The organism is Micromonospora sp. NPDC050686, assembly GCF_040654475.1.
GTDB lineage: Bacteria > Actinomycetota > Actinomycetes > Mycobacteriales > Micromonosporaceae > Micromonospora.
This window is the reverse complement of sequence record NZ_JBFAID010000052.1, coordinates 1-48,817: the sequence shown is the minus strand read 5'-3', so window position 1 is coordinate 48,817 and position 48,817 is coordinate 1. Positions and strand designations below refer to the sequence as shown.

The 48,817-nt window shown below is 68.7% G+C and carries 35 protein-coding genes and 1 pseudogene; 21 read left to right on the top strand and 15 right to left on the bottom strand.

Features of this window, described 5'->3' with window-relative positions; genetic code table 11:
- Positions 1-1,951, top strand: a 1,951-nt coding sequence (locus AB0H57_RS26410) for a hypothetical protein (RefSeq protein WP_357510913.1), incomplete at its 5' end; no start/stop codon positions are given.
- 482 nt (positions 1,952-2,433) lie between these two features.
- Here the strand turns inward: AB0H57_RS26410 and AB0H57_RS26405 are convergent.
- Positions 2,434-3,390, bottom strand: coding sequence for a gamma-glutamylcyclotransferase family protein (locus AB0H57_RS26405; RefSeq protein ID WP_357510911.1), 957 nt, complete (start codon positions 3,388-3,390; stop codon positions 2,434-2,436).
- Between the two features lie 268 nt (positions 3,391-3,658).
- Positions 3,659-5,176 carry a PIN-like domain-containing protein gene (locus AB0H57_RS26400; protein WP_357510909.1) on the bottom strand — a complete coding sequence of 506 codons (1,518 nt, stop codon included), beginning with the start codon at positions 5,174-5,176 and terminating at the stop codon, positions 3,659-3,661.
- Positions 5,177-5,897: 721 nt separating this feature from the next.
- Between AB0H57_RS26400 and AB0H57_RS26395 the strand changes: the two genes are divergently transcribed.
- A complete protein-coding gene (locus AB0H57_RS26395) occupies positions 5,898-7,133 on the top strand; it encodes an IS110 family transposase (RefSeq protein WP_357510907.1) in 1,236 nt (411 codons plus the stop codon).
- Between the two features lie 688 nt (positions 7,134-7,821).
- On the opposite strand, the gene AB0H57_RS26390 is transcribed toward AB0H57_RS26395, so the two are convergent.
- The 6 genes from AB0H57_RS26390 to AB0H57_RS26365 all read right to left on the bottom strand — a co-directional run bounded on the left by AB0H57_RS26390 (position 7,822) and on the right by AB0H57_RS26365 (position 12,566).
- A complete protein-coding gene (locus tag AB0H57_RS26390; protein WP_357510905.1) occupies positions 7,822-9,009 on the bottom strand; it encodes a hypothetical protein in 1,188 nt (395 codons plus the stop codon).
- 170 nt (positions 9,010-9,179) lie between these two features.
- Positions 9,180-9,383, bottom strand: a complete 204-nt coding sequence (locus AB0H57_RS26385; protein WP_357510903.1) for a hypothetical protein — start codon at positions 9,381-9,383, stop codon at positions 9,180-9,182.
- A gap of 12 nt (positions 9,384-9,395) precedes the next feature.
- Complete coding sequence (locus AB0H57_RS26380; RefSeq protein WP_357510901.1) at positions 9,396-9,854, bottom strand: DinB family protein; 459 nt, start codon at positions 9,852-9,854, stop codon at positions 9,396-9,398.
- Positions 9,855-10,126: 272 nt separating this feature from the next.
- Positions 10,127-10,483 carry a VOC family protein gene (locus tag AB0H57_RS26375; RefSeq protein WP_357510899.1) on the bottom strand — a complete coding sequence of 119 codons (357 nt, stop codon included), beginning with the start codon at positions 10,481-10,483 and terminating at the stop codon, positions 10,127-10,129.
- Between the two features lie 225 nt (positions 10,484-10,708).
- A complete protein-coding gene (locus AB0H57_RS26370) occupies positions 10,709-11,206 on the bottom strand; it encodes a DUF1877 family protein (protein WP_357510897.1) in 498 nt (165 codons plus the stop codon).
- A gap of 148 nt (positions 11,207-11,354) precedes the next feature.
- Complete coding sequence (locus tag AB0H57_RS26365) at positions 11,355-12,566, bottom strand: hypothetical protein (protein ID WP_357510895.1); 1,212 nt, start codon at positions 12,564-12,566, stop codon at positions 11,355-11,357.
- 394 nt (positions 12,567-12,960) lie between these two features.
- On the opposite strand from AB0H57_RS26365, the gene AB0H57_RS26360 reads away from it, so the two are divergent.
- The 3 genes from AB0H57_RS26360 (at position 12,961) to AB0H57_RS26350 (ending at position 15,604) form a co-directional block, all read left to right on the top strand.
- On the top strand, positions 12,961-13,449 hold the full coding sequence (locus tag AB0H57_RS26360) for a hypothetical protein (protein ID WP_357510893.1): 489 nt from the start codon (positions 12,961-12,963) through the stop codon (positions 13,447-13,449).
- Positions 13,450-13,664: 215 nt separating this feature from the next.
- On the top strand, positions 13,665-14,369 hold the full coding sequence (locus AB0H57_RS26355; RefSeq protein WP_357510891.1) for a hypothetical protein: 705 nt from the start codon (positions 13,665-13,667) through the stop codon (positions 14,367-14,369).
- A 122-nt stretch (positions 14,370-14,491) separates the two neighbouring features.
- A complete protein-coding gene (locus tag AB0H57_RS26350; RefSeq protein ID WP_357510889.1) occupies positions 14,492-15,604 on the top strand; it encodes a hypothetical protein in 1,113 nt (370 codons plus the stop codon).
- A gap of 695 nt (positions 15,605-16,299) precedes the next feature.
- Here AB0H57_RS26350 and AB0H57_RS26345 read toward each other — a convergent pair.
- The gene (locus AB0H57_RS26345; RefSeq protein WP_357510887.1) at positions 16,300-18,888 is read right to left on the bottom strand and encodes a right-handed parallel beta-helix repeat-containing protein; all 2,589 of its coding nucleotides are present in this window, start codon (positions 18,886-18,888) and stop codon (positions 16,300-16,302) included.
- 447 nt (positions 18,889-19,335) lie between these two features.
- Between AB0H57_RS26345 and AB0H57_RS26340 the strand changes: the two genes are divergently transcribed.
- The 3 genes from AB0H57_RS26340 to AB0H57_RS26330 all read left to right on the top strand — a co-directional run bounded on the left by AB0H57_RS26340 (position 19,336) and on the right by AB0H57_RS26330 (position 22,015).
- Positions 19,336-19,881, top strand: a complete 546-nt coding sequence (locus tag AB0H57_RS26340; RefSeq protein WP_357510885.1) for an aldo/keto reductase — start codon at positions 19,336-19,338, stop codon at positions 19,879-19,881.
- Positions 19,878-20,210 (top strand): L-rhamnose mutarotase, encoded by a 333-nt coding sequence (locus AB0H57_RS26335; RefSeq protein ID WP_357510883.1) that lies wholly within the window; start codon positions 19,878-19,880, stop codon positions 20,208-20,210. The genes AB0H57_RS26340 and AB0H57_RS26335 overlap by 4 nt, the downstream gene beginning before the upstream one ends.
- A 794-nt stretch (positions 20,211-21,004) precedes the next feature.
- The gene (locus AB0H57_RS26330) at positions 21,005-22,015 is read left to right on the top strand and encodes a hypothetical protein (RefSeq protein WP_357510881.1); all 1,011 of its coding nucleotides are present in this window, start codon (positions 21,005-21,007) and stop codon (positions 22,013-22,015) included.
- A 183-nt stretch (positions 22,016-22,198) separates the two neighbouring features.
- On the opposite strand, the gene AB0H57_RS26325 is transcribed toward AB0H57_RS26330, so the two are convergent.
- From AB0H57_RS26325 to AB0H57_RS26310, 4 genes and pseudogenes are all read right to left on the bottom strand, one after another.
- The gene (locus AB0H57_RS26325) at positions 22,199-22,579 is read right to left on the bottom strand and encodes a hypothetical protein (protein ID WP_357510879.1); all 381 of its coding nucleotides are present in this window, start codon (positions 22,577-22,579) and stop codon (positions 22,199-22,201) included.
- Entirely contained in the window at positions 22,576-23,160 is a 585-nt protein-coding gene (locus tag AB0H57_RS26320; protein WP_357510877.1) for a hypothetical protein, read from the bottom strand. The genes AB0H57_RS26325 and AB0H57_RS26320 overlap by 4 nt, the downstream gene beginning before the upstream one ends.
- A gap of 490 nt (positions 23,161-23,650) precedes the next feature.
- Positions 23,651-24,831 (bottom strand): annotated as a pseudogene (locus AB0H57_RS26315) (IS256 family transposase); the annotation flags it as partial.
- Between the two features lie 292 nt (positions 24,832-25,123).
- Positions 25,124-25,531, bottom strand: a complete 408-nt coding sequence (locus AB0H57_RS26310; protein WP_357510875.1) for a nuclear transport factor 2 family protein — start codon at positions 25,529-25,531, stop codon at positions 25,124-25,126.
- 369 nt (positions 25,532-25,900) lie between these two features.
- Between AB0H57_RS26310 and AB0H57_RS26305 the strand changes: the two genes are divergently transcribed.
- The 4 genes from AB0H57_RS26305 (at position 25,901) to AB0H57_RS26290 (ending at position 28,569) form a co-directional block, all read left to right on the top strand.
- Complete coding sequence (locus AB0H57_RS26305; protein ID WP_357510873.1) at positions 25,901-26,101, top strand: MbtH family protein; 201 nt, start codon at positions 25,901-25,903, stop codon at positions 26,099-26,101.
- A gap of 67 nt (positions 26,102-26,168) precedes the next feature.
- On the top strand, positions 26,169-26,354 hold the full coding sequence (locus tag AB0H57_RS26300) for a hypothetical protein (RefSeq protein WP_357510871.1): 186 nt from the start codon (positions 26,169-26,171) through the stop codon (positions 26,352-26,354).
- A 526-nt stretch (positions 26,355-26,880) separates the two neighbouring features.
- Positions 26,881-27,246 carry a VOC family protein gene (locus AB0H57_RS26295; protein WP_357510869.1) on the top strand — a complete coding sequence of 122 codons (366 nt, stop codon included), beginning with the start codon at positions 26,881-26,883 and terminating at the stop codon, positions 27,244-27,246.
- Positions 27,247-27,795: 549 nt separating this feature from the next.
- Positions 27,796-28,569: a transposase family protein gene (locus AB0H57_RS26290; RefSeq protein ID WP_357510867.1), complete on the top strand. Its 774-nt coding sequence runs from the start codon at positions 27,796-27,798 to the stop codon at positions 28,567-28,569.
- A 183-nt stretch (positions 28,570-28,752) separates the two neighbouring features.
- Here the strand turns inward: AB0H57_RS26290 and AB0H57_RS26285 are convergent, their stop codons facing one another.
- Together AB0H57_RS26285 and AB0H57_RS26280 are read right to left on the bottom strand one after the other, a co-directional pair.
- On the bottom strand, positions 28,753-28,950 hold the full coding sequence (locus AB0H57_RS26285; RefSeq protein ID WP_357510865.1) for a carbamoyltransferase N-terminal domain-containing protein: 198 nt from the start codon (positions 28,948-28,950) through the stop codon (positions 28,753-28,755).
- 11 nt (positions 28,951-28,961) lie between these two features.
- Positions 28,962-31,103: an iron-containing redox enzyme family protein gene (locus AB0H57_RS26280; RefSeq protein WP_357510863.1), complete on the bottom strand. Its 2,142-nt coding sequence runs from the start codon at positions 31,101-31,103 to the stop codon at positions 28,962-28,964.
- A gap of 402 nt (positions 31,104-31,505) precedes the next feature.
- On the opposite strand from AB0H57_RS26280, the gene AB0H57_RS26275 reads away from it, so the two are divergent.
- From AB0H57_RS26275 to AB0H57_RS26235, 9 genes are all read left to right on the top strand, one after another.
- Entirely contained in the window at positions 31,506-32,480 is a 975-nt protein-coding gene (locus tag AB0H57_RS26275) for a fatty acid desaturase (protein ID WP_357510861.1), read from the top strand.
- A gap of 36 nt (positions 32,481-32,516) precedes the next feature.
- The gene (locus AB0H57_RS26270) at positions 32,517-34,322 is read left to right on the top strand and encodes a SidA/IucD/PvdA family monooxygenase (protein WP_357510859.1); all 1,806 of its coding nucleotides are present in this window, start codon (positions 32,517-32,519) and stop codon (positions 34,320-34,322) included.
- A complete protein-coding gene (locus AB0H57_RS26265) occupies positions 34,319-34,546 on the top strand; it encodes an MbtH family NRPS accessory protein (protein ID WP_125807724.1) in 228 nt (75 codons plus the stop codon). Before AB0H57_RS26270 ends, AB0H57_RS26265 begins: the two co-directional genes overlap by 4 nt.
- A 174-nt stretch (positions 34,547-34,720) precedes the next feature.
- Entirely contained in the window at positions 34,721-36,523 is a 1,803-nt protein-coding gene (locus AB0H57_RS26260) for an ABC transporter ATP-binding protein (protein ID WP_357510857.1), read from the top strand.
- On the top strand, positions 36,520-38,313 hold the full coding sequence (locus tag AB0H57_RS26255) for an ABC transporter ATP-binding protein (protein ID WP_357510856.1): 1,794 nt from the start codon (positions 36,520-36,522) through the stop codon (positions 38,311-38,313). The genes AB0H57_RS26260 and AB0H57_RS26255 overlap by 4 nt, the downstream gene beginning before the upstream one ends.
- Before the next feature lie 46 nt (positions 38,314-38,359).
- Complete coding sequence (locus AB0H57_RS26250) at positions 38,360-43,342, top strand: amino acid adenylation domain-containing protein (protein ID WP_357510854.1); 4,983 nt, start codon at positions 38,360-38,362, stop codon at positions 43,340-43,342.
- Complete coding sequence (locus tag AB0H57_RS26245) at positions 43,339-47,127, top strand: condensation domain-containing protein (RefSeq protein WP_357510852.1); 3,789 nt, start codon at positions 43,339-43,341, stop codon at positions 47,125-47,127. The genes AB0H57_RS26250 and AB0H57_RS26245 overlap by 4 nt, the downstream gene beginning before the upstream one ends.
- 23 nt (positions 47,128-47,150) lie before the next feature.
- Positions 47,151-47,357 carry a hypothetical protein gene (locus AB0H57_RS26240; RefSeq protein ID WP_357510850.1) on the top strand — a complete coding sequence of 69 codons (207 nt, stop codon included), beginning with the start codon at positions 47,151-47,153 and terminating at the stop codon, positions 47,355-47,357.
- Between the two features lie 326 nt (positions 47,358-47,683).
- Positions 47,684-48,517, top strand: coding sequence for an IS5 family transposase (locus AB0H57_RS26235; protein ID WP_357510848.1), 834 nt, complete (start codon positions 47,684-47,686; stop codon positions 48,515-48,517).
- The last annotated feature ends 300 nt before the right edge of the window (positions 48,518-48,817 follow it).

Sequence of the window (48,817 nt, the reverse complement as noted above, 5' to 3'; positions counted from 1 at the left end):
TCAACAGCAGTATTCAACGCTTCTCGATCCTGAACTCGCCCTGTCCGGCGGACTTGCTATGAGCCGCTGGCCTCAACTCACCCTGACAGACAGGGGGCGGGCCCGGCACGGAAAGCTGATCGAGTGGCGCACCCCTGACGGAAAGACTGCCGGCATGACCGGCAGCGCGAATATCACAGCGTCCGCACTGCTGACCAGCACCAGACAGGGTGGCAACTGCGAGTTGGCAGTCATCGCACCGCACGCCTCCGGGCTCTTCCCATCAGAAGGCGATCCTCAGCCACCGAACGCCATTCAGAACCTGAAATCGGCGCCGCCGGCTGGTAGCACCGCAAGCGCCTCAGGACCCGTCCTTCTCGGCTGTGCCCTGGTGGACGGGACACTGATAGTGGAACTGGCCGTGGCGCCCGGCGAGAGGGTCACCATCGAAACCTCGCCGACCGGCGCACCGGGGTCATGGGCCATCGCAGGAGCCGTTCCTGCCAACCAGCAGTCCGCACGCCTCCTGGTACCGGAGCTGACCGGAGGTGCAGTGCGCGCGGTGATGGAGGTGGCCGGCGTACGGCTGGAATCTGCGGCCGTCTTCATCACCGATAGCTCCCGCTGCCGGCCCCGCCAAGACAACAACGACGCACCGCGCCTGGCCTGGTCAGGGGAGGTGGGAGAGCTTTTCAGCGACCCGCTGCTGGCCCAGCGCTTCACCAACGAGCTAGGACGGCTCGTTGAGCAGGTGGGCCTCCAGGGCCGCACTCCGTCCTCAACATCCACCACTTCTGCGAGTTCTCACGTCGAGCCGGGTGACCGGTGGGCCGACTACCTCGAGCAGTGCGAACACGCACTCGGCCCGAGCCTGTCCGCGCTCATCTTCCCGAAGAAGCACACTGGTGACCATGGCGCCGCGACTCACTGGTCGATCGATGACGTCGACGAAGGGGAGGTGACGGAAGAGGAAGATGACGACGTACTCGACGGCGTGGCGCGCGAACAGGAGGAAAATCCCGCGACGCAGGTCCCACAAATCCGTCCGGACCAGCGCGCCAAGTACCGACGGTTCGCCGAGCGCTGGGTCACCGCGGTAACAGAACCGGCCATAGAGAACGACTGGTCGACCCTGCCGCCGGTTCACCTCCGCATGGTCGTCACCCGGCTCTACCTGACGCTGCTTGCGGCTGGTGTCTGGCATGAAGACGACGATTGGCGCGTCGACCTCAGGTGGCTGATCTGGTCGCTGGTCCCTGACGACGGCATGCTCGATAGTCTTCCTGCCGAGGCCTTCGACCATCTCTACGCGCTGCTCGCCGTCGCTATGACCACGCTGCGGCAGGGAACTCACCTACACGGCGGACGGGAGGGAGATCTGCCCTCCACCGACGCCTGGGCAGACGCATCCGAGTGGGTAGCGGAAGCCGATGTCTCGCTCGCTGACGACCTTCTCCTGCCCGCCACTCAGCCCTTCGCGCGCGTAGCGACCGCGGAGGAGCTTCGTGAAACGGTCAGGCTGGCGGGGGAGGCGCGCCAGGACCCATACGCTGCGGTGCGGGCGTCGCTTGTCGATGCCGGTCTTGCAGTCGCTCTACAGGACGGCGTATGGCGGGTAGAAGGCGGGTTCGCGAACCCCTATCAGGCGGCGGCGCGGGCTGCCACCGAGCTGGTGCGGATCGACGGTTCTGCAGCCGTGGTCGCCCGAAACTCTCGATGTGCCGTCCTCATCGCCGTGGCCGACAAGACCATGGTTCTGGTCGACTCACGAATGGCCGTCTGGCGGGTCTACTCGTTGTCTGGCACTCGTACGCCGCTCTCAATGACGATCAACTGCCCTGGTCCACCGCCCAACGCCCGCACTTTCCCACTAAGGTCGCAGCCACCCGAGGTTTCGGACGTCGAAGCTCGGCTGAGTCTCGATTTGCCCAGCCTCGTGACTGAGATGAGGAGCCTCATCGCCTGTATGTGAGGGCCGGCTGACTGACGAGCGATGAGCCCTGACGTAGCGGCCGCTGGTCTCGGGAACGCCATCGCCATGGATGGCGCCGCCGGAGGTGATCAACGGTGCAGAGAAGGTACGTCGTCCTGTCAACGTACCGACAATCGCGTGTGCCTCGTGCACGCCTGCGCCGAGAAGGCTCGGTTGCAAGGCCGGCGGCACGCCTGGTAGCGGATTGCGGCGCTGGACAGTCGGCAGAAGAGTTCGAACTTGGTCACATGATCCAGCGTCGCCGCGAACACCTCCCACAGATGTCCGAACAACCAGCTCAGTCGGCGTACGGCGTTACGATCGGCCACGGGCTGCTGTAGAAGTCACGGTGCCGGTCCGCCGGGAGCCCGGTCTCCGTGACTACTATCCCGGCTCTACCCCATGGACGCCCAGGCCCTACTGACCGGTAGCGACCCGTTGGTCGATGGCGCGCAGCCCAGCACGGATAGCGTCGAGATCGTTCACCAATTCTCTCCCACCCACTCGTAGACGTTAGCCACGCCGACGATGCCCTCGCACTCGTACAGGCCGAGGCGCCGCTCATAGTTTCGGCCCTCGAAGTCATCCAGGCGAGGCCAGATCATCGGCAGCCCGGCGGAGGTGAACAACGCCGCCGGAACCCTCTGCCCGGACACGTCGGCCTCGAAGGCGGGAAAGCTGGACTGGTTGCGCAGCCACCCGGTCAGCGTGACCTCGGTCCAGTCGCCAGCGACACTGACTTCGTCTTGGTTGGGCTGAGCTGGCCGCAGTGTCCCGTAGGCGGCGAGCCTGTGGGAAGGTCGGACAAGCACAGCGTCGACGATTGCCTCGAGGATAGGAAGGACGAGCCGCCCCACCGCCTGGTTCCGCTCGCGCCGCTGCACGTCAGGTCCAGACGGCGTCTTCTCTCCGTGTTGGATGTTGTTCCGGACCACCAGCACCGCGCGGATCAACTTGTGCAGCGTCTCCGGCGTGCGAGATTTCCGCTCCTCCCAACGCAGCCAGCTCTCTCGAAACTGCCGGTGCTGCCTCGACGCGACCCGGACAACCGGCTCGGTCAGCTCCGCGATCCGCTGACTCATGCCCGGCGATCCATGATCGAGGACCAGGGGCTCGAAGCGGGCAAACGCCGCCACCGCTGGGTGGCAAAGTAGACCGTGTTGGTCCGCGGCAGTCATCTTAAGGAGCAGGTTCCGGTGCTTGGTCGATTCGGTGCGTCGGCCAGGCACGTTTGGGCGATCCGGAGGCGGAGAAGGCGGGGGCATCGTGCCGTCGAGACAGCTCGCTAGCTGATTGAGCGCCCGGAAGTAATCGGCGCATGCGGCCAGCTCCCAGCCGGGCCGGCGTCGAGGCGCGGCTCGAGCATCGTTGATCAAATTCAGTACGACGAGCAAACCGTCGCGCAGCGACGGGCTCTGCCACCAATGGTCTCCGCCCACGGCGCCGAGTATCCCGACGCCGACGCTTCCGTCAACACGCAGCCCCCGGGTTCACCCAACCTCTGGCCACGTGCGCCCGGATGGCGCTCAAGATATTCACGGCCAGTCGTGTTCCCAAGCGCCCAGGTTCTGCTCGGTGACCTCTTCGGCGGACCCGAGGTGGTGGTCGAGTGTGCTCAACCGGCGGACGCGGCCAGCCGGGGTTGAGGTGGTCACCCACGGCGATGATCGACTACGGATCTGCGGCATGGCTATGTCGGAGCACCGCCTACCTCCGAACGAGTGTGAGCGTCTCCGATGTCAGGTCTACCTGCCTCGGCCTGAAGCCGCCCGCTGCGATGGCCCGGCCGAGGGAGTTTCGTACGGAGTACCAGTACGGCAGGTGGTGGCGAGCCCAAGGTGCCAGCGCTTTTTCAATCACTCCTTCGAGGTCCGCGAAGGTGACGGGAATGGCATCGACGGTTTGCTCTTGGAGCCACCTCGTCAACGGCGTGTACTTGCCGCCGGCATGCCTGCTGCCGTCCGGCTCCGCGTCGGGCTCGCCGTCGCCTGCGGTGCCTCGCAGGATCGCCACCACCTCTGCTGGAATGCGGAAGCCAGCGGCACGTACGCCTTCGGGGTAGAGGGTTTTCAGCGCGGGTGCGACGGGGTCGGGGAGGAGGCCAGCCAGTTGAAGGTCTGCGGTGATGCGTGCGGTGGGACGCGTAAACCCTCGCAGCATTCGATCGTCGTCGTAGCCGCAGATGCCATAGAGTGCTTCCCGACCGATGGTCCCGCCGAGCGCCGCGGCCTCTCGGATCACTTCAGCTTGGACCTGGCCCTCTGCGTCGAGCCGCCGCAGCAACTCGGCAACCGCTTCAGCAGTCCAGACGCCGAGCGGGTCGAGGTCGTCTCGCTGTCGGCCGGCGTCCTCGAGCGAGGCCGGATTGACCTCAACGTCGAGAGCCGAGGATCGCAGCAGCAGGTCGCGTGGCCGCAGAAGGAACAACTGCCGTCCACCGCTGAAGTCGAAGAACTCCTTCGCCATCTCGTGCCGTGGACCGATCACCACCGAGCGGTGGCGCCACCACCAGTCTTCCTTCTCGTCACCTGTGACGATGATAAGATCAAGGTTGCGCCTCTTCGCCTCCTCGCAGGCCTGCCAGTAGACAAGGAAGTCTCCCGCAGGACCCTCCGGCTGCTCGTCCTCCTTGTCTGCGTCGAGGTAGCCGGGAGGAGTTTGCTCCTCAACCCTTTGTTTGCCTTCCTCGATGAGCTTGTCCCACTCGTCATCTGGCGGTCGAGCCAGGACTCTGCCGTCAAGCAGCACACCGAGGCGGGTCAGTATTGGGTCCTTCGACGCCGGTGTGTCTGCCTGAACTCGGTCCGGCTCAGCGTTGCCGACTGCCTCCAGAAGCTGGCCAAAGATCCGGCCAATATCCCGCTGCAACTGTTCCAGGTCGGCGTCCGCCAAGGCTACCTGCTTAGCCCACCGCGAGAGGGCGTCGAACGTCGACCGTTGATTTTTCTGCAGTGCGCCGCGTACTTCCTGCGCCGCGCCGTCCGGATTTCCGATCGCGGCGAGTCGGTTGCGATGAAACTCCCGAATCGCCTGGTGCGGGATAACCAGCCGGTCGCCGACCTTTTCAAAGATCGTCAGCAGGTCTTCCGTCGTCTGTGTGTTGTAGCGATAAAGGTTGAGAAGTACATTGGCGTCCACCGCGATCAACGCCCCGGTCAATGCTTGGTCCACGTCGGCGTCTGCCAAGACGCGGTAACCCTCGAAGCCGTCGAACAAGCCAGCCATCGAGCCTCCCAGCCCAACTCGGGCCGCCGCTGACCTGGCATACGGGCTGGGCGGCACGTGAGAATCATCGCGCCCGCACCGACGCGTACTCGCCGAGCCCAGATTTCCAGAGCTGGTTCCACGAGGGGACGACTTGTCGCCTTCTAGACCACGAGGTGTACATGCGCGGCCGACGGTGATACACGTGCCCTGGCCGAGGCACAGTCATGCCGCCGACCGTGCGCGCTGTCTCAAAACATCGATCACACTGAGCGAGCGTCAGTTTCGGTGCTGTTCCTGCGAGACGCGGCGAAGCGAAGCGCCAAGGCGCCGGGGACGCCGCCGGGAATCGGGGAGCACGTGGGGAGCAGTCGGGTGCGCTGAACGGCGTCGAACGGCATCCAACGGCACGCAATGGCGCTCAACTGCACCCGCCGCCACCTGCGGCTTCTCGTTTCTGCAGGTCAGCAATGCGGCGCCGTCTTCGAGGCGCACCGTGGTGCGCGAAGATTCGGTGCCGGTTGCTGGTTGCGGTCCGACTGTGTTCGGGCGGATTGTGATGGGGTCCGTCGTGGTCGACCCCGATTTCTCTGTGGTGCTGACGAGCCTGTAGGTCAGCATGGTGGCGGAGGGCTTCCACGGGAACCGTGGATTGGTGCCAGCGAGCCCGAGCGTCAGACTTTCGAATCTCCCTGCCCTCCCCACGACGGACGCCATGGTCCGCGTGTGGAGGAGGCTGGTGATGGAAGTCGTTCACTCCCGCTGCGTCGGGATGGACATCTCGAAGAAGGACGCCAAGGTGTGCGTGCGGATCGCGGGGGCCGGTCGCCGCAAGACGACCGAGACGGTCACGACCTGGGGGTCGATGACCAGCCAGATCCTCGCGTTGCGTGACTATATGGTTGATCAGCAGGTGACGTGCGTGGTGATGGAGGCGACCAGCGACTACTGGAAGCCGTTCTACTACCTGCTCGAGGACGCCGGCTTCGAAGTCATGCTGGTCAACGCCCGGCACGTGAAGACGCTGCCAGGACGCAAGACCGATGTCGCGGACGCGACCTGGCTTGCCCAACTCGGCGCGCACGGCCTGGTGAGGGGCTCGTTCGTGCCGCCCGAGCCGATCCGCCAGTTGCGGGATCTGACCCGGGCACGCACGGCGATCACGAGGGAACGTGGCAGGCAGGTCCAGCGGCTGGAGAAGTTGCTGGAGGACGCCGGGATCAAGCTGTCCGCGGTCGCGTCCGACATCCTCGGGGTGTCCGGGCGGGCGATGTTGGAGGCGTTGATCGCTGGTGACAGAGATCCGGCAGCGCTCGCGGATCTGGCCAGGCGTCGGCTCCGGTCAAAGATCCCGGAGCTGACCGAAGCGTTGAACGGCCGATTCACCGAGCACCATGCGTTCCTCGCTCGCGTGCACCTGGACCTGATCGACCGGCATACGGCGGCGATCAACAGGCTCACCGAGCGGATCGAGGTGATGATGGAGCCCTTTCAGGGCTTCCGTGACCTGATCTGCTCCATCCCCGGCATCGGCGTCCTCACCGCCGACGTGATCATCGCTGAGACCGGCGCCGACATGACTCGCTTCCCGACCGCGAAGCACCTGGCCTCGTGGGCCGGCACCACACCCGGCAACAACGAATCGGCGGGCAAGGTGAAGTCCAGCCGAACCCGCCCCGGCAACCCCTACCTACAGGGAGCGCTGGGGGCGGCGGCGATGGCGTGCTCCCAGAACCCGCGCACCTACCTCGGCGCCCGATACCGGCGCATCGCCTCACGCCGTGGACCGCAGAAGGCCAACGTAGCCATCCAACACTCCATGCTTACCGCGATCTGGCACATGGGCACCACCGGCGCCTTCTACGACGACCCCGGCGCTGACTACTTCACCCGCCTTCACCCCGACCGATCCAAGAAACGAGCCATCCATCAACTCGAAGCCATGGGATACCGCGTCACCCTGGAAAACGCGTCGTGAAGCGAACCAACCTCTGACGCGAAGGGGGAATCTTCGCGTCAGAGCCGGCGGAGCGTCCTGCTTCACACGGAGTGCTCAGCGGTTTCGCGCAGCAGCCGATGGCGTTCTATGTTGCCTGGCAGGGGAGTATGCGCAGGTCACGGCGGTAAGGAGCCGCTGGATGGCCTGGCCTTGCAAGTGGGAGCAGATTGGGTGCAGGTTGGCGAAGTGGTCACCGCTCCCGAAGTGCTCACCGATACCCGACAGGGGCGAGGCTTTGACCTGCGGGGATGCGGTCGAGCGGTGCGACGTGACCTCCCAGAGAAAACCGAAGTGGTCAGCGTTGGCTGCTCCCCGCCTGCCTACTGCCGTCTTGTCGTCCCGGGCCCGCCGAAGCCAGTCGCCGGGACGATCCAGCATCGACGTGCGGCTCTAGATCCGCCATGGCGGACTTGGTACGGATTCCGGCAGTTGAGACTCGAATCCCACCGGCAGCCATCTGACCAGGGCTTCCTGGGCGGTGACCACTTCCGCGGATCCGAAGGTGTCGACTCGTGGGTTCACTCGGCCGATCCCCGCCTCCTCCCGTCCGCTTCTAGCCGATGAGCGGACGTCGTGGTTGGCGCTGGTGTTCCGCCGACCGTGCCGGCGGACGGGTAATCTCGCTGACCTTTGATACGGTCCGCGTCTGCTGGCGCAGGCACGCCGGTCAGGTGTCAGCCATCGGTGCCAGGGCGAACAAGGGCGGCACCGGATCGGCTGCCTGAATCTCGGCAACGACCTGTGTCAGTTGCTGGTAGTCGCCGCCGGCGGCCCGGTCGACGTCCGCAGCGGCATGGTTGCCGAGGTGACACTCGGCGATGGCCCGCAGAAGGAACGCGACGCTGCACAGGTCCGGCGGGTCGACGTTCGGCCGAATGTCGAGCAGCAGCGACCGGGCCTGCTCCGGTCGGTGGTTGAGCAGGTGCGCCAGGCCTATAGCGACCCGAGCGGACAACATGTCCGGCTGCCCGTGGAGGGAGAGCTGGGCCAGTTCCGAGAGCTCCGACGCCTCTCGGTGGTCGACCGGCGATCCGTTCACCACCGCGGCGTACAGGTACCACAACCCGAACTGGACGGTAAGCACCTGCCCGATTGCGGCGGCGACCATGGGATCGGTGCTGTCGGCGCGAGCCAGCGCCGCGAGCCGCTCGGCGTCGGCGATGAAGTCCGCCGTCGACTGCGCGTGTCTCGTGCTCCAGCGCCGTTGGAAGGCAGCGAGCGCGAGTCGCGCGTCGTCGCTGTCGCGAACCGGATCTCCGAGAGGATCGTCGTCCACCTCTCCTCGGACAATCGTCCGCACCGTCCTGCTCACCTCCTCCTGGTAGTAGGCCGCCCGCAGCGCGGCGCGGGTGGCTGTCGGCGCCAAAAGCCACTGAAGCAGGATCCGGCCGTCATGGCGGGGCGATGCCCCGGGAATGAGATTGACCACCCCGAGCAGGGCCGCGACGAGCGCTGCGCCGAGCAGTGCGACGCGCGTCAACGCCGTACCCGTCAACGCCATCGCGGCACCGAGCACCGCCGCGGTGCACAGGTTCGCCATCGGGCCACCGAGGTAGAACAGCACCATCCGCAGCGGCAACGCGGTCGCCGACGGCGCCGGGTGGCGGACTAACACTTCGCTCCGCCACCCGGTGAAGGGTGCGATACGGACCGCGATGACCGGCAGACGCAGCAGCTTCGCCGCGACGAGGTGCCCGCACTCGTGCAGGACGACGTGCACCCACAACGACACGCAGGTGAAGCCAACGGCGGCGATCGCACCCGTCACAGACTCCGTGACGAGTAGCGCGAACGCTACCGCCTCCAACACAAAGAGGATGGACGCGGCGACCAGCCGTCGGCGGGGGGAGATCACCGGGAGATAGTACGGCCGGACACGTAGAGGCCCAGGTACTTACCTTACCGACGTCGCACACCGCGACGCCGATTTACCTTCCCGATGCCCGCCCGGCTTCGCCATCCTCTTCTGGCCGCTGATGGCGCGCGGCCAACATGCCGAGGACCGGGCAGTCGGTCCGACGTCGATCAGCTCGCCTTCCGTGGCGCGCCTGTCTGCAGCGCGTCGAGGTCCCGTTCGGCGAACTGCCGGTGGTGCCACTCCTCGTTCAGGACGATCAGCAGGCACTCGCGTACCGGGAAGCTTTCCGGCGGCGGCCAGCCGGTCCCCTCGATGGGCTCGGTGTGGCTGGCCAGGGACTCGTCGGTCAGGCCGTCGACCACCGTGTGCACGGTGGCCATCCGTTAGCGGCGCAGCGCCAGGACCTCCTCGAGCGAGGGACGGGCCTCGCGGTCCCGCGGGATCCCTGGGGTGTCCGGCATCTCATCCCACGGCAGGTCGAGCGGGTCCCACGGCGAGGGGTCGCCGAGGATTGCCCGCCGTACCCACGCGTCGGTGGCGAACACCAGGTGGCGCAGGGTCTCGATGAACGACCACTCGCCGTCCACCGAGTCGTGCAGTAGCCCGGGGTCCAGGCCGCGAGCACGCTCGACGGTGCCGGTCGAGAGTCGCTCGACGATGCCCCACGCTTCCCGGAAGCCGTCAGGGTCGGTGGGGCGCATCCTGGCCCGGACGGGGTCGCGCCGGTCGAGCTCCGCATTGACCAGAGGCGCGACGTCGACCCCGTTGACCACAAGGTTCTGGATCTCACCGTCGATCCGGACGTCGACCAGCTCGACGCCGCGCATCACCAGCCCGCTCAAGTCGACGCCGCGGAACCGTGCGCGGGAGAGGTCGACGGCACGGAACTCGGCATCGGCCAGGTCGACACGTTGCGAAACGCGAGCCGCTCAGGTTGTCCCCCGTGAAGTCGGCCATGGCCGGACTCTAGCCGCGCCCTGCGACAGGCCGTCGTCGCGAGCGCGGCCCAGACGAGTTTCACTCTCTACGCCGTCCCGTTGACATCCGGACATGCCGCGATTCGCTCGGTCATAGCCGATGACCGTGCATCCGGTCTTGGTGGCCGCTGCTGAATTCAATGCTGTTCGATGCAAAACTCATTGCCCTCGGGGTCACGCAGGGTTACCCAGCCGCGATCCTCGGGACCGCGGTGGTCCTCGTGGATCGTGGCGCCGAGGCTGACGGCCCGGTCGACCTCCTCGTCGCGGGACCGCCCGTCGGGCTTCCAGTCGAAGTGGACCCGGTTCTTGGCCGAGCGCGGCTCGGGGACCCGGACGAACAGCAGGCCCGGCACCGGGTCCAGCGCTTCGACGAGCACCTCGTCGTCGCCGGGCTGATCGATCCCGGAAATCGGCCAGCCGGTCAACCGGCACCAGAACGTGGCCAGCTCGTACGGGTCCGCGCAATCGATCGTTACGTGACGCAGTCTCATTCGCAGCACCGTAGGTCGTAATCAAGCCGGCATCAAACGCAATCGGCGCCACCAGCCGCGCCGCGCGTCCCGGTTCGGCACAGGCGGGCCGCCGGTGCGCACATTTGCCGCGGATCGAGCGTCATGTTGCGTGACGGACGTGCCGAGCGCTCGACGTGCGGTCGTGCCGATGGTCGCGAGTTGCGTTGGTCGCCGTTAGAAGCCTGCGGTGGTCCCGGGGCGCCTCTAATGCCAAAAGGCCTTGATCACAGCGTGTCCGGCTTGCGCGGTCCGCTCGTAGAAGGTGCGTAGGTCGTTGTGGTAGCCGAGGAAGATATTCCTGGCTGCGTTCTTCTCCTCCCAGCCGACGTATGGCTGGGAGAGTTTCGTCCCGGCGATCTGCCAGCGTTCGTCGAAGGAGACGGTGCGGAGGAACTCGGCCGTTCCTCGCGTCTCGGCGGGGTTGAGGATGACGAACGGTGGTTGGTCCTTCGCCGGGTCGTGGATGGGGCGGCCGCCGAAGATCGGCAGACTGCTGGCGGCGTTCGTGGCGTCACCCTGGTTCGTGCCCATGATGTAGAGCTCGTTGAGGTGGCCGAAGTCCTTCTCGATGGAACGGGCGATCCCGGCTACGTACTCTTCCGCGTGCGCCTCCCAGGCGGCCCACATGAAGTCCTGCAGCGACGAGAAGTCCTCCGGGACTTCGTTGGAGGCCGCGGCCCGCAGGTGCATGTAAAAGCTCACGAGGCTGTTACTCCTTGCGTTGCGCGGGCGAGCAGGCGGCTGCCCGTCGTGGGGCCCTGGCCGAGTGTCGGTCTCGACCGAGGCTGCTCGGGGCGGCGGCGACGATCGGTCGCCGAACAACATGCAGAACCTTCCCCGTCCCGGTTTGTTACCCGTCCGGGCTGGCGTAGGCGCGTACCGCCTCATAGGTCGTCGGCAGTCCGTGTTGGCGCAGTGGGCCTTGAGGCCCTGAGGAGCCGAACACGTGAGGGTTGTCGATGAGCCAGGTGACCACCGCGCGCTGCGCCGCTGTCAGTTCCTCGAAGCCGCGGCCGTGATCCGGTTCCATCTGCGGGAACGCGCATGCCAGCACCACGTTGAAGTGGTTGTGCCAGTTCGACGTGGGTTGCTCGGCGAGCACCACCGCGACGAGGTCCGACCGCACCTGCTCGGCCACCGGCGCGGCGAACGCGTCGAGCACTTCCAGTGCCACATGGCTGGGGCTCGCCCCCCAGATCGTCTCTCTGGTCTCCTGTCGGCGGATGACCGCCCACCGGCGTAGCTCAGCTATCGCCGGCTCCGGCATCTGTTCACCGGCCAGCTGCGCCCACACCACGGCCGCCGCCCACCTCAGGTCGGGATCGGTACCCGCCAGGTTCCTCTCCAACAGGTCAGCCACAGGCTGCGTCAACGCGCCGCCGAGAAGTCCCAACGCGATCAGCGCACCTCCCACTATCTGCACCGGGCGTTGCTCGTCGGAGGCGATGCCGAGCAGGCGGGGACGGATCGACGTCAGGTCCTCCGGGAACCAGGCCAGGGCGTGGATCGCCTCCCCGACCACCTCGGCGTCTGCGTCATCCAGGCATGTCAACAGCAGTGGGACGCCGGCGCGGACGGCGTCGTACGCGGCGAGCGCGTGCCGGGTCTCGAACAGGCGCCGCTCGGGCTTGGTGAGCGGAAGCGGCTGCCGCTGCCCTGTGCTGACGACCTGGTGCCAGTCCTTCATCGCGTGCGACCAGTGGCGCCAGGTCTCCTCGGGGACCTGGGACACCCGGTTACGGATTTCGGCGATGGGGAAGCCCGTGGCGGGTAGGTCGTAGGGCGTGTAGCCGACAGCGAGGCAGGAGAGCAGCTGGGTGACTTCGTGTCGTGCGGGTGTGGCGGGGTCGGCCAGCAGCTCCAGTAGGAATGGGACCGCGTATGCGCTGGCCTCGTAGCGGGTGCCCTGGTGGTAGATGTTGCCGTACAACTCGTACATTGCCGCGCGACGGACCTCGTCGTCGGAAACCCGCAGATCACGGATGAGGCCAGGCACGTCCTCGGCACTTCCGTACGCATGCGTCAACGACGCCCAGTCGACGCTGTCCAAATCAAGTCGCACCCGCCGCATTCTCCACGAGCCGAGTCCACCACGGGGTACCCCTCGATGTTCGCTGCAGCCATCAGCCCCGGGGTCGTGGGCGCCGTCCGGCGCTGACGCACCCCCGGATCGGGGCTGGTGTCGTCGGATGCCCGGGCCGGCGGTTCGCCTTCGTCGAGGTCACCGCGTTGGACGCCGTCCCTGACATTCTCGACCTGACCGACAAGATCGAAGGGGCGCTCGGCTGAGGCGGGCACCCGTCGCGGCCAGAGGACCGGATTGCGCCTGATTCGGTGGGCCGGCGCGAGTACACCTGCTCGGGATCGGCCTTCACCAGCCCGTAGGGGCTTCCTCGTGCTGTACGCCGCCAATGACCGGGGCTGCGTCGTCACCGCGGGTCAGTCAGCATGACGGGGTGCGGGGGCTTGTGTGGGATGACGTCAAGAATTTCTTCGACCCGAACCTGATGGGTGCGTTGCCCGACGTACGTGTCGAAGATGCCTCGGTGGAGGACTGGCAGGCGGTGTTCGAGCTGGTCCAGACGCAGGGCTGGAGGTGGGAGTACTGCGTGGGTGATGCCGTCGTACCGCTTCCTCCAGCAGCCGATGTGCTGGCACGTGCTGCTGACGACGAGCTGCCGATCTTGCGGGTGTGGCCGGTGCCGGACGTCCTGGTCAACTTCTGGCCGTACTGCGCGGTTGAGATCGACTTCGACATCGACCTACGGGAGTTGCAGGGCCAGGAGCGGCTGGACATGCTGTGCGGGTTCTTCGCCGTGATCGGGCGCAGGCTGGGCAAGCCGGTGTTGATGGCTCCCGAGGGCGACTATCACCATCCGGTCCTCGGCTTCGACGTCGAGGCTGACGAGGTCGTTCTGCTAGCCAACCCATCCCTACCGGAGTGAAACCGAGCCGATCCTGGCGGGTCACCAGCTGGCCGACGACCGGCGCGGTTGCCATGGGTCGAGTGCTTACCCTGAGCTTTTCCGGGTAGCTCGGAGGACAGTTCGTGGGGACCGGCTGGCCACGGCGTAGCCGGTAGCGTGATCCGGTGCGTTCGGCAGCGGAACTTCGGCAACGGTGGCTCGACATGGTGCCTCGGCTTTTGACGAGGCCGGGCATGTGGGCACTCGACGGGCAGGCCTTGGACAGGCAGGCGAGGGGACTTTTTTCTGACCTGTGCTTCCTGGACGAGCGTGACCAGGACCTCGACGTCGTGTTCGGGGTGCTTCAGGGATACGGCAGGCTTGGTGTGGCCGGCCCCTTCATCGCGCTCTTCGGCACGGAGCACGACTGCCGTGCCGAGGTTGCCTCGGTCTTCGCCGAGCAGTTTCACGCGCTCGGCTACCTTCAGGCAGAGCGTCTGGTCGACCCGGCCGAGTTCAAGCGCCTCACGGCTAGTCTCCGCGAACGGTTCGACGGTCGGGATGTGCGTCGCAGCGAGGTCGAAGCTGCCTACGGGTCGTCGAGCCTCGTCGTCGACAAACGGGTCCTCTGCTACGCCCCAGCCGACAGATCTGGCTGGGTCTTCTTCGACTGCTTCACCGAGTGCCGCAGCGATTACGTGCCAGGAGCGGGACGTTACGAGGGGCGGGTAGGCGAGGACCCGCTTGTGCGCGCGGTACGCCGCCCGGCCACTGACTTCGAAGCCGGCCTCATCCTGACGCTCTACGGCAAGGTCCTGCGATGGGGCCCTGGTTGGTGGCTGCACCAGCCGGAGGGCCTGCCCGATGAGCAGCGGGCGATCGCAGCACAGTTACGCCACATCGAGTCCGCTGATCCTTCGCAGTCGCTACGGCGGTCCCGGCACGATCCACGATCCTGATCAACTCGTCGCCCTGGGCGCATGCCGGATCGTCTTGATGCCACAATCCGCCCGTGGATGCTTCGACCTTCGCCTCAACTTTCGGTCCGCCTCCGGCCGGCGCGGTGCCCGTCGACTGGGACGTGGTCGAGTCCTGGCTCGGCTTCTCACTGCCCGAGGACTACAAGTGGCTGGCGTCCACCTACGGGCCGCTGGACATCGGCGAGTTCATCTGGCTTCACACTCCTTGCACGCAGGAGGGGAGCTTCGAGTACGCCACCTGGCTGCGCGACACCCACCGGCACTGTCGCATCTCCTCCCGCGACGCCCCGCCGTATGAGCCGCCGGCGTTTCATCCCGCGCCCGGGGGTCTGCTCGCCTGGGGCATGACCCGCTCCGTCGGCTACCTGTTCTGGAACACCGCGGTGTCGGAGGACCCCAACCGGTGGCCCGTGGTCATCTTCGATCAGGATGCCGTCCATCAGGGGGTCGAGCCGTGGCGCAGTTTCGACATGCCGTTGTTGGACACGCTGGTCGCAGTCGTCGAGAGCGGGATTGCGTTGCCCGGCGGCGGGAGGCTCGGTCCGCTGCCCGCGACCGTGCGGAGGACGGCGTTCCTCACCGACGCCGGTCCGTGGAGGCCGCCGGCGCCCCGACCGGAAGTGGTGCCCGAGGCGCAGCGGCGGGCCGCGCTCGCGCAGGGCAGCGGGTTGCCGGCGTTGAGTCTGCTCGTGCCGCCACCCGAGGCTCCCTATCTGGGTGGCGGCACGTGGGAGGAGTTGTTCGAGGAGTTGGGCACGCGTCTGGCCGCGGAGTACGTGGCGCTGATGAACCGCTATGGGTCCGGATGCTGGTCACAGTGGCTGCGGTTCATGACGCCGCTGCGCACCGGCGGCCGCGGGTTCGTTCACCATGTCTCGGAGTCGCTGGACGGGTATCGCAGCCTCCGCGCGAATTTCCCCCAGTACCACCCGCTGCCGGTCTGGCCCGAGCCTGGCGGCTTCCTCCCCTTCGCCAGCTCGATCGACGGTGACGAGCTCGGGTGGCTGACCGATGGGAACCCCGACGAATGGCCGCTGATCGTCAACCCCCGCCACGCCGACCAAGGACCACCGCTGCCGCACAACCTGACCGACACCTTGCTGGAGTGGTCACGTGGCCGCTTCTCCGCCGAGGGATTCCCGGGCCTGGACAAACTCGACGATCCGCTGGAGTTCATCGACTTCGAGCCGTGGGACGACGAGGCGTACTGGTAGCAGTGGCCCCTGCCGGGGCGGCATGTCACCCGCACACGAGCGGGGAGCTGGCTGACAGGCGTTCTCCGGGATCGAATTGGGAGCTGCTGGATGCGGTGACGCGAAGTCAGCGACTGCATCGCAGCTGCTGGCCTGACACGGCACATCCGGCAGCCACACCGGTGCCGGCCTGGGCGGCAGCAGACCCGACCGTGTCCGGCGGTCAGCCGCGGGCGGTGTCGTGCCGAGATTGGGGGAGCGGGATGGGAGCAGACGGGTGCACTGAACGGCGTTGAACAGCGTGCAACGGCCCTGAACGGCATCCAACTGCACCCAGCCCGACCTGCAAGTTCTCGTTTCCGCAGGTCAAAGTCGGTGCGGCGTCCTGCTTCACACACTGGCTGAGGTTTCAGGCGGAGCCGACACGTTTGCTCTTCGACTGTCGGTGCACGCGACCTGGAGCCACCAGGACGCCCTCCCCGCCTCGCGTACGAGGGTCGGGGAGGGCGTCAGAGTCCCGCTGTCGGCCCAGCCGGGACTACGATGCGGAGCGGCAGCAGCGCGAAGGTCAGGCCGCCCGCCAATCGTGGTTAGTTGTCTCACGACCTGTTTCCGCCAGTTCACCCAAGCCGGCACACTCCTCCGCTGGGCCTCGGCTACAGCTGCCCGTCGCCAACAGGTGCGCGGCGAGCGCAGGGTAGGTGGTGGTGGCGGCGTCAGCCTGTCACCAGCGGGCCGCCGAGCGCGACCTCGCTGAAGACGTTGATGCGGGACCGGGACTTGTCGTGCGACGTGCTGAAGATCGCGCCGTCCTGGGCCGCGGCCGCTCCGGGAAGCGGCACCTCGGTGCCGACCTGCCGGTAGTTGACGCCGTCGAAGGAGTAGGCTGCGCTGACCCCGTTGGTGGTGCGGGTCAGCTTCACCCAGAGCGGCCTGTAGGTGTCGACGTCGGCCCGTGCCTCGGACTCGAGGTAGCCGTCCCCGTTGGCGTCCCACTCGAACAGGACGCCGGCTCGGGGGGTGACTGCCACGACCGCGTATCCCGGGGAGACGCCTGCGGCGGTCACGTCGTTCCTCAGCATGACGCCGCTCTTGGCGAAGCGGTTGGCGTCGTTGACGACGTCGACGCGGGCGGAGATGCTCTCGCCGGCGACGACGGCATCCTCGGCGTAGATGGCCCCGTACTGGTCGTCGCGCTGTCCGCCGCCGCCCCAGACATCGGCCCCGGCGGCTGAGATGCCGAAGTGCGACCCGGACTGCGTGAAGGTCGAGGTGGCAGCAGAGCGGCCGTCGGTCTGCAGCGGCTGTGCGACCTTGCCGCTAGCCTGCCCGCAGCGCTCGTAGAGGCCGAACAGGTTCGCGTTCAGCGCGGTCCGGTACTCGGGAGCGACGCCAGCCGAGCAGATGACGTCCCAGGCGGCGTCGGGCCAATTGGCACCGCTGACGGTGACGTTGCCGATGAGGCGGTTGTTGCGGGACGCGGCGTTCGGGATTTGTGCTCCTCCGGAGTTGAGCCAGTTCTCCTGCAGAGTGTTGTCGGCGGTGTTGTTGGGTCCGTAGGCGTTGGTGAAAACCCAGGGGTTGGTGCCGTCGAGCACGTTGTGCCGGTAGGTGGTGTGGCGGGTGCCCTCGTCGAGGTAGAGGCCGACTCCGGAGGCGTTGTAGAGGTAGTTGCGCTCGACGACGGTGCCAGGGCTGGCGGACAGGTTGTAGAGGTTGCCGCCGTCGGCGAAGCGGGCCTTGGTGTTGTGGACGAGGGTGCCCGAGACGAGGTTGTCTTTGAGCGTGGTGGGAGTCGTGTACAGCGGGTTGTACTTGTAGTAGCCGCGGTTCACGTAGTCCTGGGAGCCGCCGGGGTCGTTGATGCCCCAGCCGTAGCCGGTGTCGATGCCGTCGTAGGCGACGTTGGCGACCTCGTTGTGGACGATCTGCGCTCGGGTCACGTAGGTGCTCAGGATGCCGGAGTTGTCCTTGTACTCCACCGACACGCGGTTGACGGTGTTGTCGCGCAGGGAGATGTCCTGGTTGGTCATGCGCGGGTCACTCGGGTGGTGCGCATCGGCACGCACGCCGCCCACGGCGATTCCGTGACCGCCGATCTCGTAGAACGTGTTGGCGAGCACGCGGACGTCGCTGGCACCGAGTCCCACGCCGGTGGTGTGTGCGTTGGCGTCGTTGCCGATGCCCAGGGCGGTGGACCCGAGGTTGGTGAAGACGTTGCGGCTGAGGGTGATGTCGCTGGCCGCGGAGACCTGCACGGCGGCCGGCTCTTGGAACCACATGTTCCGGGTGCGCTCGAACTGCTCGCACCCGCGGCTGCAGCTCGTGAAGGAGTCGGCCGGGCGGTACTCGACCGCGTTGCGTAGGTAGGCGCCGTTCTGCTGGTTCGCGTAGCCGTGGGTGGAAGGTCCGAGCCAGGAGGTCCCGGTAAACTCGAGACCGCTGAGCTCGAGGTTCGTGACCGGCTCGTCGTAGGTGCCGCCGATGCTCACGAGGGACTCGAGCTGCGGGACCTCGACCTTGAGGTCGTCGGGGTCCACGCCCGCAGCGGGCTTGTAGTACAGCTTGCCGGCGGCCGGGTCGGCGTACCATTCGCCGATCTCGTCGAGGAAGCTGAGCGAGTTCACGAGGTACCAGGTGGGCGCTCCGAGCAGAGCGAACTGCGCGGTGTCCCAGCCCCATGTGTTGTTGTCCCAGGCGGGCTGGGCCATCGTGACGGTGCGTCCCTCGATGCTCTGCACGGGGGAGTAGCGGTCGGTGAAGTCCCCGAGCGCCTCGAACTCGATGCGGTTCTGCCCGGGCACGTCAGCCAGGTAGGCGAGGGCGGGGTTCTCGAGCGTCATGCCCGTGGCGGTGAGCTTCACGTCCGAGAGCGCCAGCCGCTTTGACGCCCGCTGGGCGATCTTGCCGTTGACGTAGAGCTGTCGGGTGTCCAGGCCGACCGGGATGTCCGCGACGTAGATGCCGGCGGACTGGTCGTAGGTCTGCCAGCCGGACGCCTGCCTGCCGCCGGAGATGACGGGATGGGCGCCCGGAGCAGCGGTCCACCGCACGGTGTGCCCGTCGCGGCCGCCGTCCTCGACCCGGAACTCCAGCGGCTTGTCGATGCGGTACACGCCGTCGGCAAGGACGACGGTGACGTCGCCCTTGCCCTTGGCGGCCTCGTGGCGTACGACCTCCTGTGCCTGGGCGAGGGAGCAGGGGTGCTGCTCCTGGCACCGACCTAGGTCCCGGCCCTCAGGCGAGGCGTAGAAGATGCGGGGCTTCGCGGCGGGCGCAGCTGAGGCTCCCGGGGCAGCTGCCACTCCCACAGCCAGAGCCGCAACACTTGCTGCAGCAGCGGCTGTCGCTTTGGCGGCGCGGGTACGGGGAGGCGCTCCCCGCGAACGTGAGTCTGTCGTCATGTCTTTGTCCCTCCATGGGTGCGGCGCGGCGGCTCACCTACGCCCGATCGACAAGTAGTCATACGTATGACCATATGTGTAGGTGTGGATCTCAGGAAGCCCCTCTCTCCTGCAGCTGATCCAGGCGTGTACATGAGGCAGGCCGAATCGGTTCCTCGCGCAGGTGCGCTGTGTACCTGAGGGCACGTCGCGCCGAGCTCGACGCGCCGGTAGCTGCTACCAGTCCATCGCGCTGTCGTCCTCGGGGTTGATGCGCAGTGCGGCGCGTGGGGGCCGGACCTGACGGTCCGCCGTTGGCTGCCCGTTCGGGCTGGAGGCCAGTCCGGGGAAGAGGCCTCCAGCGAGGCGGTGCCGGCGCTGGTGGAGCTGCGCGAGCAGGGCGTGGTAGGCGCGGTCGGCGTCGGGATGAACCAGTCCCGGATGTTGGCCCGCTTCCTGCGGGAGACCGACGTCGATGTCGTCATGCTCGCGGGGCGCTACACGCTGCTCGAGCAGGGCGCAGGCGACGACGTGCTGCCAGCTGCTATCGCGACGGGCAAGTCGGTGGTCGCCGTCGGTGTGTTCAACTCCGGCTTGCTGGCGCGTGAGCAGGTGCCGTCCGACGCGAAGTACGACTACCGGCAGGCTTCACCGCAGCTGCTCCAGCGCGCCCGCGACCTGGCGACGGTCTGCGAGTCCCACGGTGTCTCCCTGCCAGCGGCGGCACTGGCGTTCCCGCTGCAGCATCCGGCGATCGTCGACGTCACGGTCGGCATGCGGACTCCTGAGCAGGTCAGCCGCAACCTCCAGCTCCTTGCCGTCGAGACGCCGCCGGACCTTTGGCGCGAACTCGAGGAACGGCAGATGCTGCGCCCCGCTGGCAGGCTCGGCACCGGGGCAGGGGGCGGGCGATGATGATCGTCGCCCTGCGCACCCGGTTGAGGAAGGGGCACGAGGCGGAGTACAAACGCGACCACGCCCGCATTCCCAAGGACCTCGTAGCGGCCTTCCGCGACGTGGGCATCTCCGGATGGCGGATCTGGCGCAGCGGACGCGACCTCTTCCACGTTGTCGAGTGCAAGGACTGGCAGTCCGCGAGCGCCACGTTGTCGCGGATGCCGGCGGAACATGCGTGGCAGACGCACATCGGCAAGCATCTCGAGCAGCCGACGGACGACGACGGGACGCCCCTGGCGCTCGTGGCACACGAGGTGTGGGACTTGAGCAAACAGCTCGAGAGCTGAGGCGCCGCGTCCGCAGACTCCGCCGGGGTCGATGGAGTGCTCCAAGGGCCGGCGAATGCGCAGGTCAGCGCCGAGACGCGGGGTGGGCGCGCAGAATGGAGTAGGGGCAGGCACGAACCTGCGCCACCGGGTGCCCGAACCTGTTGGGACACCCGAGCGGTGCCCCCCGTTTACCCCCCGAAAACCCATCCCAAGGCTGACAATTAGTGAGAACTGATGATCATGCGTAGGTGGCGTTTGTGCAGGTCGATGCGATGATCTGACGACGAACGACAAACCCGAGACCGTGACGCTCGTAATGCGTAGGTCGACGGTTCGCTTCCGTCAGGCGGCTCGGTGCAGAAGCCCAGGTCATTGACCTAGGCTTCGCCGTTTCCCGCGGTTGGTCACGCCGCGCTCCGTGGTGTCAGTCCGCAACTAGTTCGCGTCCCGTGTCGTGATCGCCCTGTCGAGCCGGTTGACGGCGGTCGAACGGCTGGCCCAGGGATCGACACGACCGCGGAGCAATCTCTCGCCGATTCATTCGGTTCCGCCGGCCGGCGGGTCTGCCCCGGCATGGATCGCATGGACGACACAACGGGAACCTCGCCGGCGAAGCTCGGTACCTTCGCGTGATGCCAGCTCCCAGGCCACGGCGCAGGCGACGCCGGGCCGGATCCACGGCTCAGGCGGGCGGCGACGCGCCCAGGACGATGCACGTCCACGCCGCCGGCGACGTGTACGTTGACAGCAGCATCAGCAACAGGAGCAGTGTCAGCAGCAGTACCGTCAGCTACGCCCCGGATCGGACGAGCGTGGCCGACGACCTGATGCCGGCCGTGCTGACGGCGCTCCCGCTGCTGCTGGTGCTGCTTCTGCTGTCGTTGACCGGTCAGCACGCCCTTCTTCGTTCAATCGTGCAGGAGGGGAACCCGCTCGGCCTGACGGCGCTGCTGCTGCCGCTGTTCCTGCCGACCATCGCGGCGTCGCTCGTCTACCTCGCCCGGCAACGCGGCTGGCTGGGCTGGACCCTCCGTGCCACCAACTGGGCGGCGGCCGGCCTCGCCGCTGGATTCGCGATCTTCGTTCCGTTGAACTACCTGCTGTTGCAGCTCATCGCGTTCCTGGTGAGCCTCGGGTGGATTTGGGGCCGTCGCCGGCTGGCGCGGCATCGCCGGGGCATCGCGATCGTCGCGATCATCGTGCTCGCGGCTCTGGTCGTCGAGGAAGGGCTCGCCGAGTCCGGTTGGCCGCGCTACAGCCTGTCCCGGATCGCCGTCGGACGTGTGGTGGACGGTCTGACGCGGATGAACCTCGGAAACACCGACGCGAAGCCGAAGCGCTCTGTGCTCGTGGTGAGCGTCAACGATGGCTACGCGATTGTCGCCTCGACCGGCTATCCACCCAGGATGGAGAGCATGGCCCCGAGCGAGCTGGCGGGCGGGCGGCCGGATCTGCCAGCTCAGGCCCCGGGGGATGCAACTCAGTCTCTTCCAGTGGATCGGCAGAGTGGTCCCGGCGAACCGTCGGACGCCCCCGGTCGCGGAGTACTGCCTCGACCCGTAGCCCACCGGCATGCTGCAACCAGGGATGGTGCGGAGGGACACGCCGCGGACGGTGAGGGCTTCGGCGAAGGCGGCGTACCGGTCGCTGCGGAGCAACCATCCGCGGTAGACCGCGACGCCGCCGGCGGGCACGGCTGCGGCGGCGCGGTGCGGGTCGTCGCGGGTCAACGCGTCGTGGTTGACCACCGCGACGTTGATCCCGGCTTCACAAGCGGCGTGGGCTTCGGGCGCGAAGTGGTCGTCGGGCAGACGCGGCCGTAGAGGGTTCGCTGGCACCACGAGCATCATCCGGGCGTCGTGCTGGAGGGGCGACGACGGGCCCATCCGATATTCCGATTGGCCAGGTCGCTCTGGTGCTGCTCTCGGTGGCCGCCGGTCGCCGTGGGGGAGTGGCACAGCTCCCTCGACGAGTGCCGCCGGGCGCTCGGGTAGAGCTTGCCGCAGCTATTCGCCTGGCAGGGCGGCGCCGTCGGATCGCCAGTCAGTGAACAGGTCTGCAAGCCGGGTCTTGGTCTGGTCGGTGAGGATCTTGGTGGCGTCTTCTCCGAGTGGCTTAAGGGCGTGTTGCCGTACTGCGGGGTGTTGTGCTGGTGCGGGGCAGATGAACACGGCGAGTATTCGTAGCGCGCGTAAGGCTTCTTCGTTGGAGATGAGGTCGAGCAGCGGAGCCCCCGCGAACGCTGCGGCCTGAAACCCCTGCCACGCTTTGTCCACGATCAGGGCGACAACGGCCTCGGTGACGTGCGGGCGGTCGGCTTGCAGTGGCGATCCCAGGATCATGTCTTTGACCTTGTGGGGGATGCTGTCGAAACCGCGCCGGGTCACCTCGATACGCGCCTACCACCGAGGCCGCCGAGGGGCCATGGCGCAAGACCGCCGACCACATCCCCGGCGCTCGACTGTTCACCGCGGGCAACCTGCTGCCCGACCTCGACCGGGCAGTTCACGCGCTCCGTCCGGCGACACCCGACCAGGCCCGGCACGCGATTCAAGCCGCGCTGCGCGACCGCCGCGCCATCACCGCGTACGCGACCGCAGCGCGCGCCGCGCGCCCTGCCTTCGCCGCCTTCTGGGCCAGCTACATCAGCGGCTTCCGCGACACACTGCGCGGCTACGGACGCGCCACCGCCTCGCTTCAACTCCTGGATGGACTGCGGATCGCCGACTTCCTCGCCGGCACCACCATCGTCGAACTCAAGACGGGCCACCTCGACGGCGCCCACCACCTTGAAGCTCTGGTCGACCAAGTCCTGGCCTACGCCCTGCTCGCACCCGTATGCGGCCATCCGGCCACCGCAGTCGCCATGTACCTGGCCCGCTACCACGTGCTGGCCCGTTATCCGCTCGACATCCTGTTCAGCCGCCTCGCGGGACAACCCATCAACGCCATCGAAGCAGGTCACCACCTCGGCACCCTCATCCGAGCGGAGGGCCCACGACAGCCGCCGGCCATCCCATCCGCGAGCTGACAACGCCCACCGGTCCGAGCGACGTGGGCCCGGGCTGACAGCCCGGGCCCACGGGCAGATAGGCTTGCTATCCGCCGATCAGGATGGCGCCGTGAACGCGCAATCCGAGTTGAGGATCGGTTCGTGTCGATCCTGGCACACGAACCGATCACCAACGACATCCCCAGCCGGTTGTCGCTCGCTACTGGAGCACCAGTTGCAGGTCATCTCTGATGACGACCATGGATGTCCGGATGCCGTCGCCCCTCGGACACGAACTGAATCCCAACGGTGCGCGGCAAGGTCAACACTTGCCCGCACCGTTTGTGTTTCCGGGGTGTAGGACAGGTGCAGCCCGAGGGCGGGGTCTGTCAAACGAACGGTGTAACCCGGCTTGTTGAGGGCTACTTTCGGCCTGCGGACAGGCGGCCTTCGAAGGCCATCTCGAAGCGTTCAGGGCGGGTTTCCAGCGCATGGTCCAACGCCGGCGGCCCTGCCCGGTCGGGTCCAGGCTCATCACGGCGAGGTAGACGCACTTGAGGGCGGCGCCCTCGTTAGGGAAGTGACCGCGGGCCCGCACGGCTCGGCGGATCCGGGCGTTGACGGACTCGATCGCGTTGGCCGAGCAGATGACGGTGCGGATCTCCGCGTCGAAGGCCAGGAACGGCACGAACTCCGCCCAGGCCTGCTCCCACAACCGAATGATCGCCGGATACTTCGTGCCCCACGCCTGTGCGAACTCCGTGAAGCGTTCCCTGGCCGCAGCCTCGGTCGCCGCCGTGTAGACGGGCTTCAGGGCCTTGGCGATGGCGTCCCAGTGCTGCCGGCCAGCGTAGCGGAACGACGCCCGCAGCAGGTGGATGATGCAGGTCTGCACGACTGCCTCGGGCCAGGTCTGCCCGATCGCGTCGGGCAGACCTTTGAGACCGTCGCAGACCACCATGCACGCGTCGGCGACCCGCGGTTCTTCAGTTCGGTGAGCACGCTGAGCCAGAACTTCGCGCCCTCACCACCGTCGCCGGCCCAGAGTCCGAGAATGTCCCGGTTGCCGTCGACCGTGACGGCCAGGGCCACGTAGATCGGCCGGTTGGCGACCTTCCCATCGCGAATCTTCACGTGCACCGCGTCGAGGAAAATCACCGGGTAGACCGCGTCGAGGGGCCGGTTCTGCCACTCGGTCATGCCCTCAACGACCTTGTCGGTGATCGTGGAGATCGTCTGCCGGGACACGTCGGCGCCATACACCTCGGCCAGGTGGGCCTGGATCTCCCCGGTGGTCAATCCCTTGGCCGACAGGGAGATCACCATGTCCTCGACCCCGGACAACCGGCGCTGACGCTTGCGCACGATCTGCGGCTCGAAGCTGCCATCACGGTCGCGGGGCACCTCGATCTGCACCGGGCCGACCTCGGTCAGCACCGTCTTGCCTCGCACCCCGTTGCGGGAGTTCCCGCCGTTGTTCCCTGCCGGGTCGCCCTTGTCATAGCCCAGATGGTCAGTGATCTCACCGTCCAGAGCGGCTTCCAGGACCCGCTTGGTCAGCTGCTGCAACAGCCCACCCTCGCCGGTCAACTGCAAACCAGCCGCCCGGGCCTGCTCCACCACTTGGGCGACCAGTTGATCGTCGATCCCGTCTCCTACCGGCCGCGCCGGCCCACGCTTCGCCACCTGGTCAGTATCGACCTCGGTGATCACGACATCCGTCATCAGGTGCTGCTCCTTGATCAGGAGTTACACCGTTCGTTTTACAGTCCCCTCGATTACGCTTCATGAAGAGTGACAATGAGCGATTGGCGAGGAGTGTCTATGCGGGTAGGAGGCTATATTGAGGAAGACTGAGTAACAACGTGAATCAAACTCAGATACCCGATGTGGACAGATGAAGGTCAGGCGGCGGTGTTGGCCCTGAGGGCAGCTCGGGTCAGGTCTGCTCGCTGTAGGGTGTCATCTGGAAGGTGACGAACCGCCAGCCACGGTGGTTGTCGCGGCGCAGGACCTGGGTGGCCACGCCGGCGAGGGTGCGTTGACCGCCGTCGGGTGTTCGTAGCAGGTTGGTGAGCGGGCCGGTCATGACCGCGACGTCGCCGATGAGTCGGATGGTGATCTCGCCGCGGGTGATGCGGAGGTAGGGCCGGCGGTTGGCGGTGTGCTCCAGCAACTGCGTCTTGGTGTGGGTGATGCCGTGCGCGTGGGTGTGTACGAGCGTGTCGTCGAAGAGGTCATCGAGTGTCTCCAGATCCACGTCGACGAGCGCTCGTTGCCGGCGTCGCTCGATGGCGTGCAGCTCCGTGGTCACCTGCTCGTCGGGTGGCTGAACGGTGGTGCTCATGCGGGCTCCTGGCGGGTGCGGTGGTCGGTGCGTGATCAGATGTCGAAGACGTAGAGACCGAAGTTCCGGTCCGTGAACAGGATGTGCTTCTTGTAGCCGATCTTGTGGATCTTGATGCCAATAAGACGTCGCCGAGCTCGCGGAAGTGCGCCGACCTCTTGCAATTGCCGTACGCGGCCACGTCCGCGAGGTGAAAGCGCGAGTCCCGCCCCCGACGGGTTGGTGACCCGTGCCCTACCCATCAGCGTTCTCGTCAAGTCCGTGCCGGTCAGCGTGGACCACACCCGTGGCGGTCATGCGTACCTCCTAAGCGCAATTATCCGGACGCTATCCAAGCGACCTGCCGGCGTGATGTCACACGAAGCGGGGATGGAGTTGACGAGGCCACGTCCGGTGAGCCGCTGCTGCAAAGGAGTCGATGACATCAACCCGTTCGACGACCCGGAGGGCCGTTTCCTGGTGCTCGCCAACGACCAGGAGCAGCACTCGCTGTGGCCGAGCCGCCGGGCGGTGCCTGCCGGCTGGCAGATCGTGCACGGCGAGGACAGCCGAAAGGCGTGCCTGGACTAAGTCGAGCGCTACTGGACCGACCTGCGTCCGCTCAGCGCCCGCTGAGCGCGTAAAGAACGGGCAGCCTGTGCTTGCTATCACGGATTTCCTGGAAGAACTGCGCCTGGCCGGCGTGCAGCTGTGGCTGCAGGACGGGAGGCTGCGCTACCGGTCGGCCGGCGGGCTCGACGCGGCGCGGTTGGCGGCCTCCATCGGTCGGTGGCACCCATTGACGATCGGCGGCGACCAGCGCCTCCACGGCCCGGATGAATAGCTCACTGGGAATTTCGGGCATGGCCAGGCGGCGGGCCGATTGGCGGAACCTCGCGGCGTTCGCGTCCGGTCGGAACAACGGGACGCGGTCGTCCGGCGCGCGGTATGCCTTGAGCCCCTCGAAGATCGCCTGGCCGTAGTGCAGCACGGCGGCCGCCGGCGACACCGTCAGCGACCCGAACCGCTCCACCTTGGCGTCGTGCCATTGCTCGCCTGGCCGGTAGCCGATGGTGACCATGTGATCGGTGAAGACGCTGCCGAATACCGTTCCGCCCGGCAGCGGCTCGGCTGAATCCCCCGGCGCCTCCGAAGCGACCTGCCGTTCGAAGACCAAGTCTGGGGTGTAGCTGGTGCTAGTCACGATTCACCTCCACGAGCGTCCGGTCGAACGTAGGCAACGTCGGCCGGACCGGCGTAGTCACCTGAACCGGGGGCCGTCACGGTGCCGCCGGAGCGGCGAGAATGAGCGGGCGGAATTCGACATCAGGCGGACGGACCTACAAATCAGCCAGAAAGGGTGGGGCCTTGTGAATTTCAAGCGTCGGACGATCGTTTTCGAGGCAGCCAATATCGAGGCAGAGAGCGCGTTCTGGGCGGGACTCCTGGACGGCTCCGTCGAGGCGAAGGACACCTGGCACAACGTCTGGGTCGACGGCGACTGGCACCTGGCGGTCCAGCTCGCGCCCGATCATGTGCCACCCGTGTGGCCCGACGGCGGACCGTCACAGCAGGTCCACCTCGACTTCTACCTCGAGGACCTCGAGGCCGCGCACGAGAAGACGCTCAAGTTGGGCGGGCGGCTGTTGAAGGCGGTCGATGATCCGGCCGCACGGAAGGGGTTCCGGGTCTACGCGGATCCGGCCGGCCACACCTTCTGCCTCTCCTGGCCGTAGGGCGGCCAACGGATCGGTAAGCGGTGCGCAGCGTTTTGCGGGGACACCGCACCGCTTCGGCCTGGCGTCAACTTCTTGGCTACACAGACGAGTGAACCCGAGCCGACGGCGGTTAGCATGATCGAGGCGGCCGTCGAGTTCAGGGCGCGGCACCTCGACAGCTGGCTTTTGCTGCGCCCGCGTCAGCTTCGTCCTTCAGCCGCTGGGCGAGCTGGGTCCGGGAGGATCCGGCCCCCCAGGAGATTGATGTGCTCGTAGATCCGGACGGACGGCGAGACGTAGCGGGTCGCTAGCCCCACCCGTTTGTCGGCACGGAAGTTCGGGTGCGAGCCGTGGATGCACTTGGCCAGGAAGATGACGAATTGGCCCCGGGAGCGCCCTTCAGAAGTCGATCGATGGTCGCGCGTGTGACGTTCGGTGATGAGTTGCCTGGCGGGGTCGTGACCGACTCGTGATGGGTCGTGATCGGACGCGGCGGCTGCCTTCCGGTAGATCAGTTCGGTTGTGTGGACACGAACGATCACGGAGCAGCCGCCGCGCCGCGAGCGTATGACAGGCCTGAGCGCCGATCAACTCGCCGAGCTGGTCGCGCGGATACGCGAGGTCGTAAGCGACTGGGACAGGCCGGTGATCGGCCGCCCGCATGTGCTGCCGCTGGTCGCGGCGGTGGCGGCGGTGTTGTTCGGGCTGCGCCACAACGTCGCCGACGACGTGGTGGCGGAGGTCTTCGGCTGCTCACAGGCCACGATCACCCGCTACCACCAGCAGCTCGGCCCGATCCTGCGCTGGGTGCTGCGACCGGAGGCCGACGAGCGGCACGCCCAAGCCCAGCGCGAGGGTGTCCTGGTCGACGGGTTCGTCGCCCCGGTCGGCGAACGCGAGGGCCATGACGGGCTGTACTCCGGCAAGAAGCACCTGTGCGGACAGAACGTGCAGGTCGTCGCGGATATGGACGGGCGGGTCGCGGACGTGGGCGATCCCGCCCCCGGCGCCCGCCACGACGCGGCGGCGTTCTTCGTCTCCGGCCTCGCCGAACGGTTGTCGGGCCACTACGCGCCAGGCGGGCCGGGCATGACCGGCGACGGCGGCTACTGGGGCATCGGCATGATCACCCCGGACCGCAAGCCACGCGGCGGAGAACTCACCGACGGCCAGAAGGCGTACAACCGCTCGGTCAACCGCATCCGGGCAGCCGTCGAACGCGCCATCGCGCATCTGAAGTCGTGGAAGGTCCTCAAGACCGGCTACCACCGGATCATGCACGACTTCCCCGACATACTACGGACCGTCACCATGCTGGAGATCTATCGAGCCTGGGGATGACTTCTGAATGACCTTCCGGGACGGGCCCCGGGCCAGCCCTTCGAGCTCGCGGCGGACGACGTCGAGGATCCGCCGCTTCGACGTCCACCAGCAGGGCAGGGTGTCCCGGAAGGTGGTCAGTCCGAACGGGACGGCGCCCAGATATGTCGCCAGGACGCGGCGGAACTTCAGCGCCGGGTCCTCCTAGTAAGCGATCGCCGATACGTCCGCGAGCGCGGCACCGGCCCCGCTGAGCGTGTACGCGACCGCTCGGGCCGGGAACGCCGCGTGGCGGCGGGTGAACCGCTCCTCCTGCGCGGCCGCGACGGGGCGGCCGTCGCAGACGAGCGCCGCCGCACTGTCGTGATAATAGGCGGAGATGCCCAGGACCAGCTCAGACATGCGACCGTCGCTCAGGTTTTGGCTCGGCGGGCCCCTTTGCGTGCCAGGAGTCCGGATGGTGCGTTCAGCGATCGGTATCCGGCCCGGATCCGGTCCCATGCGTCGGTGCTAGCCGTCGGCGCCTGCTGGGCCAGGTATCCGTCGATGGCGTCGGCCGCCCAGGCGGAGTGGCCGGTCGCGACGTTGTCGATGGTGTTGTGGATGTCGACGAACGCGGTACTGAAGCCGTGCTTCTGGAGCGCCTGCCGGCCGCGGCGATAGTTGCCGCCGACCCCTGACAGCTCCATCGCCAGGTTCAGGCCGAGAATCTCCGGCTCGAACGTGCGCGGAAACCGGCCGATCGCCAGCCAGTAGACCGGCGTATCGAACGACTGGTCCCGGAACCCGGACCAGGTCGCGAACTCCGGCGAGCGAGTCGGTGGGAGGTCGATGCCCATCTCCCGCAACACGGCACGGTAGATCAGCGGATGGTTCAGGCTCAGGTCGCCGTTGCCGAGCTCGTCCCAGTAGGTGTCGAACAGGAAGTGCCCGCGCTCGGAGGAGGCGAGCTGATAGTCGGTGTAGCCGGTCAGCCAGGCACCGTCGATCAGGGTGAGCGGCGCCAGTTGCATGCTCGAGTCGATCAAGTCGGCGCGGTCCGGCAAGGGATCGCCCAGGCCGTTGTGGAACTCCATGTTGTGGAGGTCGTGCTGGTCGAGCAGCCAAGACCGCAGACCGTCCACCGGGTGCTCGTCCGGCAGTGACTGGGCGGACGACTCCATGCCCTGGCGGGACCTGGCGAGCCGCTTTTCCACGTATCGCAGCGCATACCGGCGGGTCGCCGGTGTGATCGTGCGCCGCAACAGACGGATGTATGCCTGCCGGATGTCCGCGGGAGCGTCGCCGTCATCGTGGGCGCTTTCCGAGGCCGGCCGGAGCATGATCCGCCGGGGCTGATGGGCGGGCGGTCGCCACCCTGCCCGCTGTGCGGGATCCGCCGGCAGCGCGTCGATCCATCGCTTGATCGTGTCCAGTTCGTTGTCCGGGAATATCCGGAACATCCGGCCCTTGTCCGACACGAGCGTGCCGGTCAGGCGGCTGGCCTCGGAACTGCCCGGCCGGATGAGGCGACTGTTCGCCAGCGCGGTCAGGAACGGGATCGGGTCGGTGCGCGCCTCGGAGAGCCACTCCTGCAGCGGCCGGCCCTGCACGCTGAACCGGTCGTGATAGACGGACGCCTCCCTAGCCCGGGACCGCACCAGCTCCGCCATCTCGAAACCCGGGTCGCGAGCGGCGTCCAGCTCCTGGGCCACCTCGTCGCACCAACGTCGCAGCGCGCCGAACGCCCAGGCGAAGCCGCGCTCGACCGCGGTCGCGCCGGCCGTACCGGCTGATTCGACGAACGCGGCCGCCACGGCCCGAGCATCCTCGACCGGCGGCGGCCCGTCGGGCGTGCGCGCGCGGCTCGGATCCAGCGCGTCCCATCCGATCGCGTGCGGAAGCCGGGTCTGAACACCGTCGAGCGGCGGGAGCAGGCCGACCTCACGCAGGCAGAGGTCAAGACCAATGATCTCGCCCCGGTATGCGTCCGGGCGCCGGCTCATCGTCAACGCGACGGCCGGTAGGTAGAAGGACTGATCGGCGATTCGGCGGTCCTGCGCCAGTTGGCTCGCCGGATGCGCATGCACGGCCACCCGGAGGTGTTGCATGAGAGAGAGGTAGACGCTGCCTCGGGACGCCCGCGGATGCCCGGCGCCGACGTCGCCCGCGAACAGGGAGAGCACCCTCATGGTGACCGCTTCCTCGGCGTTGCACGGCTCGCTCATCCACTGCAGCCAGGCACCGGACAGCGAGGCCAAGGGAGCACACGCGAGGACCGCCCGGCGGACGAGCACGTCGGCGCGGCCCTCGCGTTCCGCCGCGGCGAAGAGTGCCTCGAAGCGCGAGCGTTGCGTGGCGGCCCAGGCGGCGACCGACGGCCCGAGGTCGGCCAGCGGGACCCGCGAACCGCGATCGTCGGCGCAGCCGCGGTCCAACTCCGCAACGATCGCGTCCCGCAGGGCGTCGGGCAGTGGCGTGCTCTCGGGGTCACACGCGCGGGCGAACACCGTCTGGATCGGCAGCGCCGTCGGGTCGTCTACCGCCTGATCAGAACATCGGGTAGATGGACGCATCGCGCTTCTTCCTCTTCCTACGTCGAAAACCTGGCAATCGCACGCAGAAGGACCACCGCGAGCCACCTCCCTCGCACAGCGGGGAATGGTGCACGGCATTGCGGCAAGAAGCCGGCCGAACCTCCTGCCAAGAAACCTAACGCCGGGCCAGTGGGGGACTGTGTCCCGTAAAACAGCCCCCCGCCCGCGCCCATGGTCCGCGAAGCGGGCCGGGCGCCGCGTCGCCGGTTCACGTGACTGCGCTGGACAGCCGGAGCTGCGTACGGTCGGTCAGTGTTCACCAGCGACGAGCGGCATTCACCCGGGTCGGACCGCCTCACGGATCGGGCCCGCCGAGGTCAGCCGGCAGGCGTGCCCGGGCTTCGTCGAAGTCGAAAGGGACTCGGGAAAGGTGACGGTGAGATGATCGACCGCGAGCCCGGACGGATATGGCGCAACAGCCCGGCCGACGCCATCCTGCTCGGGATTTGTATCGTGCAATTCGCAGGGACGATCGCGCTGGCCGTGCTGACGCCGGACGGGCTGTGGCCGCGGCTCGGCTCGGCGATCCTGGTCACCGCCATGATGACCTACTCGGTGCTCATCGTTAACCACATGTTCGTGCACAAGCCCTGGTTCACCGACGACCGGCTGAACGCGCTCGTGTCGTTGATGAACTCGGCGAACATCGCGCAGTCGGTACAGGCGTACCAGTTGAGTCACGTCCGCAACCACCACCGGTACAACAACGACCGCAAGCGCGACGGGGTCACCGGCGACCTTAGCTCCACTTACCGATACAGCCGGGACGACGACCACGCCCCGCTCTGGCGGTACCTGGTCTTCAGCCTCGCCGCCTCGGCCCGGGAGTTCGTGGGCACCTGGGCGTCCTTGCGCCGGTTGTGCGGCGTCGGCCCGGCGGAGACCACGATGCGAGGGTGGGCCGCCCGGCACCCGGACCGGCGCGCGGCCGAGCTCGCCCAGATCCGCTACGACCGCTTGGCACACCTGAGTTTCATCGTGCTGCTCGCCGTCCTCTCGTGGCAGTGGCTGCTGGTGTGCTACCTGCCGGCGGTAGCGGCCGCGTTTACCTGGGTCAACGTCCAGAACTACTACCGGCACTTCGGGGCAGAGCCGGAGAGCCGGTACGCGAACTCCGTGAGCTACTACAGCCGGCTGTACAACCGGCTGACCTTCAACGACGGGTACCACCAGGAGCACCATCTGCGCCCCACGACACACTGGACCCGGCTTCCCGAGGTCGCGGCGCAGTATCAGGAGCGGCTCGACGAGGCCGGTCGTGTCGTGTCCACGGTGCCGCCCGTGGTCGGCTTCCTGGACACCGGTCGCGTTGGTCGCATCGCCCAACGCTCCTCAGCGACCCAAGCCACCCAATGAACCAGCCCGGGCAGACGTCGAGGAGGGGAGCGGTACGTGCGGAATCTCGGCACGCCGGATGACCCGTACGACGTGATGGGGCTGGGCTTCGGACCGTCGAACATCGCACTCGCGATCGCTGCCCAGGAGATCGCGCCGGATCGCAGCTGCCTGTTCCTGGAGCGCTCCGGCGACACGCGCTGGCACGAGGGCATGCTCATCGACGGCGCCCGGATGCAGATCTCCTTCCTCAAGGACCTGGTGTCCCTGAGGAACCTGGCCAGCCCATTCACCTTCCTCCAGTACGAGAAGGCCAAGGGGCGGCTGGAGAGGTTCGTGAACCTCGCCGAGTTCCGGCCGACCCGGCTGGAGTTCCAGGACTACCTGAGGTGGGTCGCCGCACAGTTCGCCGGCATGGTGCGCTACCGCTCCGCGGTCCGCGAGGTGACCGCGGTCCGCGACGATGACGGCACGCTGTCGCTGTTCCGGGTGACCGCGACCGACACCACGACCGGCGGCGTCGTCGAGTACCACGCCCGCAACATTGTGCACGCGCTCGGCGGCGTACCCCGCGTGCCGGAGGCGGTGACGCTCGGCCCGACCGTGGTGCACTCCAGCGCGTTCCTGCCAACGGTCCCCGAGACGTTCACCGACCGCGATCGCGAGTGGGAGTTCGCGGTCGCCGGCGACGGGCAAAGCGCCGGCGAGATCACCTACTACCTGCTGGATCGGTACCGCAACGCCCGCGTGCACCTGATCCTGCCGGGGTACTCGCTGCGTGCCACTGACAACAACCCGTTCGCGAACGAGCAGTTCTTCGAGGCCAACGCCGCCGACTTCTACTCCCGCAACGAGGCGAACCGGCGCGACTACTACGCCGGCCTGCGAACCACCAACTACGGCGTGGTGGAGGCGAGTTTTCTCGACGAGCTGTACCGGCTGGTCTACGCCGACGAGGTCCGCGGCCGCACCCGCCTCGCCGTGCACGACGGCTCCCGGCTGACCGGGGTGGAGGCCGAGGCCGACGGCACGGGCATCCGGATCGGGGTCGACGCCCGCTTCGGCGGCGGGGTCCGTGTGCTCCGAGTTGACGGCCTGGTGCTGGCCACCGGGTACCGGCGCGAACTGGACTCGGTGATGTACCGCGACGTCCTTCCCTACCTGGACACCGACGCCGATGGCCGACTGGCGGTTTCCCGTGAACACCGCGTGCGCACGACCGACGAGCTGACCTGCGGCCTGTACGTGCAGGGCTTCGCCGAGGCGACGCACGGGCTCGGCGACACGCTGTTGTCGCTGCTGCCCTTCCGGTCCAAGCAGATCATCACAGCCATCGCCAAGGACGGTGGTTCGCTGGCTCGCGCGTTCCCGCCGACGGGGCACGACGCCGGGCCGGCAGCCGCGACGCTGGTGGCGCTGATCGAGCGATGCGGCTCCGGAACGCTGGTGAGCGCCGGTGCGGGGGAGTTCCCGGTCGCGACCCGGCTGCCGCTGGTGCTGGATCGCGACCGCGGTCGTAACGGCGTCCTGTTCGGGGTGCTCGACCGGACCGATCCGCAGCTGCCGCTGCTGGACGGCGGCAAGGTGCTGGTGATATTCCAGCCGGACGGGGCACCGCCCGGCGAGCCGCAAGTCGGGGACTCGATGTTGATCGACGTTCGCGGATGCGCCCGGGTGGTGACCGACCGGGACCGACTTGTGGCGCATCTGGCTCGCGTCGACCCGGCGGATTCCGGGCCGGCCGCACGCGCCGGCGGTTCGGTCCGGATCGAGATCGAGATCGAGGCCCTTTCCAGCCGGTTCCCCCTGTCATCGGAGCAGCGTGCGGCCCCGGCCGAGAGCGAGAGCGAGAGGCAGTCATGACCGACACCGACGAGATGTACGTGATTGTCCGCAACGACGAGGAGCAGTACTCGATCTGGCGGTCGGGTCGGCCGGTACCGGCCGGGTGGGAGCCGGTCGGCGAGCCGGCGTCCCGGGATGACTGTCTGGCGCGCATCGGCGAGTTGTGGACGGACATGCGCCCGGCCAGCCTGCGGGCCGCCATGAGCGCCTCCGCTGAGGAGCAAAGGACGCACAGTGGCTGAGCCAGAGTACGCGACCGGGTCTCCAGTCAGCTCCTACATCCCCATGTCCCTTCCGGACCTTCAACAGCTTCGGCGGCTCATTCCACTGCGCCAACACGAAGGGGCCGCCGGGTCGGTCTCCACTCGTACCGCTGAGCAGCAATGACGACAGCGAATGATGAGGAAGTGGCGATAGTGGATCAGAAGGCAGCCGCACGGCCCAACCTCCTGCGCCGGTCGCGCACGTTGCTGCTCGCCGCCTTCCGCGCCCATCCGGGTCCAATGAGCTGGGGGCTGGCCGCCGCGATGCTGTACGGAGCGGGACTGACCGTCTGGTCCGTCGCGCTCGGCGAGCTGGTCAGCCACGTGGTGATACCGAGGTTCGAGGGCGGCCAGGTGGCCACCGGCACCGCCCTCGCCGTGGTCCTGGTCGTGCTCGCGATCGGCGTGGTCAAGGGCACGGCAGGGCTGATCCTGCGATGGACCGCCACCGCGACCCGGGCCCGGTTCGATGCCACCCTGCGGGAGGCCGTGGTCGAGCGGTACGACGCGCTGCCGATTGCCTACCATCGGGCCCACCCGACCGGCGAGAAGCTGGCGCACGTGACCACCGACCCGGAGACGGCCGCGGACCTGCCGGCCCGAATGCCGCAGGTACTCGGCATGTTCCTGATGTTCCTGGTCACCGCCGGCTGGATGCTGGCGGTGGACCCGATCCTGGCAGTGGTCGGAGGTGCCTCGATCCCGGCGCTGTTGCTGGTCAACTCCGTGTACCAGAAACGGGTCGAAGGGCTCGCCGTGGAGGCCCAGCAGCGGCTGGGGCGGGTGACCGCAGTCGCCCATGAGAGTTTCGACGGCGCGTTCCTGGTGAAGACGCTCGGCCGGGACCGCGCCGAGCGGGACAGGTTCGGCGCCGAATCGGCCCGGCTCCGCGATGCGAATATCAAGCTGGCCGGTCGGGAATGGCTGATGAACGAGCTGTTCGATCTGATCCCGGCCGCCACGTCGCTGGTCATCCTGGTGGTCGGGGCGTGGCGGGTGAACAGCGGCGCGATCACGGTCGGCAACCTGGTCAGCTTCGTCAACCTGTTCGCCCTGCTGGCGGTGCCTCTAAGCGTGATCGGCAACGTGCTGGCCCACGTGCCGCACGTGCTGGCGGGGTACGGCCGGGTTCAGAAGGTGCTCGGCGAGACACCACCGCCGGCTGTGGTGGATCCGCAACCGCTGCCGAACGGTCCGCTCGGCCTCTGCGTCCGCGGTCTCGGCTTCGCCTACCCGGACGGCCCGGTGGTCCTTTCCGATGTGAGCTTTGACGTCCCGGCCGGCGCGACCGTCGCGATCACCGGGAGCACCGGGTCGGGTAAGAGCACGCTGCTGCTGGCGCTGGCTGGCCTGCTGCCGCCGACCGGCGGCACGGTGCTGCTGAACGGGGTCGACCTGTACCGGGTCGCCGCAGCCGACCGGGCGGCGGCCTGTGCGGCGGTTTTCCAGGAGCCGTTCCTGTTCGCCGGCACGCTGGCCCAGAACGTCCGACTCGACTTCGACAGTACCCCATCGGAAGCACCCGCGGACGCTGACCGGGAGCGGCTGGACGAGGCGCTCCGCCTCGCCCGGGCCACCGCCATCGTCGAGCGCCAGCCGGACGGGCTGGCGACTCGGGTCGGCGAGCGTGGGGTAAGGCTGTCCGGCGGCGAACGACAACGCCTCGCGCTGGCCCGGGCCCTGGTCCGTCGGCCCCGGGTGCTGATGCTGGACGAAGCCACGTCCGCGGTCGACGCGACCACCCGGCAGGAGATTATGAGCGGGCTGGCCACCAGCCTGCCGTCCACCACCACGATCGTCGTCACCACCAGCGCCGCGACGCTGGCCCGGGCCGACGCGGTCGTCTACCTCGACAGCGGCCGCGTGGCCGGTGTCGGCGCCCATGGGGACCTGCTCCGGATCGACGGCTACGACCGGCTGATCCGGGGATTCCAGCGAGAGCGGGTAGCGGCATGAGTAAGTTCGCGGTCGACCCCGACGGTGTCGCCGGGTCGACGACCTCGGTGCTTCGGCGCGGCTTCGCCGCCATCCCGGAGATCCGCGACGGCCTGGCCCTGACGCTCGTCCTCGCACTGGTCGGCGGGTTCGGCCGGCTGGCCGTACCGGTCCTCGTCCAGCAGCTCCTCGACCGGGGACTCAGCACCGGGCACATCGACGTTGGTCACCTGGTTCGCCTAGGCGCGCTGGCGGGGGTGGCGGTGGTGGGCACCGCCCTGGTCAACTGGGTGAGCCTGCTGCGCCTTGCGGTCGCCAGCGAGCGCGCACTGTGCGGGCTGCGGGTCCGCGCCTTCGGCCACGTACACCGGCTCAGCGTGGCGTACCACTCGGCCGAGACGCGCGGGAAGCTGGTGTCCCGGGTGACCTCCGACATCGGGACCCTCAGCCAGTTCCTGCAGTGGGGCGGCATCGCCTGGGTGGTGAACGGCGCCGCTATGCTGGCTGCCCTCGTCGGCATGCTGTACTACGACGTCTGGCTGACGCTGGTCACGGTTGCGCTGACCGTGCCGATGGTCGTCCTCATCCACGTGCTGACCGGGCGCCTCGGGCCCGCGCACTCCGCGGTCCGGGGCCGCGTCGCCGATCTGCTCACGGTGACCTCGGAGACGATCCAGGGCGCGGCCGTCATCCGCGCCTACGGCATCACGAAGCCGAGCCTGCGGCGGACCACGGCGACCATCCACCGCTGGCGGGACACGAAGGCCCGCGCCGGCTATCTGGGCAGCGTGCTGTTCTCCCTCGCCGAGCTGTTCGCCGCGATCGTGGTGGTCGGCGTCGTCGCGGTGGGCCTGGCGATCGGCCCGTCGACCGGGCGCACCGCCGGCGAGCTGGTCGCGTTCCTCCTGCTGGTGACCCTGTTAATGGGGCCGGTGGGGCAGTTCACTCAGGTCATCGACTTCACGCAGAATGCCGTGGCCGGCTGGCGACGGGTGCTGGCACTGCTGGACATCGTCGAGGACGTCACCGAACCGGTCGACGGCCGGCAGCTGCCGGCCAGCCCGCCGGCGGTGGTCGTACGGAATGTCACCTTCGGCTACCCGAACGCCGGCACGGCCCTGACCGACGTGTCGTTCGAGGTGCCGGCCGGTCGCCAGGTCGTGCTGGTCGGCGCCACCGGATCGGGCAAGACGACGCTGACGAAGCTGATCGCCCGGCTGGCCGACCCTGACCGCGGCCACATCCTGATCGGCGGCGTGGACACACGGGAAATCGCGACCGAGTCGCTGCGCTCGCGCGTGGTGGTCGTGCCGCAGGAACCGTTCCTTTTCGACACCACGGTCGAGGAGAACGTCCGGTACGGACGACCGTCCGCCACCCGTACCGACGTCGAGCGGGCCTTCCACGATCTGGGTGCGGCAGCGTTCCTCGCCAGCCTGCCGCGCGGCCTGGACACCCCGGTCGGGCAGCGCGGCGAGAGCCTGTCCGCGGGCGAGCGGCAGCTGGTCGCGCTGGCCCGCGCGCACCTGGCCAACCCGGCCTGCCTGATCCTCGACGAGGCGACCTCGGCCGTGGACCCGCGGATCGAGCTGACGCTCATCGAGGCGTTACGCCGGCTCACCGCGGGCCGCACGTCGTTGACCGTCGCGCACCGGCTGGCCACCGCCGAACGGGCCGACGAGGTGATCGTGCTCGACGGTGGCCGGCTGGTGGAACACGGCCGGCACGACGAGCTCCTCGCGGCGGGCGGTGTCTACACCGGCTTGTACGACAGCTGGCGGCGATCCACGGCCGCCGGCGCGGTCGCCTGACCCGAACGCATTTCATCTCTACAGCACGGAAGGAGGTAGGCGATCGATGTCCGATCTCTGCGTACATCAGTTGATCGAGGCCCAGGCGGCGCGCACCCCGGATGCGCCTGCGATCATGTCCGGTGACGGTGTCCTGAGCTTCCGCCAGCTCGACGAGCGGGCCGGCGAGCTGGCCGACCGGCTCGCTGTGCGCGGTGTGCGGCCGGAGGTCCGGGTCGGGGTCGCCGTCGAACAGTCCGCCCGCTGGCTGGTGACGGTGCTCGCGGTGTGGAAGGCCGGCGGCGTCTACGTTCCGCTGGACGCCGCGCTGCCCGCCGGGCTGGTGGCGGGGATGCTTGCCGACGCCGAGGTGGAGCTGGTGCTCCGCGGTGGACCGGAGAGAACGTTCGACGGTGCCGGGTTCTCGGTGGTCGACCTGGCCGACCTCATGGCCGAACCGGACCCGACTGGTGCCCGGCCGGCGCTGTGGCCCGGCAATCTCGCGTACTGCGCCTTCACCTCCGGCTCGACCGGCCGGCCGAAGGCCGTCGGGGTCTCGCATGCCAGCCTGGCCGAACACGCCGCTGCGATCCGGGCGGAGCTGGGCCTGCGGTCGTCCGACCGGTTCCTGCAGTTCACCTCGATGCACATCGACGCCTCGCTGGAGGAGGTGCTGCCGGCGTGGCTGGCCGGCGCCGCGGTCGTGCTGCCGGACACGCCCCGTCCGACGAGCGTCGAGCTGACCGACGTGATGAAGGCCCGCGGGGCGACCATGGTGAGCCTCCCGAGCAACTACTGGCACCAGTGGGCGGACGACCTCGCCGCCGGGATCGTGTCGCTGCCCGACAGCCTGCGCACCGTGTTCGTCGGCGGGGACAAGCTGCGGATGGACCGGCTCGCCCTCTGGATGGAGGCTGTCGGCTCGCGACCCGTGGACTTCATCGCCGACTACGGGCCCACCGAGACCACGATCAGCTGCACCACCTACCGGCCGGACCCGGCGAACCTGCCCGACGTCGGACTCGTGCCGATCGGCCGACCACTGCCCGGGGTGACCGTACACCTGCTCGACGACGAGCTGGCGCCGGTGGCCGACGGGGAACCGGGGGGCGTGTGGATCGCCGGCTTCGGGCTGGCCCGCGGCTATCTGGGTGCGCCGTCCACCACCGCCGACCGGTTCTGGCCGGACCCGTTCGGGCCGCCCGGCGCCCGGATGTACCGGACCGGTGACCGGGCCAACCGGCTGCCGGACGGGAACCTGCAGTTCCTCGGCCGGTCCGACCGCCAGGTCAAGATTCGCGGGTTCCGGGTCGAGCCCGGCCAGGTGGAGAACGCGGTGCGGGCCTGTGCCGGCGTACGCGACGCCGTCGTGGTCGCGGCCGACGACCCGGTTTCCGGCGCCCGGCTGATCGCATACGTCGAGGGGGAACACACGCCGGCCGCGGACGCAGCGCTCCGCGCCGAACTGGCCGACCGGCTGCCCGCCGTCATGCTCCCGCGGACCATCGTCTGGCTGGACCGGATCCCGCGGTCCCCGCTGAACAGAAAGGTGCTGCCGTCCGAGCTGCCGCCACCACCACCCGCCGATCCCGCCTTGGACGGCGCGGGCGAGCCCGACGCGGCCACGTCCTCCGGTGTGGAAGGCGTCGTCGCGCGACTCGTCGCCGACGTGCTGGGTCGGCCGGCCGGCGCCGACGAGGACTTCTTCGCGGCCGGCGGCGACTCCCTGCGCGGTCTGCAACTGCTCAGCGGCATCGCCCGGGCCACCGGTGCGGCTCTATCGTTCAACGAGCTGCGCTCCGCCCCGACCGTGACCGCCCTCGCCGCGCTGGTCAAGGGGACCAACCGGCGAGACACCGGCGGCGGAGTCGTCGCGGCGTCCGGCGAGCACGACGAATGGCGGCCGGCCTCGCGCGGCCAGGCAGCGCTGTGGTACCTGGACCGGCTTCAGCAGGGTGTCGCGACCTACGCCGTACCCCTCGGATACTGGATTTCCGGACCGCTCGACATCGAGCGGATGGATGCCGCGCTCACCGCGCTGGTGGAGCGGCACGAGGCGTTGCGGACCACCCTCGCGGAACGGGACGGCCGCGTCTGGTCCCGGCTCCAGCCGCCAGAGCCGGTCCGTACCGAGGTGAGATCCGTCGCCGACCGGGCGGCCGCGGCGCGCCTGGCCGAGGCCGAGGCGGCCCGGCCGTTCGACCTGTCCGCCGGACCGCTGGTGCGGTCCTGCTGCTACCGGGTCGACGACGAGCAGCACCTGTGGTTGCTCGATGTGCACCACAGCGTCTTTGACGCATGGTCGCTGGGAGTGTTCTGGCGAGAGTTCGCCGCGCTGTACCAGGACCGCCCGCTGCCTTCGCCGTCCGTGCGGTTCGCCGACTACGTGGCCTGGCAGGAGCGCTGGCTGGGCTCGGAGGAGGCGGCCGGGCAGCGGCGGTACTGGGTGGAGCAGCTCGACGGCGACGCGCCGGTGCTGGAACCCGGTCGGCCGACCGGGGCGGAGGGGCAGGCCGGGTTCTCGATACCGCTCGAGCTCGCCGGCGTCGGCCTGGCCGCGGTGGAGCGGGTGGCCCGCGCTTATGGATCTACTCCGTTCGGCGTGTTGCTGGCCGGCTTCCTCGGCACGCTGCACCGGATGACCGGCGGCGCCGACGACGTGGTGGTCGGGGTCCCGATGGCCGGCCGGGTCCGGCCCGGTACCGAGGACCTGATCGGCTACCTGGTCAACACCGTGCCGCTGCGGATGCGATTCACCCCCGGCATGCGCTTCCGGGACCTGGTGGAGCGCACCGACGCGGCGCTGGCCGAGGCGCTGTCCCGGCAGGACCTGCCGTTCGTGGAGATGGTCGGCGGTCTTTCCCCCGGCGGGGCCGACAACCCCGTCTTCCAGACCATGTTCGTCTTCGAGTCCACCCCGATGGACGGCGGCGGCGAGATCGACGGCCTTCAGATCACCGAGCAGCTGATCCACTCCGGTACCGCCAAGGTCGCGCTGACCTGCACGATGCGGCTGGACGACGGGACGCTGGTCGGCGAGGTGGAGTACGCCACCCGCCGGTTTGACCGCCCGTCCGCTGGCCGCTGGCAGGACGCCTTGCTGACGCTCCTCGAATCGGCACTGGCGGACCCGTCGGCCCAGCTGGCCGAGCTGCCGCTATTGCCGGCCGCCTCGGCCACCGCCCAGCTGGCCGCGATCAACGCCGGCCACGAGGACCGCGGCGCCGCCCGGACGCTGCTGCACGATGGTTTCCATGCCGCGCTGGCCCGGGACCCGGACGCGGTGGCCGTGCAGGCGTGGACGAGCTCGGTCAGCTACGCCGACCTGGACGCCCGCGCCGAGGCGGTGGCGACCGCGCTGGCGGCCGCTGGCATCGGGCCGGAGTCCCTGGTCGGGGTGTGCGTCCCGCGCTCGGTGGAGTCGATCGCGGCGCTTCTCGGGGTACTCCGCGCGGGTGCCGGCTTCGTACCGCTGGATGCCGGCTACCCGGCCGACCGCCTGCGCTGGATAGCCGCCGACTGCAAGATGGCGGCGGTGATCGCCGGGGGGCCGCCGCCGGCCGGGCTGGAGGGCCTGCCGATCGTCGACGCGGCCGCGCCGATCGTCGACGCGGCCGCGCCGGACCGGAGTCACCGTCGGATCCACCCGCGGAACACGGCCTTCGTCTACTACACGTCCGGGTCCACGGGCTGGCCCAAGGGCGTCGTCATCGACCACGGCTGCGCGGCGTCCCGGGTGGAGTGGATCGCCCGGCGGTACGAGCTCGAGCCCGGCCGACGAGTCGTGCACAAGACGCCGTTGATCTTCGACGTCGCGATCTGGGAGATCTTCGCGACGCTCGCCGCCGGCGCCACAGTCGAGCTGGCCGAGGCGGGCTCGGAGACGGACGTGCCGTACCTGGCCGAGCTGCTCGCCGCGCCGGGTACGGTGCTGGCCCACTTCGTACCGTCGATGCTGGACATGTACCTGGCCACCGTTCCGGCCACCAAGTACCCGGACCTCGGCTGCGTGCAGACCTCCGGCGAGGCGGTGCCGGCGGCGCTTCTGGAGCGGTTCGTCGCCCACTTCGATCTCGACCTGCACAACGCGTACGGCCAGACGGAGACCTCGGAGGTCGCGCTCTGGACCGGGCGCGCCTGGCCGGCCGGCGGCGGCGTCCCGATGGGCCGGGCGGTCAACGGCTACCGGCTGTACGTGCTGGACGAAGCGCTCCGGCCGATCCCGCCGGGCGTGGTCGGCGAGCTGTACGTCGCCGGCGTGGACGGCCTGGCCCGCGGCTACCTCGGACAGCCGGAGCTGACGGCGCAACGGTTCCTGCCGCACCCCTGCCCGGTGGTGCCGGGGGAGCGGCTGTACCGTACCGGTGACCTCGCCAGCCTGGACGACGACGGCCTGCTGCACTACACCGGCCGGGCCGACAACCAGGCCAAGGTCAGGGGCGTGCGGGTGGAGCCCGGCGAGATCGAGGCGGTGCTGGACAGCCACCCGGCGGTCGAGCGGGCGGTGGTGGCGATCCGGGAGGACGAGCCCGGCGTCAAGGAGATCGTGGCCTATGTGGTCGGGCCGGACGCCTTCATCCCCGAGATTGCCGAGTACCTGGCCGGGTACTTGTCCCAGTATCTGCTGCCGGCGGTGTACGTGAAGCTGGATGCCCTGCCGCTGACCCCGTCCGGCAAGGTGGACCGGCAGGCGCTGCCCGTTCCCACCATCCGGGACCGGGAGGCCCGGACCGGTGTCTCGGAGGTCACCTCGGTGATCGAGGCGGAAGTCGCCGAGGTGTGGTGCGACCTGCTGCAGGTCAACCAGGTCGGTCGCAACCAGAACTTCTTCTCCGTCGGCGGCACCTCACTGTCGGCCTTGCAGATGCTGCACCGAATCAAGACCCGGTTCGGGATATCGATCACCGTCCGGCAGTTCTTCGATGCACCGACGATCGCAGGCGTGGCCGGGTACCTGGAGACGGCGCTGGCCGCCGAGGTGGCCACGATGTCCGACGACGACGACGACGTCGCCGAGCGGCTCGGCGATACGGGAGGGGTAAGCCGATGACCACGTTGGACGCGAACAAGCAGCGGCTGCTCATGAAGTTGCTGCGCGAGCGGGCCACCGCGGTCGAAGTGCCGCGCATCACCCCGGTGCCGCCGGGGACCGCCGTTCCGCTCAACCCGCCGCAGGCGGGGATCTGGTTCTCCTGCCGGCAGTACCCGGACAGCAGCGAGTACAGCATTCCGGACCTGCAGGTCATGGAGCGGGCGCTGGACCATTCGACACTGCGCGCCGCCACGGCAGAGCTGATGGCCCGGCACGACATCCTGCGAGTGCGGATGTTCGAGCGCGACGGTGTCCCGATGCAGCAGGACTGCGGCCTGATCGAGCCGCCAGTGACCTGGCACGACCTGCGGCACCTGCCGGCGGACGAGGCGGCGGCGCGCGCCACCGAGATCAGCAACCGGGCCGCCCAGCGTCCGATCCCGCTCGACGAGCCGTGCTTCTTCACGATCATCGGATTCGCGTTGCCCGGCGAGCGCACCATGCTGGCGACCAACTTCCACCACCTGGTCGCCGACGGACTCTCCCGGGAGCAGGTCGTCCGGGAGTTGGACGCGTTGCTGGCCGGCCGGACACTCGACCCGCCCCCGCCGGTTGGCTTCCTCGACTACGTGGCCTGGGAACGCGAGAACACCGACGAGGCGAGGGTCCAGCGCGACCTGGCCTACTGGACCCACAATTTGACCGGTCACCTGCCGGTGCTGGACCTGCCGAGGGACCATCCCCGGCCGGCCCGAGCCAGCCGGGCCGCATCCACCGTGCCGGTCACGATTCCCGGTTCGTTGCTGACTCGGCTGCAGCGGCTGGCGGCAGACGACGGGGTCACCCTGTTCGTTGTCGTCCTGGCCGCGTACAAGCTGTTCCTGGCCCGGATGGCGGGGCAGCTGGACATCCTCGTCGGCGTCCCGCTGGCCGGCCGGGACCAAGAGGTTGCCGAGTCGATGGTGGGCTGCTTCGTGAGGTCGGTGCCACTGCGCACCAACTTGTCCGGCGACCCGACGTTCCGCGAGGTCGTCCGCCGGGTGCACGAGGCATTCCTGGAGGCCCACGACCATCAGGCCGTACCGTACGCCCGGGTGGTGGCCGAACTAGGGTTGCCCCGGCTGTCTGGGGTGCACCAGGTGTTCCAGACCATGATCACTCTGCAGCACCCGGTCGGCGGCTCGCGCCGGGCGGCCGAGAAGAGTGTGGCGCTGAACACGAACTCCATGCCGGTAGACCTGGCCCTGATCCTGCACCCGGACGGCGACGCGCTCGGCGGCATCATGGTGTACTCGGGCGACCTGTTCGACCGGGGGACCGCGCTCCGATACGCAGGTGTCCTCGAGCGTCTGCTGGCCGCGGCCGCCGAGCGGCCGGACGCGCGAGCGTTCGAGCTGCCGCTGCTGTCGCAGGCAGAGCGAGAGCGCGTTCTGCGCGGGCTCAACCGGGACGTCCGGCCGGACGTCGCGTACTGCACGCTGGCGCAGCCGTTCGAGGAGCAGGTCCAGCGCGCCCCGGACGCGATCGCGGTGCGCGGTGCCGAGGGCCAGTTCAGCTACGCCGAGTTGAACGCCCGGGCCAACCGGCTGGCGTGGTTCCTGCGCGACACCGGGGTTGGTCCGGGAAACGTCGTGGCGCTGTACCTTTCCCCTGGGGTCGACCAGACGGTCGCGCTGCTTGCCGCGGCTAAGGTCGGCGCCCCGTACGTAACGCTCGATCCGGAGGAGGGCCGGCTCGGGGCGCTGCTGGACGATGCCGCCCCGGCTGCGGTGATCGTTGACGGGTCGACGGCGGGCCGCGTGCCGGCAGGACCGTGGCAGGTGCGCTCGTTTGCGGAGTCCGGCCGGTGGGCCGGGGCGCCCGCCGACGACCTGCCGGTCGAGGCAACTGGGTACGACCTGCTGTGCCTGCGCTACGCGGCGCACGCCACCGACCGGCCGGCCGCGATCGCCTACCCGGTCGAGGGGGCGCTGGCCGAGCTGGCGCAACTTAAGCACGACCATCCCCTCGGTGCCGGCGACGTGGCGCTCCTGGCCACGCCCGAGGACTGCTTCTGGCCGCTGTCGCAGGGCGCGACGGTCGCGTTGGCGCCGCCAGCGGTGTACCGGGACCCGCGGCGGCTGGCGGACTATGTGGAGGCATACGGCGTCACGACGCTGTCGGTCCTGCCGTCGATGGTGCCGGACGTGGCCGGGTTCCCGGGCGACCTCGTCGCCGGCTACGGGCCGGCCGAGACCGGACGGGTCACCGACCAGGGTCGGCCAGCCGGCCACCGTGCCCTCTACGTACTGGACGAGGCGCTGGCGCCGGTGCCGATCGGCGTGGTCGGCGAGCTCTACGTCGGCGGCGAGATCGGCCTCGCCCGCGGATACCACCGGCGGCCGGCGCTGACCGCGCACCGGTTCGTGGCCGACCCGTTCGCTGCCCCCGGCGCCCGCATGTTCCGCACCGGCGAGCTCTGCCGGCACCGGGAGGACGGCGTGCTGGAGCACCTTGGCCCGATCGACCGGCAGGTCCGGATCCACGGCCTGCGCGTCGAGCCGGCCGAGATCGAGGCGGCCTTCACCGACCAGGACGGCGTGTGGCGCGCCGTCGTGACCGCGGCGCCGGACGGCGGCCTCGCCGCCTTCGTGGTGCCGAACGGGGAACGTGAGCTGTCCGGGAGAAGACTCGTCGACGGCGCTGCTGCGCGGCTGCCGGAGTACCTGATGCCGGCAACCGTCACGGTCGTGGAGGAGATCCCCCGGAGGGGCAGCGGCGAGATCGACGTGGCCGCGCTGCTCGACCTCCGGGACCGCGACACGGAAGCTGACCGCACCGACGCACCCGAGACCGAGCTGGAGGCGCGGCTGGTCGGGATTTTCTGCCGGATCCTGCGCCGGGACTCGGTCTCGGTCACCGAGAGCTTCTTCAACATGGGTGGCCATTCGCTGCTGGTCTTCAAGCTGATCGAGGAATGCGCGAGCGAGTTCGGGCTGAAGCCGAGCGTCCTGGACGTGTTCACCGGCCCGACGGTCCGCGCGCTGGCGGCGACGCTGGGCGCGATGCGACCTGCAGCGGGCGTGGACCCGCTGGTGAGCCTGGTCGAGCACCCGGGCGCGCCGCTGGTGGTCTTCGTGCACGCCGCGAGCGGTTCGGTGCTGCCGTTCTACCAGGTGGCCAAGCGGCTCGGGCGGGAGTTCGCGGTGTACGCGCTTCAGTCGCCGCCGGACGTTCCGCCGGCGTCGATCGAGGAGATCGCGGCCCGCTACGTGGACGAGGTCGACGCGGTACGCGGCGTCGCCCCGGTCGTGGTCGCCGGCTGGTCGATGGGCGGCGCTGTGGCGCTGGAGATGGCCCGCCGCTGGTTGCATCGCAACGAGCGGGTCGCCGCGACCCTGCTGCTGGACACCTGGGCGCCGCCCGCGTTCATGTCCGCGGCGGCGGACGCGGCCCGGGTCCGGGCTTCGGTCCTGGCGCTGGACGTGCTGCGCCTGGAGGGGGCCGACGCCACCCCGGCGACGCAGGCCGAGCTGGCCGAGACCGTCGAACGCAACCGCGCGGCGTTCCTCGACTACCGGCCGGAGTACTACCCGGCCGAGGTGGACCTCCTGCGCGCGAGCGACCCGCTGCCCGCCGACGCGCCGCCGTTCCCGGCCGGCTACATGGACGGCGACCGCGGCTGGTCCGCCGTCGCCGCCGAGGTGACGACCGTCGAGATCAAGGGAAACCACCTGAGCCTCTTCGACCAGGAGCACGCCGACCAACTGGCGGCGGCGATCAGCGCCGCGATCGCCCGGCGGATGGGCTACGAGGAAATCTGAGCGCGCCCGGCCGTGTGGCCGCGTTGGCCGCTCCACGCGAGAACCTGGCCACCCTGGAGGCCGAGCGACGCGGCGTCCCGCTGACCTTCGTCCTGGCCGAGGCAGTCATCAAGTTCGCCGCCGACTTGCGCCGGGGACGTAAGCCCCGCACCGGATACGCCCGGACCACGGACGGTCTATCCGCGGCCGAGCTGACCGCCGAGCTGGTGGCGCAGGACTTCCGCGGATGAGCCTCATCTGCGATACCGGCGTGCTGTTCGTTCCCGAATTGGTCATGGCCGCACTCGACTGCTGGTGCCACAAGCGGCTGACCGGTGCCGAGACCTGCAGCGCTCCTACGCGACCTCATCCTCGGGGTGGTCGACGCAAGCGTGATCGCGCTGGTCGAGCGGATCCGCGAGCCGAAGGTTGCGACGCCCGATCACCGCCACTTCCGGACCGTTCGGCCAACGCACGTGCCGGCGTTGGGTCTTAGTGCGCGTTTGGGTAGTGGGTTGGTCGGGTGTGTCGCCCAGTGGGTCCGATCCGATGAGCGTGACTCGGTCGATGGGCAGGTATGGATCGAGTGCGGCGGTACCCGTCTGACCTGGCCGACGCCGAGTGGGAGATCATCGAGTCGATGCTGCCGTCTCCGCAGTGGATGGGCAGACCAGAGAAGCATTCCCGGCGGGCGGTCATCGACGCGATCTTGTACGTGCGCACCGGCTGTGCGTGGCGGTACCTGCCGGTCGACTTCCCGCCGTGGCAGACGGTGTACGCGCACTTCACCCGGTTGAACCGGCGGGGCGTGACCGAGCGGATCCTGACCGAACTACGGGAACAGGTCCGCCTGGCGCACGGCCGTGACCCGGAGCCGACGGCGGGGATCATCGACTCGCAGAGCGTGAAAGGCGCGGACACCGTGCCCCGTGAGTCCCGCGGTTACGACGCCGGGAAGAAGATCAACGGTCGGAAACGGTTCATCGTCACCGACACCCTCGGCCTGCTGGTCACCGTCTGGGTCCTCGCCGCGTCCTGGCAGGACCGCGACGGCGCCAAAGGCGCACTGCTCGCCACCTACGCGGCAACCCCGATCCGGCACGTCTTCGCCGACACCGGCTTCGCCGGTCGCCTCGTCGACTGGGCCCGCGATCTGCTGCGCACCACCATCGAGATCGTCCGCAAACCCGCCGACCAACGAGGGTTCGTCGTGCACCCGCGCCGCTGGGTCGTGGAGCGGACCCTGGCCTGGCTCACCGCCCACCGCCGCCTGGCCCGCGACTACGAAACCCACCCCAGCACGTCAGAGGCCATGATCCGATGGGCCGCTCTCGGCGGCATGCTCCGCCGCCTCACCCGAGGCGAAGCCGCCACCCGCCAGCAACGCCTCACCTTCAACACACCCGACTGACAGCAATGTGAAACGCGCTCTTACTTCCCGCCGATATGTAGTTGCCACAATGCGGACGTGAAAATAGGGTCGGGCCGCTTTTGACGACGTCGATCCTTCTCTGGGCGTGTGAGCCCGTTGGTTGGTCTGGCGCCGCGAGGCCGGGGGTCAACGGCTCGCAGGAATCCCGGCGGCGTACCCTCTGCACACCGCCGCCCGCCGCCCGTCGCCGAAGGCGCACGTGAACGAGCCGATGCCGATGTCGTCGTGATCCGAGATCATGGTTCCCTTCGATCGGCAGAGGGTTGGGAATTTGCCGGG

Bases quoted from the DNA above. Each gene is read 5' to 3' on its own strand.
- AB0H57_RS26280 (WP_357510863.1), bottom strand. From the start codon at position 31,103: ATGCGTCCATCTACCCGATGTTCTGATCAGGCGGTAGACGACCCGACG.
- AB0H57_RS26290 (WP_357510867.1), top strand. From the start codon at position 27,796: ATGACAGGCCTGAGCGCCGATCAACTCGCCGAGCTGGTCGCGCGGATA.
- AB0H57_RS26265 (WP_125807724.1), top strand. From the start codon at position 34,319: ATGACCGACACCGACGAGATGTACGTGATTGTCCGCAACGACGAGGAG.
- AB0H57_RS26395 (WP_357510907.1), top strand. From the start codon at position 5,898: ATGGAAGTCGTTCACTCCCGCTGCGTCGGGATGGACATCTCGAAGAAG.
- AB0H57_RS26305 (WP_357510873.1), top strand. From the start codon at position 25,901: ATGGAGTTGACGAGGCCACGTCCGGTGAGCCGCTGCTGCAAAGGAGTC.
- AB0H57_RS26310 (WP_357510875.1), bottom strand. From the start codon at position 25,531: ATGAGCACCACCGTTCAGCCACCCGACGAGCAGGTGACCACGGAGCTG.
- AB0H57_RS26375 (WP_357510899.1), bottom strand. From the start codon at position 10,483: ATGAGACTGCGTCACGTAACGATCGATTGCGCGGACCCGTACGAGCTG.
- AB0H57_RS26400 (WP_357510909.1), bottom strand. From the start codon at position 5,176: ATGGCTGGCTTGTTCGACGGCTTCGAGGGTTACCGCGTCTTGGCAGAC.
- AB0H57_RS26255 (WP_357510856.1), top strand. From the start codon at position 36,520: ATGAGTAAGTTCGCGGTCGACCCCGACGGTGTCGCCGGGTCGACGACC.
- AB0H57_RS26250 (WP_357510854.1), top strand. From the start codon at position 38,360: ATGTCCGATCTCTGCGTACATCAGTTGATCGAGGCCCAGGCGGCGCGC.
- AB0H57_RS26245 (WP_357510852.1), top strand. From the start codon at position 43,339: ATGACCACGTTGGACGCGAACAAGCAGCGGCTGCTCATGAAGTTGCTG.
- AB0H57_RS26335 (WP_357510883.1), top strand. From the start codon at position 19,878: ATGATGATCGTCGCCCTGCGCACCCGGTTGAGGAAGGGGCACGAGGCG.
- AB0H57_RS26285 (WP_357510865.1), bottom strand. From the start codon at position 28,950: ATGTCTGAGCTGGTCCTGGGCATCTCCGCCTATTATCACGACAGTGCG.
- AB0H57_RS26275 (WP_357510861.1), top strand. From the start codon at position 31,506: ATGATCGACCGCGAGCCCGGACGGATATGGCGCAACAGCCCGGCCGAC.
- AB0H57_RS26355 (WP_357510891.1), top strand. From the start codon at position 13,665: ATGTGGGCACTCGACGGGCAGGCCTTGGACAGGCAGGCGAGGGGACTT.
- AB0H57_RS26235 (WP_357510848.1), top strand. From the start codon at position 47,684: ATGGATCGAGTGCGGCGGTACCCGTCTGACCTGGCCGACGCCGAGTGG.